The following is a 51,948-nucleotide window of genomic DNA, read 5'->3' as shown; positions in this document are numbered from 1 at the left end:
TGTTTGGAAACGTCGTATCTAGTTTTGAGAGAACATACTCTCTATATAATTGGTTCAGTGATGATGGCGAAGAGGTCACACCCGTTCCCATACCGAACACGGAAGTTAAGCTCTTCAGCGCCGATGGTAGTTGGGGGTCTCCCCCTGTTAGAGTAGGACGTCGCTGAGCCATACATATTCCACAGTAGCTCAGTGGTAGAGCTATCGGCTGTTAACCGATCGGTCGTAGGTTCGAGTCCTACCTGTGGAGCCATATTGGAGAGCTGTCCGAGAGGTCGAAGGAGCACGATTGGAAATCGTGTATACGGTCAACCCCGTATCAAGGGTTCGAATCCCTTGCTCTCCGCCAGATACATACTCTCTAACTTTATACACTGGCCCGTTGGTCAAGCGGTTAAGACACCGCCCTTTCACGGCGGTAACACGGGTTCGAATCCCGTACGGGTCACCATTTTATACATAACCAACTTTATATTATATGGAGGATTAGCTCAGCTGGGAGAGCACCTGCCTTACAAGCAGGGGGTCGGCGGTTCGAACCCGTCATCCTCCACCATTAATTTTTATTCTTTATATCATCGCGGGGTGGAGCATGGAGCGTAAGCTTCTGTGAAATCACGACGACATGTCTCGACGGATACACAACTAAGATAAACATGTAGAGAAAGAGACAGTCTATATCATATTCGGATACATCGTCCGATACTTTTATATCATCGCGGGGTGGAGCAGTCTGGTAGCTCGTCGGGCTCATAACCCGAAGGTCGCAGGTTCAAATCCTGTCCCCGCAACCAATTTTGGACTCGTGGTGTAGTGGTTAACATGCCTGCCTGTCACGCAGGAGATCGCCGGTTCGACCCCGGTCGGGTCCGCCATTTTTATTTTTTTTGGTGGCTATAAAATACCAAGAATTATCTTGGCTCGATAGCTCAGTCGGTAGAGCAGAGGACTGAAAATCCTCGTGTCGGCGGTTCGATTCCGTCTCGAGCCACCATTTTTTTTTGCCGGTTTAGCTCAATTGGTAGAGCAACTGACTTGTAATCAGTAGGTTGGGGGTTCAAGTCCTCTAGCCGGCACCAGTTTTTTCTTCCTTAATTGGAATAAAAAACGTATTGAAAATAGGTCGTAAATAACTTACAATAGAACCTGTCTTCAATTTGTGGAGGGGTAGCGAAGTGGCTAAACGCGGCGGACTGTAAATCCGCTCCCTCCGGGTTCGGCGGTTCGAATCCGTCCCCCTCCACCATTTTTATTCGTATATTCATCCTTACAGGGGCATAGTTTAACGGTAGAACGAAGGTCTCCAAAACCTTTGGTGTGGGTTCGATTCCTACTGCCCCTGCCATTTAACATTTAAATAATATTGTGGCGGTCGTGGCGAAGTGGTTAACGCATCGGATTGTGGTTCCGACATTCGGGGGTTCGATTCCCCTCGTCCGCCCCATTTATGTGTTGGGCTATAGCCAAGCGGTAAGGCAACGGACTTTGACTCCGTCATGCGTTGGTTCGAATCCAGCTAGCCCAGCCATTTTATATATAGATGAATAAATTATAGATGAATAAAATAATTTGCGGAAGTAGTTCAGTGGTAGAATACAACCTTGCCAAGGTTGGGGTCGCGGGTTCGAATCCCGTCTTCCGCTCCATTTGAATTTTATCTGGCGGCATAGCCAAGTGGTAAGGCACGGGTCTGCAAAACCCTTATCCCCCGGTTCGAATCCGGGTGCCGCCTCCATATAAGTTTTATAGTTCTACAATGCCGGTGTGGCGGAATTGGCAGACGCGCACGACTCAAAATCGTGTTCCTTCTGGAGTGTCGGTTCGACCCCGACCACCGGTACCAATACATACAAATGACAAAGTCAATGCTTAGTGCATTGGCTTTTTTTGTTGAATTGATAATAAAGGATAAAAATGAGGAGAACAATCATGTTCCTCCTTATTTTCTTTTTGGAAAGACATGTATGGAAACTAATACTCTAGATAACATGTTTTTGTATTGAATTGTTCATTTGAGATGTACATTTTCAACTCATGTTCATTCCAAATGAACATTCGGGGATTTAACCATGGTAATCCATTTTTTATCCATGGTAAACCGATATTATAGAAAGTTCCATAAATAAACCAGTCAATAATCAACTAAAAGAGCCCAGCACCCACACTCAGTTCAAAGAAAGACCACCAAATGATCGAAAGTAAAATCTGTATAAGAGAAGAAGATATACGGACCGCGCACCCTGTGCACCCTTTACTTTTATACGGAATAGTTTATGAGCATGACGAATAAATTAGATTTACATCATATGGCGGCATAGCCAAGTGGCAAGGCACGGGTCTGCAAAACCCCTATCCCCGGTTCGAATCCGGGTGCCGCCTCCAATTTTTCATTTAAAAGCTGGTGACGTATATTTGAGTTCCCCCTTAGCTCAAGAATTATCAGATGCCTTTTGAAATTATTTTCGTTACCTACCACGTCAATAAAATACATAAAAATGTAACTTCCCATTTTATTATGGGAAGTTTTTATTTACCTGATCAAAATCAGTAATAAGGACAAAAGTCACACACAATGATAAAATTTTACAATTTTATGATAAGTAAGAAGGATTTATTTCTACTTAATCCGAATAATTACTTCTAATGAAATGAATGAGAATTCACTCATTTTATTCATTAGGAATTCATTTTATATTATGGGGGTTAAGGGATGAGTGTCTTTCGCTTATTTATAGCTGAAATGGCAAAGTTAGCAACAAAGAAAGGGGTATTGATTTCTGTCATCGCCGCTCTGCTTGTACCTGTCGTGTATGGCGGAATTCTGCTGTCACCGACTTGGGGACCATATGACAATTTGTCTAACTTACCTGTTGCAGTTGTCAACATGGATAAGGGAGCATTGGCAGATGACGAGCCGATCAATGTAGGGGAGGATCTGGTTGCAGACTTAAAGAAAGGTAAGGATCTTGGCTGGGAATTTGTCAGTTCAACTGAAGCCAAAAAAGGGTTAGATAATCTAGATTATTATATGGTTATCGAAATCCCAGAAGATTTTTCAGAAAAAGTAACAACAGTACTTGAGGATCAGCCTCAAAAGCTGGAGTTGACTTACATTCAAAATGAAGGTTTGAATTTCATGGCTGCTCAAGTAACAAGAAGTGCAACTGAAAAAATCCGGGAAAAGCTCGGAGACAAAATAACTGAGAAATACGCTAAAAATATGTTTGCGAGTCTTGGAGAAGTTTCTGACGGATTTCAATCAGCCGCAGATGGCTCAAAACAGCTGAATGACGGAATGGTTGAACTTAATGATGGTACAAGCCAACTTTTGCAATCGCTTACAGAAAAATCGGGTGATATATCAAAGTTAGCAAATGGAGCAAACGAACTTGAAGCAGGTACTGGGCAAATGCTCAGTTCGTTAGCCGGAAAGCAAGGAGATATTAGCAAGCTTGCTAACGGATCTAAAGATTTGAGTGATGGGACAGCAGAGATGCTTCAATCTTTGCAAGCAAAATCTGGGGATATCTCAAGATTAGCGGAAGGAGCGAAGCAGCTAGAAAAGAGTATACCTGAATTGAAAGCTGGTACTACCGGTATTTTGAACGGTTTGAAAGGTGCCCAGGCAGCTATTAAGACTGAAATCGGTCCTGGAACACAAGCTATCTCCGCTGGGATTAAAACTGTTGCTGATGAGTCTAAACAACTAGGGGCAGTGTTGAACAGTTTGTCCAGTGATCTACAGAATTTTTTAGCAGCACACCCAGATTTGAAAAATGACCCAGCATTTATGAAAATTTTTATGACAGGACAAGGTTTGGCTTTGAAAGCTAATGATCCTGAAAAGGCGAAACAGCTAGAAGCACTTCAGCAAGGAGCTGGAAAGGTTGCTGGTGCATTTACCGAGAACGCAGTGCCTAATCCAAAGTCGTTGGCAGATGGCGTAAATCAGCTCGTTGTTGGCCAAACTGCCATTGACAATGGTGTAGCAGTGTTAGATCAAAGAGTTCCTTTACTACAGCAAGGTACAGCTTCTGTTGAAAACGGATGGGGTGCACTAACAGATGGAGTTACAAAACTTAATGCGGGGGCGAGCCAGATTTCTGCTGGCAACTCGACAGTGGAAAAGGGCTGGCGTGACCTGACAAGCGGTGCTTCCAGGATTCATTCAGGCATGAGTCAAGTTAGCGATGGAAATGCTTCTGTAGAAAAAGGCTGGGGAGACTTAACAGAAGGTGTTACAAAGCTTAATGACGGAGCAGGTAAACTGAAGGATGGAAGCGGAGAACTTTCTTCAGGTCTAAGGGAAGGAGCAGAAAAAACGAGCGGCATCAAAAATGCGACTGATGCAAATATCAGTATGTTCTCTTCTCCAGTTGAATTAAAGAGTGATACGGTAAACAAGTATCCTCTTTACCGGGATTCAACAGCGCCATTTGTAATATCACTTGCTTTATTTGTTGGAATCTTAATTATGTCCTTGTTTATTAACTTCAAGAAACCTGAAGAGGTTTCCGCATTATCATGGTTTGGTGCAAAGTTTATGAACCTGGGATCGCTTGCCCTCGTGCAAGCATTGCTGTTATCTATTGTAGTGCTTCTGTTTCTAGATATGAATGTGTACAATGGTGCCGGTTTCATATTGTTTGCTTTATTTGTAAGTTTGGTTTTCACGGCAATTGTATTGTTCTTTGCTTCATTCGGAAATGCAGGACGTTTTGTCGCTTTTGTGTTAGTGGTATTGCAACTTTCTACAACTGGAGCGAATTTGCCGATTGATATGCTTCCAGAGAATTTGCGTGCATTAAGTGAGTTCCTTCCTTTCACTTACTCTATTGCAGGCTTTAAAGCATTAACTTCATTAAATGATTCTGGTGCTGCTCTTTCAAATATGAGCATTTTGCTTATTTACTTCGCAGTCTTTGGAGTGCTGTCAGCTGCTGCATTTTTAATTAAGAGTGGCAAAAGTCAGTCGCAAAGGTTTGAAATAGCAGGATAATTGAATAGGTAAAGAAGGTTCTTGGCTTTTCGCCAGGAACTTTTTTTGAATCTTCTTCTTGTACCTTGAATAGTTAAGGGGTAGGGGGAGATGCTGATGAGCAGGAACCAGGTGTTGAGTATCTTCTGTATTGTTGTTATAACGGTTTGTATTACTTCAATCTTTTTTTTGATATTCGATATTGCCAGATATTTAAATATTATCGATATGATGATCACTAAAATATTTTATTCGATTCGAACCATTTTTCTTTTAATCATACTTCTCTTTTTCTGCCTGCTTATTTTATATAGAAAATAAATTAATTTTTTATGAACTTGTCATAAAACTAATACATGCTGCTTATATATAGAACAAGTTAGTTGTAGGTTTTAATGCAGGGCTTCGTTGACTCAATGAAGCCCTGCATTTTTTTTGATAGGAGGTTTTAAGGTGAAAGATAATTGCTATATTGAAACTTCCGCATGATATATTCACCAAATCACTCATAATATTCACCATATCCCTAGATATATTGACATAAAAGCTTGTTATATTGACGAAGCTACATAATTCGACACACTCAAGGCCACCTAATTTAAACACCTATTTAAATCACTTGAATTTCTGCCGTCCCGCCATTCACCTGTGTGAACATTTTAGCCATTGACTCCAACATATCACGAGCTTCACTTTCATCCATCGAAGGCTGTAAATAAACAATATGTAGAGCATTCGCCACACTTTCATCCACCATGGTCCGCTTAGAATCGACGATAGGGCTCCCAAACGCTCCAAGCGAGTCTGCAGACAGCAGCTTCCCTTCCATATTCATCTCACGGCCGTTCAGCCCTTCATATGTGTCTTCAGCCTCGCCGATCCTTACCTCCACATCACCTTGAAGTTTATCAAGGTTATAAAGTCCGATGGGAATTGCGAATCGAATAGAGAAGAAATTATTAACGTCTACACCTGAATTAATTGGAGGAAGTTCTTTGCCGCTCAACACACGGCGCAGCAGTGCTTCTGAAGCCGGGCGATAACGTGAAGGGTCAGTGCCAAGCTTTTTAAACACAGATCGGTATTCGGCTACACCCGGATAATCAGCAGCTGTTTTGTCTTCTAGTTTTAAGGATTCTAGAAATAGCTGGAATCTGCCTTTTATCATTTGCGGTGACTCGCTAATCGCGATATCATGGTATGTAATTGTGCCTATTTTAAACTGCGGGACAAGTTCCTTTATTTTTGGCGAAATTGTGATCATAAGAGAACCCCGTTTCTACTAAATATATACTTGTAGTTTACCATACGAAATGAAAATAAATGTGAAAGGAGGGATATGCATGACAGGTGCCCAGTTGAAAGAAGAGATTGTTGCATATAGTAAAGAAATCGGAATAGATAAAATTGGCTTCGCTGATGCTGATGTTTTTGCTGAGTTAAAAGAAAGGCTCCGGATTCAGCAAGATCTTCAATACCAATCAGGATTTGAAGAAAAGGACATTGACAAAAGAACAGAGCCAGACCGGCTTCTAAGTGGAGCTTCAAGCATCATTTCGATCGCTCTTGCATATCCCTCCAAAATGAAAAATGCTCCCAGAAGCATGAAAGGGGAGCGAAGAGGTATTTTTTGCAGAGCATCATGGGGTAAAGATTATCACCATATATTAAGAGAAAAGCTTGCATTGCTTGAGGCCTTTATTATAGAGAGAGTTCCAGATGCTAATATAAAATCTATGGTTGATACAGGAGAATTGTCAGACCGGGCTGTGGCCGAGAGAGCTGGTATAGGCTGGAGCGCCAAAAACTGTGCGATCATGTCACCTGAATTTGGCTCCTACATGTATCTTGGTGAAATGATTACGAATATCGCATTTCCTGCAGATACCCCGATGGAAGATCAATGCGGTTCATGCAATAAATGTGTTGAGGCATGTCCCACAGGTGCTCTTGTACAGGGAGGACAGCTGGATTCATCAAAATGTATTGCGTTTTTAACCCAGACAAAAGATTTCTTGCCAGATCAATACAGAGAAAAGCTAGGCAACCGTTTATATGGGTGTGATACGTGTCAGACAGTATGTCCCGAAAACAAAGGGAAAGATTTTCATCATCATGCAGAAATGGAGCCGGATCCTGAAATTGCAAAGCCTCTTTTACAGCCTTTATTGACGATGAGCAATAGAGATTTCAAAGAAAAATTCGGGCATGTATCCGGAAGCTGGAGAGGAAAGAAACCAATTCAGAGAAATGCGATTATAGCATTGGCCCATTTTAAAGAAGAAGCTGCACTACCTGATTTAATCTACTTATTAAAAAATGATCCAAGACCTGTTATTAGAGGGACTGCTGCTTGGGCAATTGGGAAAATAGGCGGAAATGAAGCAGAATTAGAACTTTCATCAGCAAAAGAGCGCGAAAAAGACGATTTAGTGGCGTTAGAGATAGATAAAGGACTTAAAATGCTTCGAAATCAAGAAATTTCGTAATCGCATAACTTTAAAGTGTCCGATATAGTAAGGTCAAGTAATGAAAAGAAGGGATAATTATGTGTCAGATTAAAACGTTACTCTATTATGAAGAAATGGAAAGCGTAATCGGACCGTTAACGATCATTGCAACGGAGAACGGAATCTGCCGTCTCGATTTTGGTTCAATGGAGGATAACCTTCCATCTTTACGTTCTTGGATGGCTAAGCATTATATTAAAGGAGAACTCATTCATTCTCCTGAATTATTAGCAGATGCTGTTCAGCAATTAAATGCTTATTTTGCAGGCAACCTGCACGAGTTTAACATCCGCTATGATTTGTTTGGTACGGCCTTTCAAAAGAAAGTTTGGAACCAGCTAACGAGTATTCCTTATGGACTAACGTGTTCATATAAGGAAGTAGCTCAGGGAATCGGTGCACCAAAAGCAGTTCGTGCTGTCGGCAGTGCAAATAACCAGAATCCTGTACCTGTTTTTATTCCGTGTCACCGCGTAATCGGAAGTAATGGTGCACTTGTAGGATATGGCGGAGGATTAGACAAAAAAGAAATATTATTATCGATCGAACAGAATAGCTGCAAGAAAACATCATAGAGCCCTTAATGGGTTCTTTTTTTTTATATACCTCTCATATGTTAAAAGAAGCAGGGAGGTATGTCTGATGTGGATGGAGACACTGAAACAATATATTCAAAACCAGTCCCAATGGATGATACATGCGGATGCAGATGGAAGGGGCTTCTTTTTAAAAAATGAACAAGAAAGCTTTATGCGAAAAAAACAAATGTATACCGATAGAAATGCATTTATCGTAAATAATCAAGCGAACGGAAGTGTATTGCGGACTACGGAAACTGAAGACAAAATTCATGTGGATTATCTTGTCCATTATAGTTTTCTAATCAAACATGGGTTTGATTTTTACGTCGAGGAAATGTCTCAAGAGAGGCGTGCTATTTTTTTTCAAGACGGCGAAATGAAAAGTGATGAGCCTGTTAATGCTGAAGGCAATTATAGGGAACTGCCGAAGATCGAACGTGAGAATGAATCGATTGCACCGACAAAAGGCGGGTATGACAGGCTGGCGGCCGTACGATATGCGGAACGCTGGTGGAACACGTATAATCCTGCTTATAAGTCTTTCGAGAATGACTGTACCAACTATATCTCCCAAAGCATTCATGCAGGAGGAATACCAATGACTCCGCAATCCATTAAGTCAAAAGGCTGGTGGATGAGGAACAACTCCTGGAGCTACAGCTGGTCGGTGGCCAATGCGCTACGGTGGTACTTAAGTGGTTCGAAATCAAGTCTGCAGGCTCAAGAGAAATCAGCTGCCCACCTTTTGCTGCCAGGTGATGTTATCTGCTATGATTTTGATGGTGACGGGCATTATCAGCATACGACGATTGTTGTAGCAAAAGATCCATCAGGAGAGCCTCTTGTAAATGCTCATACGACAAACAGCAGAATGCGTTATTGGGGCTATGAGGATTCAACAGCTTATACGAAGAGGATTCAGTACAAATTTTTTCATATTCTTTAAGTGAAAGCTCGCCATCTAGAGTGATATTCCAAAAAAAGTGCTATAATAAGTACTTGTTGGAATATTGTTTTTGAGGTGAGCTTTTTGACTATACATGTTGTTTTATTCGAACCATTGATTCCTGCGAACACAGGAAATATCGCACGTACATGCGCGGGTACAGGCACACATTTGCATCTTATTCACCCACTGGGATTTTCATTGGAAGATAAATATTTAAAGCGTGCAGGTCTCGACTATTGGGAGCACGTTAACATTCATCACCATGATTCATTGGATGCTTTTTATAGGGAATATCCGGATGGCGAATTTTATTATATAACGAAATTCGGAGAACAGACGTATTCTGACTTTGACTATTCGAATCCTAAGAAAGATGTCTTCTTTGTTTTTGGAAAAGAAACGAAGGGACTGCCACGGGAAGTCATTGATACAAATATGGATCGATGTCTGCGCATTCCGATGAACGATCACATTCGTTCGTTAAATTTATCAAACACAGCAGCGATTCTTATTTATGAGGCATTGCGCCAGCAAAGTTTTGGGGAGTTAAAATAGCTTCTTCTCTAAAAGATTGTTGGTTTTAAATCAATCTCTTCTATGGCAAGTTAATTGGAGTGCAAGGTGCGAGACTCCTGCAGGATCAGTGGGACAGGTGAGACTCCTAAGGACGCAAAGCGGAGAGGAGGCTCACCGCCCACCCCACGGAAAGCGAGCATCCTGGAGCGGAAATTTACCACTTTCAAGAGCCACAAAGTTTATAAAACAGAGGGAAATAAAAAAACGTCCTTATCAATGAGGGACGTTTTTGCTTCCATATGTATTATGGATTAGTTTTTTCCAGGACGATCGTTATAGCCTGCTGTAAAGATTGCAGTCAGGAAGGCGAGCATCACGAGTAGGATGAGGATAAAATCCATCTGAACTCCTCCTTTGAAAGTAGTCTTATTCTTTCCAATCTCTCTCCCCATTATAAATGAAAACGGTTTTCATGTGAATGTATTTCTGCGAAAGTTTACAAATTGAGGGGGATATGAGTAAGAGAATGAAGAAAAACGTTTATATGACAGGGTACCTCCCGTTATTCTCTATTATCTTATTTAGCTGCGGGTTCGCCATTTATCTTGAACGGCTTGTGATAAAAAAGCTTAAGTACTTTGGCGTTTACCATGGAATGCTTGAATTATTTGAGAGTCATGTCATCCATTTATCAGTTGGTTTTTGTTTGTTCTTATTGTTTTTTATGGTTTTTGCTGCTTTAAAACTTTTATCGGATGCATTGACTCATTTAAGTATGTTCTTTTTTTCTAAAGATACAGAAGGTGTTCTGCTGCAGCAGGGGAAAAGCGGCGGCTGGTTTTTCTTTGGCGGAGGAATGCTGGCGATCTTATTAAACCACTCCATAATTTTGATGTTTATCGTGTTCATTGCCGCATCTCTCGTTTATTTCTTTTATTTTCTTTTGAAGATCGGCTCCAGTTTATCAACGACAGGCATCATCGGCATGGTCTTTATGCATCTATTCTTCTGGACAGGCTTTGGTTTGCTTGTTGTATATACCGTCATACGTTTGTATAACGCATTTGTAGCTTCGATTACATAAATAGCAGTACTCTTAGAGGAGTGTTTGTCGAAAATCGTTTAAATTCCATTTTACCGTGAATAAAATTCGATTTACCGTGCAATTATTTTAACTTACCGTGAATAAAATTCGATTTACCGTGCAATTAGTCCGATTATTACATCATTCAAATAAAAATGACCCTGCCACAGCAGTTAGCGGCAGGGTTATTTTCATTTTTGATATGCTTTTATCATAATATCGCGCCATATCATGACTTCTGGCGAAGATCCTTCTATCGAGCGGAGACTTCCGGGTTTGTCACGGCCGACCCAGACGCCTGCTGTATACCGGTCAGTCAGCCCCACGAACCACAAATCTTTAACATCGTTTGTAGTTCCTGTTTTACCCGCTACGTACTGTGAACCGGGAAACCGTGCATCCCGTGCGGTACCAGAAATCGTCACCGCAGCAAGCATGTCCCTCATCACAGCATTCGTTTCCGGCTTCCAAACTTTAACCGGCTGCTCGTTCCACTTGTATAAAACATTTCCATCTTTATCTTTTACAGAGGTTATTATTCTAGGTTTCACGTAAAATCCGTTATTGGCGAATGCTGTATACGCGCTAGTAAGCTCGAGCGGTGAAAAGCCTTTTGAAAAACCACCAAGTGCTGAAGCAAGCTGATGATCCTTCTGTTCCACGGCTGAAAACTGAAACGGCTTCAGGTAAGAGAAAGCTCTTTCGACGCCTGTTTTCTTTACCGCCCGAACAGCGGCAGTATTGATGGAGCTAGCCATCGCTTTTTTTAATGTGACTGTACCGTATGTTGCTCCTCCATAGTTGCTGGGACAATAGTTTCCTTCACAAATTCGGGATGCAGATATCATCGAATTCGTTCCTAGACCAAATAAATCGATGTACGGGGCATATGCAAGAAGAGGTTTAATAGATGAACCTGGCTGTCTTCTCGCCTGATAAGCTCGGTTAAATTCTTCGATCCCTACATGTTTTCCGCCTATCATTGCTACAATCTTTTTCGAAACGTGGTCAACTACCACGGCTGATCCTTCAATATCCTGAGAGGAAAGTCTTTTTTGAACAGATTTCAATGCTTCTGCTTGCAACCTCGCATCCAATGAAGTTTCAATCACCGAACCGCTTTTTAACAACTCATCACGTTTTTCCTTTAAAAGATCTTCACTTAATCCTTTATTTTCTGGAGCAGATGCGATTAATTCCAGCAGTTCATCTTTTACATAGCCGACGATCTCTGGAAACGGAACATTACTCTTTGCCACGTGCAAGTTAATCGGTTGTTTAATAGCAGATTCAAACTTAGTCTGATCAATATAACCCTCCTCTTTCATCTTGAGCAGAATCCATTCCTGCCTTTTTTTTGCGTTCGAAAGATTTTTCAGAGGGTTATACAGGACAGGATTGTTTGGTATTGCAGCTAAGAGTGCAGTTTCACTTAAAGTAAGCTCCTTAGAGGGCTTACTAAAATAATAGCGGCTCGCTTTTTCAATGCCGTATATTCCATTTTGAAAATAGATAGCATTGATGTATAGCTCCAAAATTTGTTCTTTAGAAAGCTGCTGCTCAATTCGATAAGAAATCAACAGCTCCTTCAATTTCCGATCATACGTACGCTCATGATTCAGAAAAAGGTTCCGAGCCAGCTGCTGAGTAATCGTACTGCCGCCTTGCTCGATTCCGCCTTTTGAAGAGTTTGTAACAAATGCTCTTGCGATCGCTTTCCCGTCGATGCCATGATGCTCTAAGAAATTTTGATCCTCTGTCGCGATGAACGCCTGCTGGACGAGAATCGGGACATTCTCATATGAAAGATGAATACGGCTTTCATCGCCTTTAAACTCATAAAGAAGACCACCGTTTGCATCCAACAGGCGGCTGTTTTGTTCTAAAGAGATACTTTTTGCATTACCGAGTGCTGCTATTGCGGTTTGAAAAGGAATATAATTTTCGAACTCTTTTCGCAAACCGGTAAATGAGAGGAACACCATACTTAATAATATAAACACTGCTAAGATACCCAGCTTGGGATTCATGATTCTTACTCCGTTCAATACAAATGATAAACATATTTTACCATGAAACGGTTTAAACCAATTATCACTTTTTCAAATAAAAATCACTATTCAAACAGAATGATTACGGACATCCTCGCATAGAGTAGATTAACACTTGATGGAGCCAATACAATCAAGGAGGTACTCATGGATATTTTATCAAGAATCCAATTGCATCGAGAAGAAGAACAGCGTCTAGCCTGGGAAGGTACCTTCGCTGAATACCTTGAAATTTTACGTGATCGGCCATTTGTAGCCCAGTCAGCGCATTCAAGAGTATACAACATGATAAAAGATGCTGGAATTTCAGAAAAAAATGGTCAAAAGGTGTATCATTTTTTCAGCGATCAGATCTTCGGATTAGAAGAATCAATCGAAAGACTTGTGGAAGAGTATTTTCACCCTGCCGCTAAACGCCTTGATGTCCGTAAACGTATATTGCTGTTAATGGGTCCTGTATCGGGTGGTAAATCCACTCTTGTAACGATGTTAAAAAGAGGTTTGGAACAGTACACGAAAACACCAGAAGGCGCAGTTTATGCCATAAAGGGCTGTCCGATGCATGAAGATCCCCTACATTTAATTCCGCAGCATCTAAGAAAAGAGTTCTATGATGAGTATGGTATTCGTGTCGAAGGTAGCCTATCACCGTTAAATACAATGAGGCTTGAACACGAGTATGACAACAGAATAGAAGAAGTAATGGTCGAAAGAATCTTCTTCTCTGAAGACAAACGTACTGGTATCGGAACGTTCAGTCCATCTGATCCAAAATCACAGGATATTGCAGATTTAACGGGAAGTATAGACTTCTCAACGATCGCGGAATACGGATCAGAATCAGATCCTCGTGCATATCGTTTTGATGGAGAACTGAACAAAGCGAACAGAGGGATGATGGAGTTCCAGGAGATGCTGAAATGTGATGAAAAGTTCTTATGGCATCTGCTTTCACTTACACAAGAAGGCAATTTTAAAGCGGGCAGATTCGCTTTAATCTCCGCAGATGAATTAATCGTTGCACATACGAATGAATCCGAGTACCGTTCTTTCATTTCGAATAAAAAGAACGAAGCGCTGCATTCAAGAATTATCGTTATGGGCGTTCCATACAATCTGAAAGTTTCACAGGAAGAGAAGATCTATGCAAAAATGATAAGCGAGAGTGATATGTCTCACGTTCATATTGCACCTCATGCGCTGAGGGTAGCGGCTATCTTCTCGGTACTGACAAGATTGAAAGATTCAAAAAAACAAGGTATGGACCTTCTTAAAAAGATGAGACTGTATGACGGTGAGATTGTAGAAGGCTTCAATCATGTTGATCTCGAAGATCTGAAGAAAGAGTTCTCTGACGAAGGAATGTCAGGCATCGATCCGCGTTATGTAATTAACCGAATTTCATCTGCCATTATACGTAAAGAAACGCCTTCCATTAATGCTTTGGATGTATTACGGTCATTAAAAGATGGGCTCGATCACCATGCTTCCATCTCTAAGGAAGATAAAGAAAGGTTTATCAACTTTATCTCTGCTGCCCGTAAAGAGTACGATGACATTGCGAAAAAAGAAGTTCAAAAAGCATTCGTTTATTCGTATGAAGAATCAGCTAAAACACTTATGGATAACTACTTGGATAATGTAGAGGCATATTGCAATAAGAATAAACTTCGTGATCCGCTCACTGGAGAAGAGATGAGTCCAGATGAAAAGCTGATGAGGTCTATCGAAGAACAGATCGGGATCTCGGAAAATGCGAAGAAAGCATTTCGTGAAGAAATACTTATCCGTATCTCTGCGTATGCTAGAAAAGGAAAGAAGTTTGATTACAATTCACATGAGCGCCTAAGAGAAGCCATTCAAAAGAAACTATTTGCAGATCTAAAAGACGTTGTGAAGATTACAACTTCTTCAAAGACTCCTGATGAATCACAATTGAAAAAGATTAATGAAGTAATAGCTCGTCTTGTCGATGAGCATGGCTATAACACAACTAGTGCGAACGAACTATTGCGTTATGTTGGGAGCTTGCTAAATCGATAATATGCAGAACACACCCTAAGACACTGATAAGGTCTTTCAGGGTGTGTTTTTTTACACTAAAATAGGGAAAACTAAAGAAATTCTAATGTAATCTTTTATACATTCATTTTTAGTATAAAAATATTGACCTTGTAATTACTAACTTAAAAATGGTAAATTGATACTAATAAGCTAACTAAAGGAAGTGAGCTGTATGAGCTCGGCTCGAAAAGAAAGAAATGGACTGCTGGATTGGATTAAAGCCATTGGAATTGCACTTATTCTTGCTATTATCATAAAAAAGTTTTTGATTGAGCAGTATGTTGTTTACGGAGAATCGATGATGCCTACAATTCAAAACGGCAATCGCCTTATCGTAAATAAAATCGGCTATGAGATCGGAAGCCCTGAACGATTTGATCTTATCGTGTTTAAAGCTAATCCGAAAGAAGATTATATTAAACGGGTAATAGGATTGCCAGGGGATCATATCGCATACAAAGATGACAAACTTTATATTAACAATAAGCCAGTAGAGGAACCTTATCTAAAAGAATTTAAAAGATTTGCAGGTAATCGTACCCTGACCGGCAATTTTACATTAGAAGAAATCACAGGACATGATACAGTTCCAAAAGGAAAGATCTTTGTTCTCGGTGATAACAGGCTCCATAGCATAGACAGCCGCCATATTGGTTTTGTTGAGATGAAGGATATTGTGGGAGAAGCGAATATTCGTTATTGGCCAGTTGATGAAATGAGAGTTTTTAACGGTTTTAAAAAGGAATAAATGGGGAAAATTTCATTAAGAGGTGAATCCCTATGACAAAACCAAATAAAGAAGAACCTAAAAGAAAAAACAGTTCGATGGCATCAAATTTTGAAGAAATGAAAGAACACGGCAAAGTAATGGAACATGTATCATCGAATGATGAAGTACGTAAAAGCGGCAAAACACCTGATCCTAAACAGCATGAAAAAAAGGAATATAAGAAATAATGTGCAAGCTCTCTTTTCGATTTTGGAAAAGGGGGCTTTTTTGTCGCGAAAGTTTAGCAATTCTAGTGAGTACTTGCATAAGATAGAGTAACCAACCCTTTTTTCTAATAATAGTGATTAAAAGGAAACAAGATATGCCCCGGGTTGATCAAGAAAAGCAGCATTGACTCTTGCTGCTCTGGAGGGGAAAACGATGAGCGAACAGGATAAGAACAATTTTGTTGTGTCCCAGGAAAATTGGTCCCTCCACCGAAAAGGATATCAAGATCATCAAAGGCATATGGAAAAAGTGCAGGAAGCCATTAAAAACAACTTGCCGGATTTGATAAGCGAAGAAAATATCATTCTATCCAACGGGCGTGATGTGATCAAGATTCCAATCCGTTCAATGGATGAATACAAAATCCGATACAACTACGACAAAAACAAGCACGTAGGCCAAGGTGACGGAGATAGCCAGGTGGGGGACGTAGTAGCCAGAGATGGACGTGCCGGACAAAACGGCGCAGGAAAAGGAAAAGGTCCAGCCGGTGATAAGCCAGGAGTGGATTATGCAGAAGCAGAAGTTTCCATACTGGAACTTGAAGAAATGCTCTTTAAAGAGCTGGAACTGCCAAATCTTAAACAAAAAGAACAAGACCAGATTGTTTTAGAAAAGATTGAGTTTAATGATGTACGCAAAAAAGGCTTAATGGGTAATGTTGATAAAAAAAGAACGATACTGACCGCATTCAAAAGGAATGCATTAATCGGAAAACCGAGTGTAGCTCCAATCCATAATGATGATTTGCGTTTTAAAACTTGGAATGAAGTAATAAAACCAGAATCAAAAGCTGTTGTCTTAGCAATGATGGATACTTCAGGTTCTATGGGAATATGGGAGAAGTACATGGCCAGGAGTTTCTTTTTCTGGATGACGCGTTTTCTGCGGTCTAAATATGAAAAAGTAGAAATCGAATTTATTGCACACCACACAGAAGCCAAAGTAGTGACGGAAGAAGACTTTTTTAACAAAGGGGAGAGCGGAGGAACGATCTGTTCATCAGCTTACCGAAAAGCGCTGGAACTTATTGAGACAAAATATTCATCTAACCGCTTTAATATCTATCCGTTTCATTTTTCTGACGGTGACAATCTCACAAGCGATAACGCCAGATGTGTAAAGCTCGTGCAGCAGATTATGGAACACTCAAATATGTTTGGATATGGAGAAGTGAATGCTTATAATCGCCACTCTACTTTAATGAGTGTATATAAAAATATGGATAACCCTAAATTCAGCCATTATATTTTGAAAGAAAAAGCAGATGTTTACCATGCCATGAAGAGCTTCTTCAAAAAAAGTGAAATAACCACATAACTTAGCCACCCGCCATCCATGTATTGGATAGCGGGTTTTGTTGTTGAAACAAGCGTAATTACATATAACTAAGGATAAGATTTTTTGAACGATTTTTTGATTCCCTTCGTTGATAAGTTGATTGGAGCGGAAATCAACACTTTCTAAGGCGACAAAGTTTAATAATAAAGGGGTGTGAAGTTTGAAGAAATATAACAAATCAGCGGCATTCGTCATTTGCTTCTTACTGGTATGGATGCTTGTACCAGGAAAGACTGCACATGCCGACTGGTTTGATCCATTAAAAATCCACTTTTTAGATGTCGGACAAGCCGACTGTATTCTTGTAGAAGCACCGAACGGACAAACAATGCTGATCGACGGCGGTGATGAGCATGATGCGGAAGAAATTATCACTTACTTGAAACGAGAAGGCATTACCCATTTAGATATTGTAGTAGCCAGTCATCCTCATCATGATCACATTGGTTCATTAGATGATGTGATCCGTGCATTTCCAGTTAGTGTTCTGTACATGCCAAACCTGCCATATGATACTAAGTACTATCATGACCTTTTCCGTGTGCTCAATGAAAAGCAAATTCCAGTAGACCGGGCAAAAGCAGGCGTTTATTTTAAAATGGGATTTTCGGTAAAAGTTGAAATGCTTGCACCAAAAGGATCGTATTACAAACATATAAACGATTATTCAGCAGTTATAAAGATTCAGCACGGAAAAAAGAACTTTTTGCTGATGGCAGATGCGGGCGCAGAAGAAGAAAAAGAAATTATGAGCCGCGGGGGAGTAAAGGCGGATGTTATAAAAATCGGTCATCATGGTGCAAATACCGGATCATCAATGGAGTTTTTAAAGAAGGTAAAAGCTAAAACAGCTGTAATATCTGTAGGAAAGAACAACCCCTATCAGTTTCCATCCAAAGAAGTTTTATATAGGCTGAACAACAGAAAGATGACTGTCTACAGAACAGATCAGCTAGGGGCAATCATCGCAACAAGCAACGGAAAGAAAATCATGTTCAGAACTAATGCGCTGCACTAACTGTCAAAACAAAATCTGTTTTCTTGCGTCTTTATTAAAAGTTTAAGAAAATAAATAAAAACGCGGTTAGGATGATTAGTATTGATTAAAGCACTTGTATTTGATTTTGATGGTACGATTCTAGATACTGAAACTCAGCATTACAATGCTTTTCAAGAGATGTATAAAGAGCATGGAAGTGAGCTGCCTTTGGAAGTGTGGGGCGAATGTATAGGCACTCATTCTGGTTTTAACCCTTATGAATACTTAGAAAAGCAAATTAATAAAAAGCTAAATCATGATGAGTTAAGGACAAAGAAAACAGACCGTGCATTAGCCTTAATTAAAGAACAAAAACCCCTTCCAGGGATAGAGAATTACCTAAAAGCAGCTAAGGAGTTGGGTTTGAAGGTAGGACTTGCATCGAGTTCTTCTAGGAAATGGGTATTGGAGCACCTTGAAAGAATCGGTCTCAGCCATTATTTTGAAGTGATCAAAACAGCTGATGATGTAGAAAAGGTTAAACCAGATCCAAGTTTGTATATAAAAGCGGTTGAAGAACTAGGTGTTAAACCTGAAGAAGCAATTGCTTTTGAAGATTCAGTGAACGGTTCTGCAGCTGCTAAAAAAGCAGGTCTTTATTGTGTAGCTATACCAAACCCGGTAACAAAACATATGCAATTTGACGAAGTAGATCATCAAATGGAGTCGATAGCAGAACTTGAACTGGCTGCACTCATACAGCTTGCTGAACAACGAACGATATGATTAAAGTTCAGGGGATTAATCATATTACGATAAAAGTTTCAGAATTAGCGAGAGCTGTCCGTTTTTATCAAGAAATTTTAGGTGCTAAAATCGTTCATAAAGGGAATACAGATGTATACTTTGACATTGGAGGAGTCTGGATATGTTTATTGGAAATCAAAAAAGCAAAACCTAAACAAAAAGACCAAACCGGTGTGGATCACTTTGCTTTTTCGGTTTCTGAAAAAAACTTTCATAAGGCTGCTGTTTACCTCGAAGAAAAACAAGTTATGATCACGAGGGGACCTATTGAGAGGGGCGGAGGATGGACGATAAGTTTTCTTGATCCTGACGGCAATGAAATGGAATTATATACAGGTTCTCTTTATGAGCGTATGAAAAAATGGAAGTAAACTGAACGAGTAAGCAGGTTAGAGGAGTGGAATAGATGAGCGAGATCGATGTTTCAAAATTTGAGAAAAAGATAGAACTAAGAAATATACAATTTGAAGATATTGATGAAATTTTAAAATTGCAAAAGGTATGCTTTCCTGGAAACATGGAACCGTGGCAGCGCGATCAGCTGGAGAGCCATCTCCGGATATTCCCTGAGGGTCAATTTTGTGTAGCGTATGAAGGGAAAATCGTTGGAAGCTGTTCGAGTCTTATGGTGAACTTCGATGAATATGATGATAAGCATACATGGGATGAGATCACAGACAAAGGCTATATTACAAATCATGACCCTGAAGGCTTTAACTTGTATGGAATTGAAGTTATGGTTCATCCTGAATACCGCCGTATGAAAATAGGAGCAAGACTCTATGAAGCACGCAAAGAGCTGGCAGAACAAAAAAACCTGAAAAGTATCATCCTGGGCGGAAGGATTCCAAACTACCATAAGTATTCAAAAGAGATGACACCAAGAGAGTATGTTCGTGAAGTTATCCAGCATAATATTTATGACCCTGTTTTAACATTTCAGCTGATGAATGGTTTCACAATCATGCGATTAAACAAAAGCTATTTGCCGGATGACAAGCAGTCTAAAGCATATGCCACTTTAATGGAATGGAACAATGTCGACTACATTCCGAACAAAACGAAGAAATATTTTAAAACAAGTGAACCAGTAAGGATTACAACCATCCAGTACATGATGAAATCAATCGATTCCTTTGAAGATTTTGCGACTCAAGTGGAATATTATACGGATGTTGCTTCGGACCAAGGTTCAGATTTTGCTGTTTTCCCTGAATTGCTTACAACTCAGCTTTTATCTTTCTGTGAAGAAAAAAGTCCAAGCTTGGCGATTCGTAAACTAACAGAGTTCACGGAGCAGTATATCGAATTATTCACGAACCTTGCTGTTAGATACAATGTGAACATCATTGGGGGATCGCATTTTGTTGAAGAAGATGGCGATATTTACAATGTAGCGTATTTGTTCAGAAGAGATGGCACAATCGATAAGCAATATAAACTTCATATCACACCAAATGAACGAAAATGGTGGGGAATCTCTGCTGGGGATAAAGTACAAGTATTTGATACAGATTGCGGTAAAGTTGCTATTCTTATCTGTTATGATATCGAGTTTCCTGAACTATCCCGTATTGTTACGGATCAAGGTGCTAAAATTATCTTCACACCGTTCTGTACAGAAGACCGTCAAGGATATCTGCGTGTTCGTTATTGTTCTCAAGCTCGTGCCATTGAAAATGAGATCTATACGGCGATTGCTGGGACAGTTGGGAACCTGTCGCAAGTTGAAAACATGGATATTCAATATGCCCAGTCAGGTATCTTCACACCTTCGGATTTCTCTTTCCCAAGAGACGGTATTGTCGGAGAATGTCATCCGAATATCGAAACAGTAGTAGTAGGTGATGTCGATCTTGAAATTCTGAGAAGACAGCGGAAAACAGGCAGTGTTACGTTGCTTAGAGATAGACGTCTTGATTTATATAGTGTGATTCAAAAAGATAAAAGTAAATAAGCAAGGTTGTTTCTAAAAGATTGTTATTAATGGTAGTGGTTGATTTCCGCTCCAGGTACTCGCTTTCCGCGGGGCGGGCGGTGAGCCTCCCAGCGCTTTGCGCTTTTGGGAGTCTCACCTGTCCCACTAATCCCGCAGGACAAGGAAGGCTGCGGCAGCAATACATCGCACGAAGAAAATGTGATTTTCATTTTCGATGAGTCTAACACCTTGCTCTACAATCAACTTGTCGATGAAGAGAATAACAAAAGAGTTCAGATTAAACCATTTTAGAATAAAGTAAATGCGGCAAACTTTAAAAGCTTGCCGCATTTTTTCTATTTCTCGGGAAATATAACGAATCGTGTCGGAGTTAAGAGTAACTTTACGATTGGATTTTATTTTTTTTGATGAAAACGGTATAATAAAGGCCGTATTTAATAGATAGAGCAGGAAATAATCGATTAAAATCGAATCTAAAGAGAACAAATATTTAATCAGCTCAAAAGCAAAAGGAGGCAGTACAATGTCCTGGGAGAAAACATACGATAGATGGATACAGCACGAAGCACTTGAACAATCTTTAAAAACTGCATTAGAAGGAATTAAAGATAACAGGACTGCACTAGAAGACTGTTTCTATAAGAACTTAGAATTTGGTACAGGGGGCATGCGCGGAGAAATTGGTCCAGGTACTAACCGAATGAACACCTATACAGTTCGAAAAGCATCACTTGGGCTAGCGCATTTTATTATGGAACAAGGTGAAAAGGCACAAAAACGCGGAGTAGTGATCGCATATGATTCAAGACACCAATCCCCAGAATTTGCAATGGAAGCAGCAAAGACTTTAGCTTCGAATGGTGTACAGGCATATGTTTTTGAAAGTTTAAGACCTACACCTGAGCTTTCTTTTGCAGTTAGATACTTAAAAGCGTATAGCGGAATTGTAATTACTGCGAGTCATAATCCTCCAGAATATAACGGTTATAAAGTTTATGGACCAGATGGCGGACAGCTGCCGCCTAAAGAAGCGGATGAAGTAATTCTAAAGGTCAATGCAGTTGATGATGAATTATTAATAGAAGTAAAGACTGAAGAAGAATTAAAAAATGCAGGATTGATCGAAGTCATCGGTGAAGAGATTGATCAAGCTTATATGGAACAGCTGACTAAGATCAGCTTGAATCGTGAAGTTATTAAAGAAATGCATGATTTAAGCATTGTTTTTACTCCGCTGCATGGAACAGCGAATATTCAAGTAAGAGAAGGACTCAGGCAGCTGGGATTTACGAATGTTACTGTTGTCAAAGAGCAAGAGCAGCCTGATCCGAATTTTCCCACTGTAAAATCACCTAATCCTGAAGAACATGCTGCATTCGAATTGGCTATTCAGTATGGAAAAGAAAATGACGCCGAAATCCTTATGGCTACTGATCCAGATGCAGACAGAGTAGGGATTGCTGTGAAAAATAATGAAGGTGAATATGAGATCTTAACGGGTAACCAAACGGGAGCCCTCATGCTGGAATACATCCTTTCTCAGCGTGAAGAAAAAGGCACCCTATGTCCTAAAGGTATCGTATTTAAAACCATTGTAACCTCAGAATTGGGACGTGTAATTGCTGAATCTTATGGTTTAACTTGTGAAGATACACTTACAGGCTTCAAATTTATTGGTGAAAAAATTAAAGAATATGAAAAGAGCGGAAAACATTCTTTTATTTTCGGATACGAGGAAAGCTATGGTTCATTAATTGGCGACTTTGTGCGAGATAAAGATGCTGTACAAGCCTGTTTAATGGGTGCAGAAATGGCAGCATATTATAAAAAACAAGGCAAATCGCTTTATGAAGCGTTAACGGACGTTTATGAAAAGTACGGTTATTATAAAGAAGGGCTAGAATCTCTGACGTTAAAAGGCAAATCTGGCGCTGAGCAGATCGTAAATCTGCTTGCTGGATTCAGAGCTGATATGCCGGTTGAAATGAACGGTCAAAAGCTGGCTGTTTCGGAAGATTATCAAGCAAGTATACGATATACTTTAGATAGAGATACAAATGACGACATAATTCTTCCGAAATCAAATGTACTTAAATATAAATTATCTGACGAATCATGGTTCTGTGTAAGACCTTCAGGAACTGAGCCGAAAATTAAGTTTTATTTCGGAGTACAAGCTGAATCAAACGAAAAAGCCGACGAAGCATTAGCTTCATTAAAGCATGCAGTAATGGATTTGGTTCATGAAAGAATGCAAAAGGTGGCACAATAATAAAAATAAATGGCTGTAGGCGATACCTGCAGCCAATTTTATTATTTTTAATACAACGTTTGACATTAAAATAATAATATTGTAATATACCCCTATAGGTATTTTGTGAAGAGGAGGTGCTGATTTGGAATACACACAAGAAATGAAAAATCGTCTAAGAAGAATTGAGGGACAAATTCGTGGTGTTTTGCGTATGTTAGAAGAAGAGCAAGATTGTAAAGCCGTTATTACACAGCTTTCTGCTTCACGAACTGCTATTGATCGTACGATTGGATTAATTGTCGGCACGAACCTTGAACAATGCTTGCGTGATCAAATGGAAAATGGAAAAGAAATGAACTCCGATCTTGTAAAAGAAGCTGTGCAGCTTCTTGTGAAAAGCCGCTAATATTTCTCTGTCATAAGCATCGTCTGTTGACAGATTCTTTTTTATCATTTAATATACCCCTATGGGTATATAAAAGTGGAGGTGACAGTTCTGGATATTACAGAAAAAGCAATCAAAGTACATTCAAAAAAATCTGTTGTATTGTCATTAGGATCAAGGAAATTGAAGTCGCTATTGATCCAGTTATAGAACCTTTTATGAAAGATATCATTATAAATTTAAATGAAATAGTTTTTATGAAACAACTGAGTGTAAGGAGTAAAAGGGGAACATGCTAAATTTTTTTAGTTTTTAATATACCTATACGGGTATATGTATTGGAGTGGCGAAGTTAAATCAAGAAAATATGGAGGTTTTGAACAAATGAGTATTAAAGTAGATCAAGTTTTAGACTGTAAAGGGTTATCATGCCCAATGCCGATTGTCCGAACAAAAAAAGCAATGGACCAGATGGAAGCAGGACAGGTAATCGAAGTTCTAGCAACAGACAAAGGTTCTCTGGCAGATATGCAAGGATGGGCTAGAAATACAGGAAACCAATATCTAGGTACAAAAGAAGAGGGAGATGTTCTTAAGCACTACCTAAGAAAATCAAACCCTGGTGAAGTACAGGAAGCAGCTAAGTTTGAGCATACGATTCAAAACGATGAATTAGAAAAAGCTTTGACTGAGAACAAGGATGACATGATTCTGCTTGATGTGAGAGAACCAGCAGAATATGAGTTCAAACGTATACCTGGGGCAGTATCTATTCCTTTAGGAGAACTTGAAAGCAAATTAGACACAATTGATAAAAACAAAGAAATCCATGTGATTTGCCGTACTGGTTCAAGAAGTGATATGGCTGCACAAGTTTTATCTGAAAAAGGTTTTGAGCGTGTGAAAAATGTATTACCAGGAATGTCTGAATGGACTGGACCTATAGAGGAAAATTAAAAAATTTTAACTAAAATTATACCTGGGGAGGTATTTGATAAAATGGTTAAAGCATTGTCAGCTAAAGAAGTAGCAAAACGTGTTGTTGAAGGCAAAATGTTTATTCTTGATGTTCGTAATGAAAGTGATTTTGAAGACTGGAAAATCGAAGGTAAAGGTATTGAGTCCATCAACCGTCCTTATTTCGATCTAATTGATGGTGTTGAGGATGTATTGGAACACCTTCCAAAAGAAGATGTGTTAGTGGTTTGTGCAAAAGAAGGATCTTCAGTAATGGTAGCGGAGATGCTTGATGAAGCAGGAATTATAGATGTTTATTACCTTGAAGGCGGTATGAAAGCTTGGAGCGAGTACCTGTTGCCAGTTAAGATCGGCGATTTGAAGGATGGTGGCTCTATCTATCAGTTCAACCGTATCGGTAAAGGATGCCTTTCTTACCTTGTTGAATCAAACGGCGAAGCAGCAATCATCGATTCTGCTCGTACAGTTGAAGCTTATGAAGATTTTGCTAAAGAAAACAATCTGGAAATTAAGCACATGATTGATACTCATCTTCATGCTGACCACATTTCTGGCGGACGCCGTCTTGCGGAAAAAACGAACGCAACATACTGGCTGCCTCCGAAGGATGCTGAAGAAGTAACGTTCTCTTATGAAGCGTTAGAAGAAGGCAAAGACATTACGATCGGTAATACAAAGATTGAAATTCAGCCGCTTTATACACCAGGTCATACGATCGGAAGTACTTCAATGATCGTTGACGGACAATACTTGCTTTCTGGAGATATTCTGTTTGTTGATTCAATCGGACGTCCAGACCTTGCTGGTAAAGCTGAGGACTGGGTAAGCGATCTGCGTGACTCTTTATACAACAAATATAACAATCTTTCAAAAGATCTAGTTGTATTGCCAGCTCACTTTGGTAAAATCAGCGAACTTGATGAAAAAGGTGCTGTTCAAGCTCCTCTAGGCGAGCTGTTTGAAAAGAATGAAGGGTTAAACATTGAAAGTGATGATGAATTCCGTAGAGCTGTAACGGAAAACTTACCGCCGCAGCCAAATGCATATCAAGAAATCCGTCAGACAAACATGGGGAAGATCGATCCATCAACTGACGAACAACGCGAGATGGAAATTGGTCCAAACCGCTGTGCAATCACTGAGTAAATAAAACAAATATTAAACTGAAAACTACTAGGAGGTTCTTCAAATGAACGTAAAACAAACTTTAGATACAAAAGGGTTATCTTGCCCAATGCCAATCGTTAAAACAAAAAAAGCTATGGATGGTCTTGCTAGCGGAGACATCTTAGAAGTACTAGCAACTGATAAAGGTGCAGTAAACGACTTGTCAGCTTGGTCAAAATCATCTGGTCATGAATTATTAGACCACAAAGAAGAAGACGGCGTTTTCAAGTTCTGGATTCAAAAAGGTTAATTAATAAAACATGCGGGGGTATGTTTACATGCCTCCTTATGACTTGTATTTCTAGGGGTTAATTATGAGGAGGAGATTAAATAATGGAACAACAAACACAAGATAAATCAACTATGGTCGTATTCAGCGGTGACCTTGATAAAGCGATGGCAAGTTTTATTATCGCAACAGGTGCAGCTGCTATGGGGAAACAAGTAACGATGTTCTTTACTTTCTGGGGATTAAACATCTTAAGAAAAGAAGAGTACGTAAATGTGAAGAAAACTTTCATGGATAAAATGTTTGCAAAAATGATGCCAAGAGGACCAGAGAAGCTTGGTATTTCTAAAATGAACTATGGCGGTCTTGGCGGAAAGATGATGAAGTATACCATGAAAAAGAAAAACATCGTAACACTTAAAGAATTAATCGAAATGGCTCAAGATCTAGATGTTAAGATGGTTGCTTGTACAATGTCAATGGATGTAATGGGTATTACGAAAGATGAACTTATTGATGGTCTAGACTATGCAGGTGTAGCTTCATATCTTGCTGATGCAGATGAATCTAAGATCAACTTATTTATCTAATTAAAAACAGTCATGGGGAGGTGAAGTCATGGAAATAGGATTCATTATAACGATTTTTCTCATTGGCTTTATAGGTTCTTTTATATCCGGAATGGTAGGAATCGGCGGATCGATCATCAAGTATCCGATGCTTCTTTATATTCCAGCAATGCTAGGCTTCACAGCATACACAGCTCATGAGGTTTCAGGAATAAGTGCTGTTCAAGTATTCTTTGCTACGATAGGCGGAGTTTGGGCTTACCGTAAAGGCGGTTATTTGAATAAACCCCTCATCATTTATATGGGCGGTGCCATTCTGTTAGGAAGTTTTATCGGCGGATATGGATCACAGGGTATGTCAGAGGCTCAAATCAATATTGTATACGCCATATTGGCTACAATTGCAGCAGTTATGATGTTTATTCCTAAAAAGGGCATCGATGACATTCCGTTAGATCAAGTTAAGTTTAATAAATGGATTGCAGCGGTATTGGCATTTATCGTCGGTATAGCAGCAGGTATCGTCGGTGCAGCGGGAGCTTTTATCCTTGTTCCAATCATGCTGGTTGTCCTTAAGATACCAACACGAATGACGATCGCAACATCACTTGCCATTACCTTTATTTCTTCAATCGGTGCGACGATTGGTAAGATTACGACTGGGCAAGTATTGTTATGGCCAGCTGTAATCATGGTAGTAGCGAGTCTGATCGCATCTCCACTAGGAGCTCAGTTTGGTAAAAAAGTAAATACAAAAATCCTTCAATTCATTTTAGCAGCTCTTATTGTTGCAACATCGATTAAGATTTGGCTAGATATATTTTAGGGTAAATGTTTAGCAGCTTATTCATCAGGCAACACATACTATGATAGACACAAATAAAGGAGGATGCTTATGTTTCATTACACAGTCGAGACAACATTGACAATGGAAGAAGCGTCTCATAAATTAGAGGAACAATTAAAAGAAGAGAAGTTTGGTGTACTTTGGCAGTTTAACGTAAAAGAAAAGCTGCAGGAAAAAGGACTGGACTATAACGATGATTTTCTAATTTTAGAGGTGTGCAATCCTCATGAAGCAAAGGAAGTCCTGACACAGAATAAGATGATCGGATACTTCTTGCCTTGTAAGATGGTGTTGTATACGGATGAAGGCAAGACGAAAATCGGAATGCCGAAGCCGACTGAATTTGTAAAATTGCTCAACGACCAAGACTTAGAGCAAAAAGCAAAAGACATCGAAGATCGATTGATTGCATGTATGGATAGATCTGTTTAAAGCAAAGAGAGCCTGTCTTGGGCTCTTTTTTATGTGCTTTTATAAAATTGAATCGACCTGATAAGTGTCATGGTCATCGTTGCAAACCCTACAGATAGAATCGTAACGAGGGAATAAAATAACATTCCTTCTCCCATCACATATAACCCTGCTAATATAACAGCTGCATCGATCAAAAAGATGACCATGCCGACATTGATTGAAAGCCAGCGGGATACGAATAATGCCAATAGATCAGTTCCGCCTGTACTTGTTTCGTGCCTCAGCATCCAGCCGATTCCCGTTCCGATAAACAGACCGCCAATTACAGAGCTTTCAATGATTGAAACGGAGAACATACCTCTTAATGGGGTTAAAAGGTCAATTATTAAGGAAGACACTAAGAGACCGTGAATGCTGTTAATAAAATAGCGGCGTTCGAGCTTCCATGCTAAAAGGTAGATTGGGATGCTCAATAAGATTAAGGTTAACCCCACTTTATAGCCCCATACATATTTTACGAGAAGACTGATCCCGATCATCCCGCCATCTAGTAAATGAAAAGGGACAATAAATCCATTTATTCCAATACCGAGCAGCACGCTGCCCAAAAAGATTGCTACAGTACGTCTCATCATGGCAATCATCCCTGTCTAATGTGATTACTAGATAATATGCGGGATTGTCCATGAATAGTCATGATCATGAGCGATTACCATACAAAATCCCCCTGCTATTTCAACAGGGGGATGTACGTTTATTTCTTTGTGAATCCTAATTGAATCGTTTGAGGTTTTTGTGGTGGAGCACAGCAAAGCGACAGGTCTCGTGCATCTCCAGCAGATTCAAACTCAGAGTCCTCTTTTGTGTAGAAGATCTCCCATGCGTTGCCGTCCGGGTCATAGACCCATACCTTATCTTGTACGGCATAGCAGCATGTCGTGTCCATCTCATCGATTAATAACAGACCTGCACTGCGAAGACGTTCACCCATAGCGAGTACGTCTTCTGTGTTATTTACTTGAAAACCTAAGTGGTTCAGCACACCTTCTTTTTCGAAGGGACGCACATTCAGGGAAAAGTGAAGTCCAGGTTCATCAAGCTCAAATTTCGCGTAGTTTTCTTTTACTTTTGCTGGTTCTTGCCCGAAAAAGTTTTTATAAAACGCAAGTGATTTCTCTAAATTTGAACAGTTAACAGCAACATGCATACGCTGGATCATGATTTGCACTCTCCTTTTTTATGATAGAAGCAGCAGCCATAGATATAGACCGGTTAGAGTAATAAACAATGTTGGTACCGTTAGAAGGATACCAATTTTAAAGTAATAGCCCCACGTGATTTTTACACCCTTTTTAGATAAAACGTGCAGCCATAACAGGGTTGCTAATGACCCAATAGGGGTAATCTTTGGTCCAAGGTCTGAACCGATCACGTTTGCGTAAATCAATGCTTCGCGAATGACACCAGAAGTTTCTGTGTCTTGAATAGCTAAAGCATCAATCATTACTGTCGGCATGTTATTCATTACCGATGAAAGAACCGCTGCAATAAAGCCCATACCAATCGTAGCAGCAAATAATCCTTGGTCTGCAACAACTTGAATTACGTTTCCGAGCATATCAGTAAGCCCTGCATTACGAAGGCCGTAAACAACTACATACATACCGATTGAAAATACAACAACCGTCCATGGTGCGTCTTTAACGACTTTTTTCGTTTCGATAGCTGGACTTTTACGAGCAGCTATGATAAAGATTAGTGCTGCAGCTCCTGCGATAAATGATACAGGAACACCGATAAACTCACTTGTTAAATAACCTGCTAAAAGAACAGCAAGGATCAACCATGACAGTTTGAAAAGCTTCTGATCACGAATAGCTTCTTTTGGTTGTTTTAGTTGTGAAAGATCATAGTTATCAGGGATATCTTTACCGAAAAAGATAAGCAGAACAAGCATGCTCGCTATTAAAGAAAAGAAGTTCGGTATGATCATCCGGCTTGCATACTCAACGAATCCAATGTTGAAAAAATCAGCCGAAACAATGTTTACTAAGTTGGAAACGACAAGCGGCAAGGATGTCGTATCTGCAATAAATCCACTCGCCATAATAAAAGGAAGAACCATTGATTCTTTGAAATTAAGTGCCCTGACTTGGGCAAGTACGATAGGTGTCAGAATTAAGGCTGCACCATCGTTAGCGAAGAATGCAGAAACTGCGGCTCCTAGAAGGATGACATATGTAAACATCTTCTTGCCGTTGCCGCCAGCAAGTCTTGCCATATGAAGGGCAGACCATTCAAAAAAGCCGATTTCATCCAAAATGATCGATATGAGAATGATCGCAACAAAAGCTAATGTTGCGTTCCAAACGATTCCCGTAACGGTCCAGACGTCTGCAGGACTTACTACTTTTAAAAGTAGTGCAATGGCTGCACCAATCGTAGCAGACCATCCGATTGAAAGCCCTCTAGGCTGCCAGATAACAAAAATGATTGTAACTAAAAATACAGCGAAGGCCGTAATCGCCATGCTGTCCATATCAATTCCCCCAATTGCTCATGAATTTCTAAGTTAGCAGCAAACCTTACCGCCTGAAGCTTTAAGTTGTTCAATTTTCTCTGACATATCAGGTAAAGCATCTAAGTTTGCTTTTATAAATGGATAGATCTCACCGTCGATGGAGTAAAAGATCCATTGACTGTTTCGTCTTTCTTTCACTAGTTTAGCTTGCTTTAATTTTCTTAAATGCTGTGAAATACTAGGTTGTGTCATCTTCAATATTTCAACCAGCTCGCATACACATAATTCTTCGTGACGGAGTAAAGCTAAAATATTCAAACGAGTTTTGTCTGCCATTGCTTTATAGCATTCCGTTAATTGATCCAATTCCATATCAATCTCACCTCATTAGTATATAACCATATGTTTATATATAATGTCAAAGAATATATAAATAAATATTGATATAAGTATATACTTATATTATGATGGTCACGAAAGAAGTTCTTTAATCTTAGGAGGTTTTAAACATGGCCAAACCAATCATCTATTTCCTTTGCACAGGAAACTCTTGCCGTTCACAGATGGCTGAAGGATTCGGACACCACTATCTTAGTGATAAATATGACGTATATTCTGCTGGAATTGAAGCGCACGGTGTAAACCCGAATGCAGTTAAAGCGATGAAAGAAGTAGATATCGATATTACAAATCAGACTTCTGATGTAATTGATAAAGATATCTTAGAAAAAGCTGACTTAGTTGTAACGCTTTGTGGACATGCCAATGACGTATGTCCGGCAACACCGCCGCATAAAAAACGTGAACACTGGGGATTTGATGATCCTGCAGGTAAAGAGTGGAGCGAATTCCAGCGTGTTCGTGACGAGATCGCAGCACGAATCAAACGTTTTTCTGAAACAGGAGAATAATTGTAGCAGACGACCTCAGAAGCCAATGGTTTCTGAGCTTTTTTGTATGAATTTCCTCATTTAGTTCATGTTAGTAATGAGGTGAATGATTTGAAACGATTAACCATTCTGTTGGTTTGTATGTTGATTATTATTATGAATTATCCTGCTCATTCCGAAGCGGCGGAGGGGAAAGCTGCTTTTATTCGTAATGATGGACTCTGGCTGAAAGATGGAGATGTGGAAAGAAGGTTAGTTGAAGGCGCTAAGCTGTCTCATCCAAAATTCTCTAGTGATGCTATGTATATCAGTTACATGTCTGGTGAGGGTGAAACAAAAGAGTTATGGGTTTACAACCGGGTGACTCGGTTAAAACGAAAAGTATTTGCAGGTAATATTGAGATGCCAAGGTGGTCACCGGATGGTCAGCTGCTCGCTTGGAAAAGTGGCAGCGTTCTAAATGTAATAGATATTTCTAAGCCGGCGTCCTCTTTTCAAAATGTGATTCTTGGTGTTGGAAACTATAGCTGGACACCTGACAGTAAAAGTTTTGTTGTTTCATCTTCAGCCAATTTGCAGCCTGATGGATGGACTCCTGTTCAGATATTTACTGTCCCGGCAGATGCAGAAAGCGATTTGGAAAAAGTAAGGAAGATTACAACTTTGCCCGGAATGAGTGACGCCTTTTTTGCAATTGGTACAACAAAATTCAAATGGGGGATGAAGGGGAGCGTCTTTGCTTTTATTGCTTGCCCGACTGCATCAATGTCAGCTGACAGCAACACATTAATGATTGTTTCAAGAAACGGATCGAACACTAAAATGATCGCAAATATGTTAAGTATCCCGAATTGGTTTCACTGGTCTCCAAAAACTGAAAGATTGGCTTATATCAAAGGGATTGGGAGATTAGTCTCTGAAAATAAACGATTAACACTTTGGGACTCACGAAGCGGAAAAGAAGTGGATCTTAGTTTTAAAGGCTATGCCGATGGTGATTTTACATGGAGAAGTGACCGTGAAATTGTTGTAAGCAGGCAGATCGAATGGGGATGGGAAGTTCCTGAAGAAAGAAGATCAAAACCCTTCTTAGCATTAGTTGATACAACTACAAGAAGTGCTAAAAGATTAACTCAGCCCGTGAAGAAAGCTGCAGACGAATACCCCAAAACTTTACCTAATGGGGGGATTGTTTGGGTAAGATCAGTTGAAAGCTCCAATCAATCAAAAGTGATGAAAAAGGTCGATCCGGAATCTAAAGAAACCGTTTGGATTGATAAAATAGCAAAACCTGCCGAAGAATACTACGGATGGCCAAGCGTACTCGATGTTTATCAAGGACGGTAGCATAAGAAAGAAGCATTCTCTGTCCAGAGGTGCATCTTTTAGTATGTTGGGAAATAATAGTCGATGAAACTAGATTTATGAAAGGGAAAAAGTAAAAGGTGAAAAGGTCATAGCCCTTTTGGAGGATTTATATAACTCAGAAAGCCGAAACGACTAAGGGAAATAAATTGTTGGGGGACTGTCCCCCAACAATTTATTTTTTTATAAAGGATTCTCTCTGCTTAATAAGTAATCTTATTAAGCAGAGAGAAAGGGGATTAAAGTATGCAGTCTTTACGTCAAAATTCACACCAAGAAACTCAGCCATTATATAAGAATGTAAAAGTATTGAACTTGCTTGGAAGTAAGTTCATCTCATTTTTAGGAGATCAAGTTTATCTCCTCGCACTTCCGTTGATTGTACTTCAGCTTACTGGTTCGGCGGTCTCGATGGGAATAATAGCCGCGGTAGAAAGGATCCCGGTATTTTTTCAACCTATAGCCGGATGGATAGCAGATACATATAACTGGAAAAGAATCCTTTATTTCAGTGATCTATCCAGAGGATTTTTACTGCTTCTCCTTGCCGTGTTATATCAGACCAATACACTTGAATTTTGGCATATTGCTGCGGGTGCATTATTGATGGGTTGGCTGACGCAGTTACATAATTCTGCTGGATTTGCTTTTCTGCCTCAGCTTGTCCAAAAAGAAAGGCTTCATGAAGCGAACGCATGGGATGAAGGGTTATTTCAAACGGCAATTGTCATTGGTCCTGCTATCGGAGGACTGCTTGTGTCTATTACAGCACCAGGTGCAGGACTATTCTTAAACGCTATCTCTTTCTTTTTAACTTTTTATATGATTACTAAAATCCAAGCTGTACCGGATAACAAAGTTACCAGTTTTAACCGACAGACATTTTTTCAAATCTTTGCTTCTGAACTCAAAGAAGGATTTAAACATGTGTTTAATACAAAGCTCATTTGGTATACAAATTTGGCGCTCATGATATCGACTTTTGGAACAACGATGTTTTTAACCTTACTTATTTTTCATCTTAAAGAAGTTCTCTTTTTAAAGCCCACTGAAATTGGGGTCATACTCTCTTTAGGGGGGGTAATGGCGATTACAGGAGCTCTTGTAACAAACAGAATGAGCAGGATTTTCAGATTTCAGACGATCTTAATGATCGCTCATCTAACAGGAGGACTTTCCATCATTGGACTCGCTTTCTCTGAAACTTTTATTACAGTCGCGGTAACGAATGCAATTGGTGTATTAGCAGCATGTATGATAAACCCGTGTATTCGAACGATTCGTCAGACGCACACTCCTGATTATTTATTAGGCAGAGTGCAAGCAACAAGCCGGTGGATGACATGGCTATTACTGCCTGTCGCAGCAATGCTATCAGGTTATTTAGCGGCATCAACCAGTTCCGCGTTTATCATCACAATAGGTGGAATTGTAACAGCGAGTACGTTTCTGTTTTATTTATTGCCCGCAGTTCGAAAAGCATAATTTTAAAACACGTCCGATTTTCGCTCTTGTTTTCTCATGAATGTCCGTTTTCTTTCATACAGTTAAAAGTAAGGAAAAAGCAGGAGGGGGAAAACATGAACTGGGACTTGCAAAATAAAGAGCTTGAAAGAGCAATTGCTGAAATTACTGAGATTGCAGACCACTTTGGCCTCGATTTTTACCCTATGCGGTATGAGATATGTCCGGCAGATATTATTTATACGTTTGGTGCGTACGGAATGCCCACTCGTTTTTCACACTGGAGTTTCGGAAAACAGTTTCACAAAATGAAGCTTCAATACGATTTAGGATTGAGCAAAATCTATGAACTTGTTATCAATTCAGATCCATGCTATGCGTTTTTGCTTGATACAAATTCTTTGATACAAAATAAGCTTATCATTGCCCATGTTCTTGCTCACTGTGACTTCTTTAAAAACAATGTCCGCTTTTCAAACACAAGAAGAGACATGGTTGAGTGCATGACTGCTACTGCAGAACGAGTGGCTCAGTACGAACATCTTTATGGGAAAAAAGAAGTGGAAGAGTTTCTTGATGCCGTACTTGCTATTCAAGAACACATCGACCCTTCAATCGTTAGGAACAAACTAAACTATGTATTTGGTGAAGATGATGAAATAACACCTAAGAAAGAAACGCCTTATGATGATTTATGGAAAATCGATGATAAAAAAGGTCCTAAGCCTGCACTGAAAAAGAAAAAATCTTTTCCGCCTCAGCCAGAGAAAGATATTCTTCTGTTCATTGAGCAATACAGCCGTGAACTCGAAGAATGGCAGCGGGATATCTTATCAATGATGCGTGAAGAAATGCTTTATTTCTGGCCACAGCTCGAAACAAAAATCATGAACGAAGGCTGGGCTAGCTATTGGCACGCCAAAATTCTACAAGAAATGGACTTGACCTCTCATGAGACGATCGAGTTCGCTAAATTAAACGCGGGCGTTGTCCAACCATCAAAGACATCGATTAACCCATATTATCTTGGTTTGCAGATTTTCAAGGACATCGAGGAACGTTATAACAATCCTAATGAGGAATTGTTGCGACAAGGGGTGAAACCTGGCTCTGGACGCGAGAAGATGTTTGAAGTGCGTGAACTAGAGTCTGACATGTCCTTCATACGAAACTATCTAACTAAGGATTTGGCTCAGCGAGAAGACATGTACCTTTTCCAAAAACAAGGCAAAGAATACAAGATCGTCGACAAGCAGTGGGAAGAAGTTCGTGATCAGCTCGTAAGCATGAGGGTGAACGGAGGGTTTCCGTATATCACAGTCAACGACGCAGATTATATGAAGAATGGGGAGCTATATCTCAATCATAGCTACGAAGATATGGAGCTTGATGTGAAGTATCTAGAAAAAGTATTGCCGCACCTTCATCATCTGTGGGGACGTCCTGTTCATATGGAGACGAAGATCGAGCAGAAGCCTGTATTGTTCACGTTTGACGGAAAGACGGTGCATCGGAAGTATCTATAAATTTAAACAAGTGTTTAAAAATAAAGGTGAAAAAGCACGCTGCTAGCGTGCTTTTTTGTAGTCTTTCTTCATCAATTAACGATCCATATTTTTGGAATAAGGAAGGGGGGTGATGGTAATCTTGAAATTGTAAGTTATTCCATTAAAGTAGCAGTTTTATTGAAGAAGGAGTTCAATGAAACTAAGCAGTTTACCCACAATTTTGACCTTCAAGGAAAAACTGATCTATGTTAATTTGTCGAGGTTTCAGGATATTCACCGAACAATTGACCTCCCCCTTATATTGGGAATCCGACACGTTCCCTATTGTTTTGATGTTGTTTTTTCTTGATCTGATTTATTGAAAAAAATTATTGACACTGAAAATAAACCCGTGTTATTATTAAAATTTTGATAAAAAATACTTATATGGTATACTTTAGAAGGTTACCATATATGGAGGTGGATTATTTGTTCCAAATTGGCGATAACATTGTTTATCCAATGCAAGGAGTAGGTATAATTGAAGCCATAGAAGAAAAAGAATTCCCAGAGGGAAAACAACAGTATTATGTTATAAAAATGTCAATCAGTAATATGCAAGTTATGATTCCAACGTGTAAAATATTGAGTTCAAGTATACGACCAGTTACTGATCTACTTGCATTAAAACAAATTATTCACATTTTTCAGCATGGAGAATCAGATAGATTACTAACGTGGAAACAAAGGTATAAAGTAAACACGGACAAACTTAAAACGGGTGAAATACAGGAAGGTGCTGAAGTTGTACGTGATTTAATGCGTATGAAGAAAGATAAAGCACTTAACGGAAGCGAAAAAAAAATGTTGGATAATGCATATGAATTTTTGATTAGTGAACTGGAAGTAATTAAAGGAATCACTGAAAATCAAATAAAAAGTTTCTGTTAAGGTTAATTATAGATAATATATTGCATTCTAATAAATATCTGAATTTTTTCGGGAATATTATGATTAAAAGTAAATCATTTCAAAGACATTCAACTTCTTCAACTTACTTTTAGAACATTAACCTCTTTTGTTATTTCTACAATCTAATCCATTTTTATTATTTAGACTTCCTCTACAAACATTTGGAGTTTTATCAAAAAACTCGATATAATAATCACTTGATATTTGTAATACTGATTCACACTGGCACGGACAAGGAACCGTAAGGATGGAAGAGAGGTAGGGCTTTCATTGTTTTAGGTATATCTAAGTGATTATTTTTAGTAGAAAAAACAATCAATCTCATCTCTTTCCTTAAGAATTTCTTACATCCACAGTGTCTGTGAATAGTAATCGTTTATCTTCTTTTCAAAATAGAGATACTCCAGTTGGTAACATCTAAATATATGGTCAACGAAAAAAATGAAGGAATTTCTAGAACGATTGTTAAGATTGTTCTTCAACAATCGGGCGATTGTTGAGCAATCGTTATTATAAGAAGGCATGTCGAGAGAAGATGTTCGAAGTCCGTGAACTGGAATCCGACATGTCATTCATCCGAAACTATCTAACTAAGGATCTAGCTCAGCGGGAAGACATGTATCTTTTTCAAAAACAGGGGAAAGAATACAAGATTGTCGATAAGCAGTGGGAGGAAGTCCGTGATCAGCTTGTTAGTATGCGGGTAAACGAAGGGTTCCCGTATATCACAGTAAATGACGCAGATTATATGAAGAATGGGGAGCTATACCTCAATCATAGCTATGAGGATATGGAACTTGATGTGAAGTATCTGGAGAAAGTGCTGCCGCACGTTCATCAACTGTGGGGGCGTCCTGTTCATATGGAGACAAAGATCGAACAAAAGCCTGTTCTGTTCACGTTTGATGGGAAGACAGTGCATCGAAAATACCTTTAAACCTTGGAGTAAAAAAAGCACGCTGCTGGCGTGCTTTTTTTACTTATTGGTATAACAAGTTTGTATTAAATATAGCTGAGTTATAAATTTCTGATATCACATTGTTTTCATATTATTGTTCTTTTAATTATAACTTGTGTCATACATTTTCACATAAGGAGGAGTGTGTATGCCCAAAAAGGTTCTTCTTTTTACGGATTTAGGAATAGATGATGCTTTTGCTCTTATTTATGCCTTTTTTCGTAAAGACGTAAAATTATTGGGAATCGTTGCTGATTATGGAAATGTATCTAGAACAAATGCCATTAGGAATATTAATTATATAAAGTACATTATGGGACAAGAAAAAATTCCTGTATTTCTCGGTGCATCTGTTCCACTAACTGGCATTTCGGTTCAGTTTTTTCCTGAAGTACATGGAGAAGCAGGCTTAGGACCAATCATTCCCCCAGATATTCCTTATCCAGTTTACCCTATTAATGATATATATCAGATAATAGATACAAATATAGAGGACCTCACAATTATCAACCTTGGAAGATTATCTTCGTTAGCAACTACATTTATTCTTAATTTAGAAAAGATGAAAAAAGTAAAGGAGTATATTTGCATGGGAGGAGCGTTTTTCTATCCTGGAAATGTAACAGCGGTAGCAGAAGCCAATTTTTACTCTGACCCCTATGCAGCAAATCTAATCTTGCTCCATGCTAGAAATTTGACGATTATTCCATTAAACATTACACAAAACGCACTCGTTACTCCCGAAATGGTTCAAACGATTGATAGATTCCATCAGAATACTCAGGATCCCGCAGGACTCTTGATCAAACCAATGTTGGACTATTATTATAATTTTTACTCTAAATCAAACCCAGGTATTAAAGGTAGTCCCATGCATGATTTTATGACGATCTGGTTCATGTTGTATCCAGAATTTGTGAACGTTTCGAGAGTGCCAATAAAAGTTATACCCGACAGAGGGGAAGGCTTTGGTCAAAGCATTGCTGACTTTCGCTTTACAACAAACCCAGAGTATAGAACCCATAGTGTCGCTTTTTCTTTTAATTATGAAGCCTTTAAACAAAGCATTATGGATACTCTTTTATCAAGAAGATAGAGCGATTAGTTCACATTTGATGGAAAGACAGTACGTTGGAAGAATCTTTAAAAGTAAAAAAGTGTTTGAGCAAAAAAAGCACGCTGCTGGCGTGCTTTTTTGTTCTCTTCTTAGTGAAGGTATATCTGTTATTGAAATTAGATTAAATAACACAGGAGTCATGATTAATAAATCGAATAAAGGCATCTGCGGCAGGACTGGGGAAGGTCTCTTTATGCCGGACAATATGAAAGTTTCTATGAACCTTTAAGTCTGAACCTTCTAATACTTGAATCTCTCCAAACTTTGTTTCCATTTGAATGGTTCTTTTAGAAACAAAACTAATGTATTCTCCGGTTAAAACAGCTTGTTTAATCGCTTCTGTTGAGTCTAGTTCAATATATTTTTGAAGTTGAACCTTATTTTGTTTAAGATGTTTTTCAATAGTTTTACGTGTGTTTGAATCTTGTCCTCTCATAACAAACTTCTCATTCATGATGTCTTCAAGTTTTAAATTTTTCTTCTTCGTAAGGTGATGATTCTTCCTTGCGATGAGCACAATCTCATCCTGCAGCAGAATCTCGTTGATTACTGATGTAATTTCAGGTACTTCAGGAATTATAGCTATATCAAGTAAATTGTTTTTTACTTTCATTAGAATTTCATCCGTTGGCTGGATTTCTAATTTAATGCTTACACCAGGATATTTTTTCATAAAGTTGATGACAATCGGAGCCATCAAGTAGTTACCGATTGTAGTACTAGCTCCAACCACGATTGATCCGCTTTCTAGATTTTTCATCCCTTCCATAACAGACTCCGTTTTGCCTACTAAAGAGAGAATTTTTTCTGCCATTTCAAACAAAACCAAACCAGAATCGGTCAGTTTAATTTCCTTTCCTACGCGATGGAAAAGGGTTAAGCCAAACTTTTGTTCCATTGATTCTATTTGTCTTGAAACAGCTGGTTGACTAATAGAGAGTTCATTTGCAGCTCGAGTAAAACTTTTTTGTTTTGCAACATGATAGAACGTTTTTAGCTGATAAAAATCCATAAGCTTCTTCTCCTTTATCCATAACGAAACCGTATAGAAGGTATTACAAATATGCATTTTTATTATATGCCAATTAAGAATAGAATGAAAGAAAGGTAACTTATTCGGGAGAGGGTCTTATGTCTTGGTTTAAAAAAAGCCCATTATATTTAGTCCATTTAACGATAAGCCCTGGTGAATCATTTAAGGCACAACAATTATTAAGTACATGGGGCATTCCCTTTAAACTTGAAATGTCTTCATCTTGCATCCTGCTTAAAGTAAAAGAAGAGGATATAGAGCTTGCGAAGAACGTTGTTAAGTTTGCTTGTATTAAGACAGGGGATGTATAAGTATGCTGAATGACAAAATAGAAGCATTAAATCAGAGAAAAAGCATTTCATCTGAAAAACTAAAACAGATATATAAGAGAACATTGATTGTTGTAAGCATTTCACAGATCTTTGGCGGGGCAGGTCTCGCTGCTGGAATTACTGTTGGTGCACTTCTTGCACAGCAAATGATGGGGACAGATGCATTTTCTGGTTTGCCTGCTGCCCTTTTTACAATAGGCTCAGCAGCAGCTGCGTTTATAGTGGGACGTCTTTCACAACGGAATGGACGCCGAACAGGGTTAACGATTGGATTTTTGGCAGGGGGACTGGGAGCATTAGGTGTTGTTATAGCTGCTATAACAAACAGCATTTTGCTTTTATTTGTTTCTTTATTTATATACGGTGCGGGTACAGCTACAAATTTACAAGCTCGTTATGCAGGTACTGATTTGGCGCATGAAAACAAGCGTGCTACAGCGATTAGTATTATTTTAGTTTCTACAACAGTTGGTGCTTTTGCAGGTCCGAATCTAGTTGGTGTGATGGGGGATTTTGCTTTATCAATTGGTGTTCCAGCCCTTGCAGGACCTTTCATCTTATCGGGAACGGCATTTATTGTAGCGGGTCTTATTATTTTTCTTATGCTCCGTCCAGATCCTTTTTTAATCGTAAAAATGATGGAAGCTAGTATATGTAAGCAAGTCTTTGAAGGATCTTTAACTGAAAGCAATCAATCCAACGATAAAAGAGGCATTGCAATCGGTGCGGCTGTCATGATTCTTACACAGCTTGTGATGATTGCAATAATGACAATGACTCCAGTTCATATGAAACATCATGGACACGGACTTAGCGAAATAGGTCTAGTTATCGGTGTTCATATCGGCTCCATGTATCTTCCTTCACTCGTTACCGGTGTACTTGTTGATAAAATTGGCCGTACAGCGATGGTTATTGCTTCAGTAATCACATTGCTGCTTGCGGGTGCAATAGCCGCGATCTCACCGGGTGACTCTATGTTATTTCTGATTATTGCTCTTTCTTTACTAGGACTAGGCTGGAATTTCGGATTGATTAGCGGTACTACTATATTAGTGGATTCTACAGAGTCTTCAACCCGGGCTAAAACTCAAGGTACCATAGATGTATTGATAGCATTAGCGGGTGCCTCTGGAGGAGCAATGTCAGGAATGATTGTAGCTTACTCAAGTTATGGAGCATTATCATTTGCTGGAGGAATATTGTCCTTAATGCTGATTCCAGTTGTAATTACTTATCGGGGGACTCTAAAATACAAAATTAAACAAAGGTGAGTATAAAATTAAACAAGTGTTTAAATTTTGCTTAAGAAGCACGCTCCTGGCGTGCTTTTTGCTATGCTTAGATATAATACTGGTAAATAAACTTGGAGGAGACATTAAATGAAAACCATTTTAATTGTTGATGATGAACCAAAATTACTGGAAGTGGTCTCTTCTTATTTAAAGAAAGATGGATTTCTGACTCTGGAAGCGTCTAACGGAAAGGACGCTCTTCACTATATTTCTAATAACAATGTGGATCTTGTCGTACTTGATTTGATGCTGCCTGATATGAGTGGAGAAGAGATCTGCCAAACGATACGGAGACAATTTAGCGTTCCAATACTTATGCTGACAGCAAAAGTAAATGAAGAAGATCGAATCAAAGGATTATCAATTGGTGCTGATGATTATATGATAAAACCGTTTAGTCCCCGTGAACTTGTTTTGAGAGTGAAAACGATTTTAAGACGTTCAGGGGATGGAGAATTATTAGCTGAACAGATTACATATAACGATGGTGAACTAAAGATAGTGGCTGACAAACAAGAGGTTTTTGTAAAGGGACAGCTAGTAAACCTTACTCCAAATGAATACAAATTGCTGATTACTTTTGCAAGACATCCAAACCGTATTTTCTCTAGAGATGAATTAATCGAAAAAATTCTGGGCTTTGATTATAAAGGTGGTACACGAACAATCGATCAGCATGTGAAGAACCTGCGTCACAAGATTGAAAGCAACCCAAAGGCACCAAATTATATCGTTACCGTTTTTGCGATGGGGTATAAATTTACTGGAGGGAGATCTCATGTTTAGAGGGCTGCATGCAAGGTTAGCGATTAGTTTTGTGATTGCTGCTTCATCAATTCTTATCATTGCAAGTATCATTATCATGCTTGAGGTGCATTATCATTTGAGTATGTTTAAAGAGGATGTACCAGACTTTAATAGTATAAGTCCACTAACGCATCATTTTGAGAAGGCATTGTTAAGTTCTATACTTTGGACATCAATTGGAGCAGTCCTCTTAGTCACTATCATTAGTTATTTTGTTGCAAAAGGCTTATCTACGCCACTTATTCAAATGAGGAATGCAGCAGAGAAAATGGCTAAGGGAGACCTTGGAGTAAGAACCGAAACATTAGGAAACGATGAATTAAATGATCTTGGCGTCTCTCTTAATCAGTTAGCCTCCCAGCTTCAGCGACAAGAAACAGCACGAAAGAATATGACTTCAGATATTGCGCATGAATTACGAACACCATTAGCAACCATAAAAAGTCATCTAGAAGCATTCGAAGACGGTGTTTTCCAGCCAACACCGGAAAGATTGCACTCGCTTAAAGAAGAGATAGAACGGCTGATCCTTTTGGTACAGGATCTTGAACATCTCACTGCGATGGAATCTCCGCAATCTGTCCTTGAGCTTAAGCAGGAAGACTTAAATAATGTTATAAGCAGAAGCATCGATGCGGTATCGGCATCTTATGTACAAAAGGGTGTCAAACTTGAGAGTATTTCTGCCGTTCCCATCGAATTAAAGCTGGATTCAAAGCGTATGACTCAGGTATTTATCAATCTTTTAACCAATGCATTAACCTACACTCCTGCTGGCGGGTACGTAACGGTTACAGCTGCGGAGTTACCTGCACATGTTCATGTTAAGGTAAAGGATACAGGTAAAGGAATTCCGAAAGATGAAGTTGACCAAGTGTTTGAACGTTTTTATAGAAGTGAGAAGTCAAGAAATAGAGAATTTGGCGGAAGCGGAATTGGTTTGACCATTGTTAAAAGAATTATAGAAGCTCATGATGGCCAAATCTGGATTGAAAGTGAACTTGGTAAAGGTACTGAAGTACATATTCGTTTTTCTAAATAAAAAAGTCTCCAGTGTTGGAGACTTTTTTATCACTTATTATTCAGCGGATAATTCGCTTTCTGTTACCCATTTATGGTTTGTTACTTTTTCGCCGCCGGTTGTCGGTGTGTAATCAACCATATACACGATCGTTTGCTCTGCAGAATCTATAGTAGCCTTAGCACCTTTCATCCCTTTCATATGGTCGGCGTTAAGTGTAACTTCTGTACCTGCCTTTAACGGTTGATTCCCAGGATCCTTAAGCTCCTCATGAATAACCCATTTATGATCAGTTACTTTTTTGCCGCCCGTTGTTGGTGTGTATGAAACCGTATAAACAGTAGTTTCATAAGCTCCAACAATCGTTGCTTCAGCCCCATCCATACCTTTCATGTGATCGGCCTTAATGATAGCCTTGCTATCAACTGGAAAAGCAGGATCTTTAGCTTCTTTCAAACCTTTTGGCACTTCACCGGAACCTGAGTGGTTCATACCGCCATGGTCCATTTCTTCATTTGTTTCTTCTTTTTGATTGTCTTTTTCGTCGTTGCCACAAGCCGCAAGAGTAAGGGAGAATGCAAGCAGCAATGTTAAGAAAAGATTGTTCTTTAGCTTCATTTTATTATTCCTCCTTCTGTTAGTAGGTTGCCCATTAAAGTGTTAAAAACTACAATACTGTTTCATTATAAAAAGCAATTATGAAGAAGTTGTGAAGAGAAAAAATCAATTTTTTTTGATTTAATAGTTGCAAATTAGAAAATAAAGGATATAATAAAATTACATCAAATAAATTTGATGTTAGGAGTGATGATATTGAAAAAAGAAATACCTTTAGTAAACAACATGAATCCAGCAACAAATCTTGACTTTGAAAAGTACGAACAAAAATTTAAAGCATTAGCCGATCAGCAGAGGCTGCAAATCATTAATATTTTAGCGCTTAAAGAAAGTGTATGTGTTTGTGATCTGACACCGATGATTGATATGCCGCAATCGAAACTATCGTATCACTTAAAGATTTTATTAGAAGCTGACTTAATTCAAAAAGAAAAAAGAGGAACCTGGAACTATTATTCTCTGAACATTAAGGAACTTAGAGGTCTTTTATCAGATCAGTTGTGTTGTGTGTTCTTGCCATCTTGTTGTTAAATGAGTACTACAATTTGTAGTATTTCATTTTTAGACAAAACATCAAATTTTTTTGATGTATAAAACAAATTTCTTTGATATAAGAGGAGGATACTTTTATGAACCATTATTATCTTGAAAACATCATGCAAAATCAGCGGGAAGAATTAGAAAAAGTTAGCAGGGAGCATTGGAAACTCCAAACAGGAGAAAAGAAAAAGATAACATTCAGAAGTTTATTTACAAGAAAGGCTGTTATTCAAAATAAACAAGTGTGCTGCGCTTGATTGAAAAGGAGAAAAAATCATGTGGTTGGAAACCTTTAAAAGTTTTTTAAGCATTGCTTTAGAACTTACCGTATTATTCGTGGTTATCTCATTTGTTATCAACCTTCTTCAGTCTTATATTCCATACGAAAAAGTGGAGAAGTTTTTGAGTGGTAAAAACAAAGGATTAGCTGCCGTTTTCGCCCTGATCTTTGCTTTTATCACACCGTTTTGTTCATGCTCCACGATTCCTGTTGTCGTGAACATGCTAAAAAAGAAGATGCCTTTCTCGATTGTTATGGTTTTCTTGTTCTCCTCTCCTGTACTTGATCCAACCATCATTACGATAATGGGGGTTATTCTGGGCTGGAAAGTTACCATAATATACACCATTATTACCGCTGTTTTTTCTGTGATAATCGGTTTCGCATTAGAAGCTTTTGGGTTTGAAAAATCAGTGAAAAACGTTGTAATGACGGGTTATAAAGAAGAATCAAAAAAGTTTGATGTTAGAGCCGCACTGCATGAGACGTTTGAGTTGATGAAGAGTGTTTATCCTTATCTCATATTAGGTGCAGCGATAGGGGCAATCATTCATGGTCTAGTGCCAACGAACTGGATTGCCGGTACATTTGGAAGTAATAATTGGTGGGTCGTTCCAATCGCTGCAATCGTAGGAATTCCATTATACATCAGGCTTTCCAGCATGATTCCAATCTCGCAAGTACTGATTGCAAAAGGGATGGCATTGGGACCAGTAATGGCTTTAATGATCAGTTCTGCTGGTGCTAGTTTACCAGAGGTCGTTTTATTAAAATCTATTTTTAAAAAAGAACTCGTCATTACTTTTGTAGCCTCAGTTATCACCATGTCTACAGTCTCGGGTTTTATATTCTATCTTGTTTAAATTGCTTTATGAAAGGAGGTGAAGAGGATGAGCTTTATCAAAATACTTTTAGGCGATAAAAAGGAAAATGAATGCTGCAGCATTGAGATTAAAGAAGTTAAGAGCGGGGAAGAGTCTTGCTGTGAAAATGATAAGAAAGATAATAAGTGCTGTGTTTAAAAAGAGTGAAAGTTCACCTGAAACATTTTGAAACCCTCACTGATGTGTGAGGGTTTCATCAATTTAACATATAATTTCTTCTGAAATATTTTGCTTGGGCATTTTTGCTTTATTATAATGAGGTCATCAACAATCCGCCAATAGCACCTGTTACAACAATGACCCAGGGTGGAAGCTTCCAATAAACCAGCATGCTGAAAAGTACTGCTGCAAAAGCAAAATCAATTGGTTTTAAGATCGTACTCGTCCAAATTGGTTTATAGAAAGCTGAAATCAGGATCCCCACAACAGCCGCATTCACACCCATTAATGCGCCTTTAATTTTAGGGTTACGGCGAAGCATACTCCAAAAAGGAAGTGTTCCTAAAATCAAAAGAAACGCTGGCAGGAAAATGGCGAACGTTGCTAATAATCCTCCTTGCCATCCATTCATAACTGCACCGAGATATGCAGCAAAAGTAAATAGAGGTCCAGGTACAGCCTGGGCAGCACCGTATCCAGCTAAAAATGCTTCTTCACTGATCCAATCTGTTGGAACAAATTCACGCTCCAATAAAGGCAAGACAACATGTCCGCCGCCAAATACTAATGAACCAGAGCGGTAAAAGCTGTCAAAGATTGCAATCCAGCTGATGGATGTTGCTTCTCTTATTATTGGTAAAAGAATAAGCAAACCAAAGAACAGTATTAAACAAATCACTGCAAATGTACGCGAGACAGGGAATTTAAATTCTGTATCTTCACTATCTGCTTGCTGACGGTATAATAGGAAACCTATAATACCAGCAACAAGAATGACACCAACTTGTGAAAAAGCCGTTTGCCAAAGAAGTGTTACTACTAATGCTAACAAAGCGATGGTCTTTCGTTTTAAATCAGGAGTTAATTTTTCAGCCATGCCTAAAATGGCATGTGCAACAACAGCGACAGCAACAATTTTTAATCCATGTATCCAGCTGACGTCGTCTACATCAAGTCCTTCTAAAACGAGTGCGAATAGTATAAGTGCTATAACAGAAGGCAGTGTAAACCCGATAAAAGAAATAATTCCTCCTAAGACACCTCCTCGCATAACACCAATCCCTATACCTACCTGGCTGCTCGCTGGTCCCGGCAGGAACTGGCATAGTGCAACAAGATCCGCATAGCTTTTTTCATCCAGCCATTTTCTTTTTCTTACATATTCTTCGTGAAAGTACCCCAAGTGTGCAATGGGACCGCCAAACGAAGTTAAACCAAGCCTGGTTGAGATCAGGAGTATTTCTAATAATGTTTTGAAACGATTTTGTTCATGCTTCAATGCTCTTTCACCTCAGTTAATCTTTAATTTCTTTGAAAAGTTCGTAAGCTTTTTTTCTTGCTTCAACTAGCACTAGATTTCCTTTTTCAGTAGAAGTGTAGTACTTTCTGATTTTACCTTCTACATTTTTATCTTCTTTTTTTAAAAGGCCGTCTGATTCCATACTGTGAAGAATTGGATAGAGGGTTCCGGTACTTATTTTGTAGCCATGCTCTTTTAGCTCCTCTAACATCCATACTCCATAAATGGGATGTTCTTTTGCGTGGTGCAAGATGTGTATTTGTATAAATCCAAGGAAAAGTTTTCTTAATACCTTTTCTTCCACTGCGTCACCTTCCTTAATTACGAAACTCAATATCGGTTTTCGAAAACAAGATAACATGTCTTCATTTAAAGTTCAACTGAATACCTAAAAGATTTACATCATAGTAATAGTTCTTTTATAAAGAAAAAGAACTGGATTCCATAGAGCGTTAAAAAACCTTATATTTATTTTCACAGTTTAGGCAGTTTATGGTTTTTTAATGGTACAATAAAAAGAAACTGATATATTAAAACTAATATAGATGCGGAGAGTGAAAGCAGTGGAATCGACATTAACGGTTGCCAATTATCTAAAAGAAAACGCTGACCTTCTAGCTAATAAAATCGTTGATGATATTATTAAAAAGTTTGGTTTTCAAGTTCCTCCAAACGATATCTTACAAGCAAAAAAGGTGTATGCTGAATTCCTTGAATTCTTAAGTGAATCTATTGACTGTAAAGAAGGCTCTGTTCCAGATAAACTTGTTGAATGGAGCAGAGATAACGGTAAGAAGACCGCAGCTAAACATAATAGAATCTCTGATATCCTGATTCGTTACCCTGACACTCGGATGGTATTTGCAGATTTTATTATGAATATTAGTTTGGAACATGGATTGGGTACAAAAGACGTAGTGCTAATCCTTAAACGTGTTCACCACATGCTCGATGTCAGCTTAAATGAGACGGTTCTTGCATTTGAAAGACGTTCTGAGGAGCTTCTATTAAATGCAAAAAAAGAGCTGAGGGAATTGTCTACACCTATCGTACCTATTCAAGACGGACTTGCAGTTCTGCCATTAATCGGGTCGATTGATACTGAAAGAACAGAGCATCTAATGAATGGTGTACTGCCAAAAATTCCGGAAATGAATATTGAACGGCTTATCATAGATTTTTCAGGAATTGTTGCTATTGATACTGAGGTAGCAGCAAATATATTTAATGTGTACAGAGTACTTGGTTTATTAGGAATCGATGTATTTGTAACAGGTCTTCGTCCAGAACTGGCGATCAATGCTGTTTCAGAGGGGATTGACTTTACTTCTATAAAAACATTCGCTAGCGTGAAGCAGGCGATTGAGAGCATTAGATCGTATTCTTAATTAAATATTTGTTTAAAGGTGAAAACCAGCATACCATGGAATGCTGGTTTATTTTTTGTTTTTCTATATATTTTGCCGTTTTACTTTGCTTTATTTTTTATATAGTTGATAAATCCTTCCCGATGTCCTTCGCTTTCTATTATTTTGCGAACATAATAAGAATCTTTTAAAAGTCCGTTTTTTTTATCAAGTAAAACCCATTCTTTTAACTCGGGATCACTGATTAACTCTTGGTACCATTTTGCTTTTTCTAATTCTGCCCAAAGTTCTTGTATATCAGGGTCTTTTATTTTTAAAACTCGTTTTTGTATGACTTCTATTATGAGCCCGGCTGCGATCAAACAAAGTAATAAGAAAAGCATCATCTTTTTGCCTCCAATTCAAAAAAAATTTTAGAATATTTATTGAAAATAAAAGTATTAATACATAATTCTATTGTCATTCTTTGGAACTAAATGTAATATTTTCAGTAATAGGTCTAATGGATGGTGAATGAATTGGAGATTACCCAGCATTTATTGTTTAACTTGTCTCTATTACTCATTTTTATTTTCATATGTATTATCTGGTCTTTAAAAAGAAAAGATCCTGCTTTAATTTCTAAAAGAGCAGCGATTGTTTGCGGCATCGCGGCAATATGGGCATGTATAGCGCTTGCTTACGAACTGACAGACACAACTCGTTTTGATTTAAGAGAAGTACCTGTAATAATCGGCGGCCTATACATGGGGATAGGACCTATTCTTTCATTGGCAATTATCTTGTTAAGAGGGTTGCACGGTGTAGATACTGGATTCTTTTTAAATATTTTAATATATGGACCCCTCGCTATACTGTTGTGGGGTGTTTATCCATTGTTTTGGAAGAAGAGCCCAAAGCAGAGGATTATCATCTCGGTAAGTATAACCTTAATTACTAGTTTAGCAACTATCGCCACGATGGAAATCAGTAATATAGTCTTGAACCGGTTTGATGCTTACTTTGCTTTTCTCGTTATACCGCCGCTGGGAATGCTGATCACATCGTGCACAATTGAATTTGTCAGATCGAATCTTATGATGAGACAACAGCTATTTAAATCAGAAAAATTAGCAGCTGTCGAACAAATGGGAGCGGCGATTTCTCATGAGATCAGAAATCCTCTGACTGTTTCAAAAGGATTTGTTCAGCTTCTAGAAGAGGAAACTATTCATCCTGATAAACAGAAGGAATACTTAAATTTAATAAGAGAAGGTCTAGATTCTGCAGAACAAGTTATTCAAGACTATTTAACGTTCTCCAAACCTACCATTGAATCTATGGAAGAACTAAACGTCCAGCATGAGCTTAGCCAGATTATTTCAATATTAATTCCTACAGCAAATCAGCACTCTGTACTTGTTACAGCAGAATTTTCACCCTCCGCATATGTTTCAGGCGACAGGCAAAAATTCAGGCAATGCATGTTAAATGTAATAAAGAACGGGATAGAGTCTATGCCTCATGGAGGAAAACTTTTTATTGAAGTACATAAGGATAATAAATTAATTACGATAAAAATCAAAGACACGGGTATAGGCATGACGAAGGAACAAATTAATCGTTTAGGGGAGCCATATTACTCAACAAAAGGCGCCAAAGGTACTGGTCTTGGTATGATGGTGGCTTTCAGTGTGATAAGGGCTATGAACGGTACAGTTCAGATTTCTAGTGAACTAAAAAAAGGTACAACCTTTTCATTCCAATTCCCCGCACATATTCTAGATAAAAGATAAAAACAGCGCGCTTCTACAGGAGGTCACTGAAAAACCGGTTGAAATCAGCAAAAAAAAACAAGGACTTCGCATGGAATTCACTTGCGAAGCCCTTGTTTTTTATCCTTGCCTTTAACTTCATGATTCTTTTTAAATTGCCGCAAATATCGTGACGAAATCTTGCATTTCCATGCCAACCAACCCGAGGATGATGCCATATCATACCCGTTACAGAAAAAAGGTCAAATCAACTCATTAATGCGAGATAGTTTGATCCTTCTTTTGAATTTGTGATACAAACATGTAGTGATTGGAGCGGAAGGGTACTGACTCCAGCGGGACGAGTGGGACAGGTGAGACCCATAAAGGCGCGTTGCGGCATGGGGCTCACCGCCCGCCCCGCGGAAAGCATGGTACCCTGGAGCGGAGATCACCGCCTCAAACCTTCTATTGATATGGACTTTTTCAGTAGGTTCTGCAGCGTGCTGTTTTTTTTTACTATATATTCACCAAACATCGAACCATAATGGTCCTTTGTCTTCAGGATCGCCATTATAATTAACAAAGATTTCTTCACCAGCTTTAATTCTTTTGAGTGCAATGAAATCAACGGTTTCTTCTTTAAGATTATTTTCAAACATGGCATTGGGAGAATAAGAGTGGTTAAACAATGACCCATATCCGAGCGCGATCGCTACATGATCATAATTTTCTCCCCAGTTAAAGTAATAGTTACGCAATGCTGTTTTTTTAAGCTTTTTATATTGATCGCCGGGGCATACAATGACAGGTGCCTGATGAATCAATTCGCCTTTTTGAATAGTGCGTGAAGCAAAAATTCCTCTGCCGTAACGGGATTTTTTTATTTCAATCAATTTTTAGTCACCGCCATTCTTCTTCATTAAAAAAAATCATGTCATCATAAGGTATGAAGGATGGGGACTTAAAGAAAGTGCGTGTGCCTACTTATTAAAGATATAAACAAAAAAATAGTGCGCAGAGAAGCCGCACTATTTATTCGTATTATGTTTATTTACAATCTGCTTTAATTCCGTCCAATTCGTCAATCGAGGAAATTCCAGATGCTGATTATAGGATTGGTCCCTGACATACAGCTGTACAGATTCATTGGTAAGCGTCTCTAATACATTGGGTTTATCGTCAAAATAATAATCTAAATTCAGCTCTTTGATGGTATGTATCTTTTCTTCATCCTTCATACCACAAAAGAATCTGCCTTCTTGTACAGGAAATCCAGCTTTTTCTACCCAATTTCTTGTTTGTTCACAATGTTTAGCAGGTCTAGCTGTAATATAGTAAATTTCATGGCCCTGCTTATGAAGCTCTTGGAGCACTTCTACTGCATCAGGATATGCTGGACAATCACTGAAATAGATTTCTTCCATGGATTCGATCCATAATTGGTTGCCTTCCTGTTTTGAAAGCCCGAACGGCTCATGAATCTCTAACGTCTGGATCGTATGAAAAACATCAATGGGAAGATCTTGTTTCAGTTTTTTATTATAAATATGAAAAGCATGTTCTCGTAAGCTTATTAAAGTATCGTCAATATCAAAACCTAATCGCATGGGCAAAACCTCTTAATTGTATTTTGGATAACCGGTAAATTTAAAATCTGGACCGATTTGAGTAACGTGCAGATCAGTCAATTCAATGGCATCTACCATTTTATCAATTCCTGTGCCTCCAAAGAATGAAGGAGATCCCTTGCCGCCGATCAATTTCGGCGCCATATAAAAAATAGTTTTATCGACAAGCCTGTTCTCAAGAAAAGCTGCGTTTATCGTACCGCCACCTTCAATTAGAAGGGAAGAAACAAGGTTCTCTCCTAATATTTCTAGCACACGAACTGGATTTACTTGTGAGGTATTGGTCATGAATACTTTAGCTCCAAGTTCTTCAATTTGATCTTTCTTTTCTTTAACATGGTTTTCAGTAGTAAAAACCCACGTTTCAGCTTGATGATCGTTAAGTACTTTTGATTCTAAAGGGATCTTTAGTTTTGAATCCATGATCACACGTATTGGATTGCGGCCGTTTGGTATTCTTGTTGTCAGTTCGGGATCATCATGGATCACTGTATTCACTCCAACGAGAATGGCTTGATTTTCGTTTCGGAGCTTA

52 protein-coding genes, 16 tRNA genes, 1 rRNA gene and 1 pseudogene (1 of these 70 running past the window's edge) are annotated in these 51,948 nt (G+C 38.8%); 56 read left to right on the top strand and 14 right to left on the bottom strand.

The features are described 5' to 3' along the window. Positions 1-53: 53 nt before the first annotated feature. The 18 genes from rrf to UN64_RS13855 all read left to right on the top strand — a co-directional run bounded on the left by rrf (position 54) and on the right by UN64_RS13855 (position 4,999). A 5S ribosomal RNA gene (gene rrf / locus UN64_RS13940) occupies positions 54-169 on the top strand. A 9-nt stretch (positions 170-178) separates the two neighbouring features. Next, positions 179-253, top strand: a tRNA-Asn gene (locus tag UN64_RS13935). Positions 254-257: 4 nt separating this feature from the next. Further along, positions 258-349 (top strand) — tRNA-Ser (locus tag UN64_RS13930). 27 nt (positions 350-376) lie between these two features. Continuing rightward, positions 377-451: transfer RNA gene (locus tag UN64_RS13925), tRNA-Glu, on the top strand. 29 nt (positions 452-480) lie between these two features. Then, positions 481-556 (top strand) — tRNA-Val (locus tag UN64_RS13920). A gap of 161 nt (positions 557-717) precedes the next feature. After that, positions 718-794: transfer RNA gene (locus UN64_RS13915), tRNA-Met, on the top strand. Positions 795-799: 5 nt separating this feature from the next. Beyond that, positions 800-875: transfer RNA gene (locus tag UN64_RS13910), tRNA-Asp, on the top strand. A gap of 43 nt (positions 876-918) precedes the next feature. Then, positions 919-994 (top strand) — tRNA-Phe (locus UN64_RS13905). Positions 995-1,003: 9 nt separating this feature from the next. Then, positions 1,004-1,079, top strand: a tRNA-Thr gene (locus tag UN64_RS13900). An 82-nt stretch (positions 1,080-1,161) separates the two neighbouring features. Then, positions 1,162-1,246, top strand: a tRNA-Tyr gene (locus UN64_RS13895). 25 nt (positions 1,247-1,271) lie between these two features. Next, positions 1,272-1,345 (top strand) — tRNA-Trp (locus UN64_RS13890). A 23-nt stretch (positions 1,346-1,368) separates the two neighbouring features. After that, positions 1,369-1,444, top strand: a tRNA-His gene (locus UN64_RS13885). A 9-nt stretch (positions 1,445-1,453) separates the two neighbouring features. Further along, positions 1,454-1,528, top strand: a tRNA-Gln gene (locus UN64_RS13880). A gap of 43 nt (positions 1,529-1,571) precedes the next feature. Further along, positions 1,572-1,646: transfer RNA gene (locus UN64_RS13875), tRNA-Gly, on the top strand. Between the two features lie 14 nt (positions 1,647-1,660). Beyond that, positions 1,661-1,735 (top strand) — tRNA-Cys (locus tag UN64_RS13870). A 23-nt stretch (positions 1,736-1,758) separates the two neighbouring features. Further along, positions 1,759-1,843: transfer RNA gene (locus UN64_RS13865), tRNA-Leu, on the top strand. Positions 1,844-2,308: 465 nt separating this feature from the next. Further along, positions 2,309-2,382: transfer RNA gene (locus UN64_RS13860), tRNA-Cys, on the top strand. Positions 2,383-2,710: 328 nt separating this feature from the next. After that, on the top strand, positions 2,711-4,999 hold the full coding sequence (locus tag UN64_RS13855; protein WP_077363653.1) for a YhgE/Pip family protein: 2,289 nt from the start codon (positions 2,711-2,713) through the stop codon (positions 4,997-4,999). Between the two features lie 589 nt (positions 5,000-5,588). Here UN64_RS13855 and UN64_RS13850 read toward each other — a convergent pair. Continuing rightward, the gene (locus UN64_RS13850) at positions 5,589-6,242 is read right to left on the bottom strand and encodes a B3/B4 domain-containing protein (protein ID WP_077363651.1); all 654 of its coding nucleotides are present in this window, start codon (positions 6,240-6,242) and stop codon (positions 5,589-5,591) included. Between the two features lie 79 nt (positions 6,243-6,321). Here UN64_RS13850 and queG point away from each other — a divergent pair, with 79 nt between their 5' ends. From queG to UN64_RS13820, 5 genes are all read left to right on the top strand, one after another. Then, positions 6,322-7,467, top strand: a complete 1,146-nt coding sequence (gene queG, locus UN64_RS13845; RefSeq protein WP_077363649.1) for a tRNA epoxyqueuosine(34) reductase QueG — start codon at positions 6,322-6,324, stop codon at positions 7,465-7,467. Between the two features lie 59 nt (positions 7,468-7,526). Then, positions 7,527-8,063, top strand: a complete 537-nt coding sequence (locus tag UN64_RS13840; protein WP_077363647.1) for a methylated-DNA--[protein]-cysteine S-methyltransferase — start codon at positions 7,527-7,529, stop codon at positions 8,061-8,063. A 67-nt stretch (positions 8,064-8,130) separates the two neighbouring features. After that, positions 8,131-9,015, top strand: a complete 885-nt coding sequence (locus tag UN64_RS13835) for an amidase domain-containing protein (protein ID WP_139343105.1) — start codon at positions 8,131-8,133, stop codon at positions 9,013-9,015. Between the two features lie 84 nt (positions 9,016-9,099). Further along, complete coding sequence (gene trmL, locus UN64_RS13830) at positions 9,100-9,573, top strand: tRNA (uridine(34)/cytosine(34)/5-carboxymethylaminomethyluridine(34)-2'-O)-methyltransferase TrmL (RefSeq protein WP_077363645.1); 474 nt, start codon at positions 9,100-9,102, stop codon at positions 9,571-9,573. Between the two features lie 475 nt (positions 9,574-10,048). Continuing rightward, a complete protein-coding gene (locus UN64_RS13820; protein WP_139343103.1) occupies positions 10,049-10,618 on the top strand; it encodes a DUF5366 family protein in 570 nt (189 codons plus the stop codon). 191 nt (positions 10,619-10,809) lie between these two features. Here the strand turns inward: UN64_RS13820 and UN64_RS13815 are convergent, their stop codons facing one another. Then, entirely contained in the window at positions 10,810-12,648 is a 1,839-nt protein-coding gene (locus UN64_RS13815) for a transglycosylase domain-containing protein (protein WP_077363641.1), read from the bottom strand. A 168-nt stretch (positions 12,649-12,816) separates the two neighbouring features. Here UN64_RS13815 and UN64_RS13810 point away from each other — a divergent pair, with 168 nt between their 5' ends. The 16 genes from UN64_RS13810 (at position 12,817) to UN64_RS13740 (ending at position 27,657) form a co-directional block, all read left to right on the top strand. Next, positions 12,817-14,712, top strand: a complete 1,896-nt coding sequence (locus UN64_RS13810) for a PrkA family serine protein kinase (protein WP_077363639.1) — start codon at positions 12,817-12,819, stop codon at positions 14,710-14,712. Positions 14,713-14,905: 193 nt separating this feature from the next. Next, positions 14,906-15,481 carry a signal peptidase I gene (lepB, locus tag UN64_RS13805; protein ID WP_077363638.1) on the top strand — a complete coding sequence of 192 codons (576 nt, stop codon included), beginning with the start codon at positions 14,906-14,908 and terminating at the stop codon, positions 15,479-15,481. A 32-nt stretch (positions 15,482-15,513) separates the two neighbouring features. Next, positions 15,514-15,690, top strand: coding sequence for a hypothetical protein (locus UN64_RS20955; protein ID WP_171978909.1), 177 nt, complete (start codon positions 15,514-15,516; stop codon positions 15,688-15,690). Between the two features lie 193 nt (positions 15,691-15,883). Further along, on the top strand, positions 15,884-17,050 hold the full coding sequence (gene yhbH / locus UN64_RS13800) for a sporulation protein YhbH (protein ID WP_077363636.1): 1,167 nt from the start codon (positions 15,884-15,886) through the stop codon (positions 17,048-17,050). A 181-nt stretch (positions 17,051-17,231) separates the two neighbouring features. Next, positions 17,232-18,089, top strand: coding sequence for a ComEC/Rec2 family competence protein (locus UN64_RS13795; RefSeq protein WP_077363635.1), 858 nt, complete (start codon positions 17,232-17,234; stop codon positions 18,087-18,089). An 81-nt stretch (positions 18,090-18,170) separates the two neighbouring features. Next, positions 18,171-18,836 carry an HAD family hydrolase gene (locus UN64_RS13790; protein ID WP_077363633.1) on the top strand — a complete coding sequence of 222 codons (666 nt, stop codon included), beginning with the start codon at positions 18,171-18,173 and terminating at the stop codon, positions 18,834-18,836. Further along, entirely contained in the window at positions 18,836-19,228 is a 393-nt protein-coding gene (locus UN64_RS13785; protein WP_077363807.1) for a VOC family protein, read from the top strand. The genes UN64_RS13790 and UN64_RS13785 overlap by 1 nt, the downstream gene beginning before the upstream one ends. 35 nt (positions 19,229-19,263) lie before the next feature. Continuing rightward, on the top strand, positions 19,264-20,814 hold the full coding sequence (locus UN64_RS13780) for a bifunctional GNAT family N-acetyltransferase/carbon-nitrogen hydrolase family protein (protein WP_077363631.1): 1,551 nt from the start codon (positions 19,264-19,266) through the stop codon (positions 20,812-20,814). Positions 20,815-21,319: 505 nt separating this feature from the next. After that, positions 21,320-23,068, top strand: coding sequence for a phospho-sugar mutase (locus UN64_RS13775; protein ID WP_077363629.1), 1,749 nt, complete (start codon positions 21,320-21,322; stop codon positions 23,066-23,068). 124 nt (positions 23,069-23,192) lie between these two features. After that, on the top strand, positions 23,193-23,456 hold the full coding sequence (locus tag UN64_RS13770; protein ID WP_077363627.1) for a metal-sensitive transcriptional regulator: 264 nt from the start codon (positions 23,193-23,195) through the stop codon (positions 23,454-23,456). Positions 23,457-23,819: 363 nt separating this feature from the next. After that, the gene (locus tag UN64_RS13765; RefSeq protein ID WP_077363625.1) at positions 23,820-24,392 is read left to right on the top strand and encodes a sulfurtransferase TusA family protein; all 573 of its coding nucleotides are present in this window, start codon (positions 23,820-23,822) and stop codon (positions 24,390-24,392) included. Between the two features lie 42 nt (positions 24,393-24,434). Then, positions 24,435-25,559, top strand: coding sequence for an MBL fold metallo-hydrolase (locus UN64_RS13760; RefSeq protein WP_077363623.1), 1,125 nt, complete (start codon positions 24,435-24,437; stop codon positions 25,557-25,559). A 43-nt stretch (positions 25,560-25,602) separates the two neighbouring features. Then, positions 25,603-25,830, top strand: coding sequence for a sulfurtransferase TusA family protein (locus tag UN64_RS13755; RefSeq protein WP_077363621.1), 228 nt, complete (start codon positions 25,603-25,605; stop codon positions 25,828-25,830). An 83-nt stretch (positions 25,831-25,913) separates the two neighbouring features. After that, the gene (locus tag UN64_RS13750; protein ID WP_077363618.1) at positions 25,914-26,399 is read left to right on the top strand and encodes a DsrE/DsrF/DrsH-like family protein; all 486 of its coding nucleotides are present in this window, start codon (positions 25,914-25,916) and stop codon (positions 26,397-26,399) included. Between the two features lie 28 nt (positions 26,400-26,427). Next, complete coding sequence (locus UN64_RS13745; RefSeq protein WP_077363616.1) at positions 26,428-27,204, top strand: sulfite exporter TauE/SafE family protein; 777 nt, start codon at positions 26,428-26,430, stop codon at positions 27,202-27,204. A gap of 69 nt (positions 27,205-27,273) precedes the next feature. Next, a complete protein-coding gene (locus UN64_RS13740; RefSeq protein ID WP_077363614.1) occupies positions 27,274-27,657 on the top strand; it encodes a DUF302 domain-containing protein in 384 nt (127 codons plus the stop codon). 29 nt (positions 27,658-27,686) lie between these two features. Here the strand turns inward: UN64_RS13740 and UN64_RS13735 are convergent, their stop codons facing one another. From UN64_RS13735 to UN64_RS13720, 4 genes are all read right to left on the bottom strand, one after another. Further along, positions 27,687-28,274 (bottom strand): YitT family protein, encoded by a 588-nt coding sequence (locus UN64_RS13735; protein ID WP_077363612.1) that lies wholly within the window; start codon positions 28,272-28,274, stop codon positions 27,687-27,689. A gap of 119 nt (positions 28,275-28,393) precedes the next feature. Further along, positions 28,394-28,858 carry an ArsI/CadI family heavy metal resistance metalloenzyme gene (locus UN64_RS13730; RefSeq protein WP_077363610.1) on the bottom strand — a complete coding sequence of 155 codons (465 nt, stop codon included), beginning with the start codon at positions 28,856-28,858 and terminating at the stop codon, positions 28,394-28,396. An 18-nt stretch (positions 28,859-28,876) separates the two neighbouring features. Beyond that, positions 28,877-30,169: an arsenic transporter gene (locus UN64_RS13725; protein ID WP_245802043.1), complete on the bottom strand. Its 1,293-nt coding sequence runs from the start codon at positions 30,167-30,169 to the stop codon at positions 28,877-28,879. Positions 30,170-30,211: 42 nt separating this feature from the next. Beyond that, positions 30,212-30,532 (bottom strand): ArsR/SmtB family transcription factor, encoded by a 321-nt coding sequence (locus UN64_RS13720; RefSeq protein WP_077363606.1) that lies wholly within the window; start codon positions 30,530-30,532, stop codon positions 30,212-30,214. Positions 30,533-30,669: 137 nt separating this feature from the next. On the opposite strand from UN64_RS13720, the gene arsC reads away from it, so the two are divergent. The 7 genes and pseudogenes from arsC (at position 30,670) to UN64_RS13685 (ending at position 38,392) form a co-directional block, all read left to right on the top strand. Continuing rightward, a complete protein-coding gene (gene arsC, locus UN64_RS13715) occupies positions 30,670-31,071 on the top strand; it encodes an arsenate reductase (thioredoxin) (RefSeq protein WP_077363604.1) in 402 nt (133 codons plus the stop codon). A gap of 90 nt (positions 31,072-31,161) precedes the next feature. Then, positions 31,162-32,397, top strand: coding sequence for a TolB family protein (locus UN64_RS13710; RefSeq protein WP_077363602.1), 1,236 nt, complete (start codon positions 31,162-31,164; stop codon positions 32,395-32,397). A gap of 264 nt (positions 32,398-32,661) precedes the next feature. Continuing rightward, on the top strand, positions 32,662-33,900 hold the full coding sequence (locus UN64_RS13705; RefSeq protein WP_077363600.1) for an MFS transporter: 1,239 nt from the start codon (positions 32,662-32,664) through the stop codon (positions 33,898-33,900). 95 nt (positions 33,901-33,995) lie between these two features. Next, the gene (locus UN64_RS13700) at positions 33,996-35,405 is read left to right on the top strand and encodes a SpoVR family protein (protein WP_077363598.1); all 1,410 of its coding nucleotides are present in this window, start codon (positions 33,996-33,998) and stop codon (positions 35,403-35,405) included. Between the two features lie 450 nt (positions 35,406-35,855). Continuing rightward, positions 35,856-36,317 carry a CarD family transcriptional regulator gene (locus UN64_RS13695; protein WP_139343125.1) on the top strand — a complete coding sequence of 154 codons (462 nt, stop codon included), beginning with the start codon at positions 35,856-35,858 and terminating at the stop codon, positions 36,315-36,317. A 547-nt stretch (positions 36,318-36,864) separates the two neighbouring features. After that, positions 36,865-37,275 (top strand): annotated as a pseudogene (locus UN64_RS13690) (SpoVR family protein); the annotation flags it as partial. 169 nt (positions 37,276-37,444) lie between these two features. Then, complete coding sequence (locus UN64_RS13685; RefSeq protein WP_077363592.1) at positions 37,445-38,392, top strand: nucleoside hydrolase; 948 nt, start codon at positions 37,445-37,447, stop codon at positions 38,390-38,392. Positions 38,393-38,534: 142 nt separating this feature from the next. Here the strand turns inward: UN64_RS13685 and UN64_RS13680 are convergent, their stop codons facing one another. Continuing rightward, on the bottom strand, positions 38,535-39,425 hold the full coding sequence (locus tag UN64_RS13680) for a LysR family transcriptional regulator (protein WP_171978908.1): 891 nt from the start codon (positions 39,423-39,425) through the stop codon (positions 38,535-38,537). 119 nt (positions 39,426-39,544) lie between these two features. Between UN64_RS13680 and UN64_RS13675 the strand changes: the two genes are divergently transcribed. The 4 genes from UN64_RS13675 (at position 39,545) to UN64_RS13660 (ending at position 42,922) form a co-directional block, all read left to right on the top strand. Further along, positions 39,545-39,757, top strand: coding sequence for a hypothetical protein (locus tag UN64_RS13675; protein WP_077363588.1), 213 nt, complete (start codon positions 39,545-39,547; stop codon positions 39,755-39,757). Between the two features lie 2 nt (positions 39,758-39,759). After that, complete coding sequence (locus UN64_RS13670) at positions 39,760-41,052, top strand: MFS transporter (RefSeq protein ID WP_077363586.1); 1,293 nt, start codon at positions 39,760-39,762, stop codon at positions 41,050-41,052. 108 nt (positions 41,053-41,160) lie between these two features. Beyond that, positions 41,161-41,859 (top strand): response regulator transcription factor, encoded by a 699-nt coding sequence (locus tag UN64_RS13665; RefSeq protein WP_077363584.1) that lies wholly within the window; start codon positions 41,161-41,163, stop codon positions 41,857-41,859. Then, entirely contained in the window at positions 41,852-42,922 is a 1,071-nt protein-coding gene (locus tag UN64_RS13660) for a sensor histidine kinase (protein WP_077363582.1), read from the top strand. Before UN64_RS13665 ends, UN64_RS13660 begins: the two co-directional genes overlap by 8 nt. A gap of 36 nt (positions 42,923-42,958) precedes the next feature. Here the strand turns inward: UN64_RS13660 and UN64_RS13655 are convergent, their stop codons facing one another. After that, positions 42,959-43,519 (bottom strand): YdhK family protein, encoded by a 561-nt coding sequence (locus UN64_RS13655; RefSeq protein WP_077363580.1) that lies wholly within the window; start codon positions 43,517-43,519, stop codon positions 42,959-42,961. Positions 43,520-43,714: 195 nt separating this feature from the next. On the opposite strand from UN64_RS13655, the gene UN64_RS13650 reads away from it, so the two are divergent. The 4 genes from UN64_RS13650 (at position 43,715) to UN64_RS21410 (ending at position 45,361) form a co-directional block, all read left to right on the top strand. Then, positions 43,715-44,050, top strand: coding sequence for an ArsR/SmtB family transcription factor (locus UN64_RS13650; protein ID WP_425590110.1), 336 nt, complete (start codon positions 43,715-43,717; stop codon positions 44,048-44,050). Between the two features lie 98 nt (positions 44,051-44,148). After that, the gene (locus UN64_RS20950) at positions 44,149-44,316 is read left to right on the top strand and encodes a hypothetical protein (RefSeq protein ID WP_171978907.1); all 168 of its coding nucleotides are present in this window, start codon (positions 44,149-44,151) and stop codon (positions 44,314-44,316) included. Between the two features lie 19 nt (positions 44,317-44,335). After that, on the top strand, positions 44,336-45,202 hold the full coding sequence (locus UN64_RS13645; protein ID WP_077363578.1) for a permease: 867 nt from the start codon (positions 44,336-44,338) through the stop codon (positions 45,200-45,202). 27 nt (positions 45,203-45,229) lie between these two features. Further along, positions 45,230-45,361, top strand: coding sequence for a hypothetical protein (locus UN64_RS21410; RefSeq protein WP_281249438.1), 132 nt, complete (start codon positions 45,230-45,232; stop codon positions 45,359-45,361). Between the two features lie 112 nt (positions 45,362-45,473). On the opposite strand, the gene UN64_RS13640 is transcribed toward UN64_RS21410, so the two are convergent. Next, a complete protein-coding gene (locus tag UN64_RS13640; RefSeq protein ID WP_077363576.1) occupies positions 45,474-46,661 on the bottom strand; it encodes a chromate transporter in 1,188 nt (395 codons plus the stop codon). 16 nt (positions 46,662-46,677) lie between these two features. Next, the gene (locus UN64_RS13635) at positions 46,678-46,986 is read right to left on the bottom strand and encodes a PadR family transcriptional regulator (protein ID WP_077363574.1); all 309 of its coding nucleotides are present in this window, start codon (positions 46,984-46,986) and stop codon (positions 46,678-46,680) included. Between the two features lie 259 nt (positions 46,987-47,245). On the opposite strand from UN64_RS13635, the gene UN64_RS13630 reads away from it, so the two are divergent. Then, on the top strand, positions 47,246-48,070 hold the full coding sequence (locus UN64_RS13630) for an STAS domain-containing protein (protein WP_245802024.1): 825 nt from the start codon (positions 47,246-47,248) through the stop codon (positions 48,068-48,070). An 80-nt stretch (positions 48,071-48,150) separates the two neighbouring features. On the opposite strand, the gene UN64_RS13625 is transcribed toward UN64_RS13630, so the two are convergent. Beyond that, complete coding sequence (locus UN64_RS13625; protein WP_077363570.1) at positions 48,151-48,435, bottom strand: hypothetical protein; 285 nt, start codon at positions 48,433-48,435, stop codon at positions 48,151-48,153. A 120-nt stretch (positions 48,436-48,555) separates the two neighbouring features. Between UN64_RS13625 and UN64_RS13620 the strand changes: the two genes are divergently transcribed. Further along, complete coding sequence (locus UN64_RS13620; protein ID WP_245802023.1) at positions 48,556-49,824, top strand: sensor histidine kinase; 1,269 nt, start codon at positions 48,556-48,558, stop codon at positions 49,822-49,824. Positions 49,825-50,309: 485 nt separating this feature from the next. Here the strand turns inward: UN64_RS13620 and UN64_RS13615 are convergent, their stop codons facing one another. The 3 genes from UN64_RS13615 to ribD form a co-directional block, all read right to left on the bottom strand. Further along, positions 50,310-50,678 carry an SET domain-containing protein gene (locus tag UN64_RS13615; RefSeq protein WP_077363566.1) on the bottom strand — a complete coding sequence of 123 codons (369 nt, stop codon included), beginning with the start codon at positions 50,676-50,678 and terminating at the stop codon, positions 50,310-50,312. A 135-nt stretch (positions 50,679-50,813) separates the two neighbouring features. Continuing rightward, positions 50,814-51,392 carry a 5' nucleotidase, NT5C type gene (locus tag UN64_RS13610; RefSeq protein WP_077363564.1) on the bottom strand — a complete coding sequence of 193 codons (579 nt, stop codon included), beginning with the start codon at positions 51,390-51,392 and terminating at the stop codon, positions 50,814-50,816. A gap of 12 nt (positions 51,393-51,404) precedes the next feature. Continuing rightward, positions 51,405-51,948, bottom strand: partial view of a bifunctional diaminohydroxyphosphoribosylaminopyrimidine deaminase/5-amino-6-(5-phosphoribosylamino)uracil reductase RibD gene (ribD, locus tag UN64_RS13605; protein WP_077363562.1) — the 3' portion only. Its footprint extends 545 nt past the window's final position; the window shows 544 of its 1,089 coding nt (coding positions 546-1,089); the start codon falls outside the window, past its right edge; its stop codon occupies positions 51,405-51,407.

The organism is Fictibacillus arsenicus (genome assembly GCF_001999465.1).
In the GTDB taxonomy this organism is placed as follows: domain Bacteria; phylum Bacillota; class Bacilli; order Bacillales; family Fictibacillaceae; genus Fictibacillus; species Fictibacillus arsenicus.
Note: the sequence above shows the minus strand (reverse complement) of the source record. Positions and strands in the feature narration are given on the sequence as shown.

What these genes read in the sequence shown, in the direction of transcription:
- UN64_RS13855 (WP_077363653.1), top strand. Translation starts at nt 2,711, where the DNA reads ATGAGTGTCTTTCGCTTATTTATAGCTGAAATGGCAAAGTTAGCAACA.
- UN64_RS13850 (WP_077363651.1), bottom strand. Translation starts at nt 6,242, where the DNA reads ATGATCACAATTTCGCCAAAAATAAAGGAACTTGTCCCGCAGTTTAAA.
- queG (WP_077363649.1), top strand. Translation starts at nt 6,322, where the DNA reads ATGACAGGTGCCCAGTTGAAAGAAGAGATTGTTGCATATAGTAAAGAA.
- UN64_RS13840 (WP_077363647.1), top strand. Translation starts at nt 7,527, where the DNA reads ATGTGTCAGATTAAAACGTTACTCTATTATGAAGAAATGGAAAGCGTA.
- UN64_RS13835 (WP_139343105.1), top strand. Translation starts at nt 8,131, where the DNA reads ATGTGGATGGAGACACTGAAACAATATATTCAAAACCAGTCCCAATGG.
- UN64_RS13820 (WP_139343103.1), top strand. Translation starts at nt 10,049, where the DNA reads ATGAGTAAGAGAATGAAGAAAAACGTTTATATGACAGGGTACCTCCCG.
- UN64_RS13815 (WP_077363641.1), bottom strand. Translation starts at nt 12,648, where the DNA reads ATGAATCCCAAGCTGGGTATCTTAGCAGTGTTTATATTATTAAGTATG.
- UN64_RS13810 (WP_077363639.1), top strand. Translation starts at nt 12,817, where the DNA reads ATGGATATTTTATCAAGAATCCAATTGCATCGAGAAGAAGAACAGCGT.
- lepB (WP_077363638.1), top strand. Translation starts at nt 14,906, where the DNA reads ATGAGCTCGGCTCGAAAAGAAAGAAATGGACTGCTGGATTGGATTAAA.
- UN64_RS20955 (WP_171978909.1), top strand. Translation starts at nt 15,514, where the DNA reads ATGACAAAACCAAATAAAGAAGAACCTAAAAGAAAAAACAGTTCGATG.
- yhbH (WP_077363636.1), top strand. Translation starts at nt 15,884, where the DNA reads ATGAGCGAACAGGATAAGAACAATTTTGTTGTGTCCCAGGAAAATTGG.
- UN64_RS13780 (WP_077363631.1), top strand. Translation starts at nt 19,264, where the DNA reads ATGAGCGAGATCGATGTTTCAAAATTTGAGAAAAAGATAGAACTAAGA.
- UN64_RS13775 (WP_077363629.1), top strand. Translation starts at nt 21,320, where the DNA reads ATGTCCTGGGAGAAAACATACGATAGATGGATACAGCACGAAGCACTT.
- UN64_RS13765 (WP_077363625.1), top strand. Translation starts at nt 23,820, where the DNA reads ATGAGTATTAAAGTAGATCAAGTTTTAGACTGTAAAGGGTTATCATGC.
- UN64_RS13760 (WP_077363623.1), top strand. Translation starts at nt 24,435, where the DNA reads ATGGTTAAAGCATTGTCAGCTAAAGAAGTAGCAAAACGTGTTGTTGAA.
- UN64_RS13755 (WP_077363621.1), top strand. Translation starts at nt 25,603, where the DNA reads ATGAACGTAAAACAAACTTTAGATACAAAAGGGTTATCTTGCCCAATG.
- UN64_RS13750 (WP_077363618.1), top strand. Translation starts at nt 25,914, where the DNA reads ATGGAACAACAAACACAAGATAAATCAACTATGGTCGTATTCAGCGGT.
- UN64_RS13745 (WP_077363616.1), top strand. Translation starts at nt 26,428, where the DNA reads ATGGAAATAGGATTCATTATAACGATTTTTCTCATTGGCTTTATAGGT.
- UN64_RS13740 (WP_077363614.1), top strand. Translation starts at nt 27,274, where the DNA reads ATGTTTCATTACACAGTCGAGACAACATTGACAATGGAAGAAGCGTCT.
- UN64_RS13735 (WP_077363612.1), bottom strand. Translation starts at nt 28,274, where the DNA reads ATGATGAGACGTACTGTAGCAATCTTTTTGGGCAGCGTGCTGCTCGGT.
- UN64_RS13730 (WP_077363610.1), bottom strand. Translation starts at nt 28,858, where the DNA reads ATGATCCAGCGTATGCATGTTGCTGTTAACTGTTCAAATTTAGAGAAA.
- UN64_RS13725 (WP_245802043.1), bottom strand. Translation starts at nt 30,169, where the DNA reads ATGGCGATTACGGCCTTCGCTGTATTTTTAGTTACAATCATTTTTGTT.
- UN64_RS13720 (WP_077363606.1), bottom strand. Translation starts at nt 30,532, where the DNA reads ATGGAATTGGATCAATTAACGGAATGCTATAAAGCAATGGCAGACAAA.
- arsC (WP_077363604.1), top strand. Translation starts at nt 30,670, where the DNA reads ATGGCCAAACCAATCATCTATTTCCTTTGCACAGGAAACTCTTGCCGT.
- UN64_RS13705 (WP_077363600.1), top strand. Translation starts at nt 32,662, where the DNA reads ATGCAGTCTTTACGTCAAAATTCACACCAAGAAACTCAGCCATTATAT.
- UN64_RS13700 (WP_077363598.1), top strand. Translation starts at nt 33,996, where the DNA reads ATGAACTGGGACTTGCAAAATAAAGAGCTTGAAAGAGCAATTGCTGAA.
- UN64_RS13685 (WP_077363592.1), top strand. Translation starts at nt 37,445, where the DNA reads ATGCCCAAAAAGGTTCTTCTTTTTACGGATTTAGGAATAGATGATGCT.
- UN64_RS13680 (WP_171978908.1), bottom strand. Translation starts at nt 39,425, where the DNA reads ATGGATTTTTATCAGCTAAAAACGTTCTATCATGTTGCAAAACAAAAA.
- UN64_RS13675 (WP_077363588.1), top strand. Translation starts at nt 39,545, where the DNA reads ATGTCTTGGTTTAAAAAAAGCCCATTATATTTAGTCCATTTAACGATA.
- UN64_RS13670 (WP_077363586.1), top strand. Translation starts at nt 39,760, where the DNA reads ATGCTGAATGACAAAATAGAAGCATTAAATCAGAGAAAAAGCATTTCA.
- UN64_RS13665 (WP_077363584.1), top strand. Translation starts at nt 41,161, where the DNA reads ATGAAAACCATTTTAATTGTTGATGATGAACCAAAATTACTGGAAGTG.
- UN64_RS13660 (WP_077363582.1), top strand. Translation starts at nt 41,852, where the DNA reads ATGTTTAGAGGGCTGCATGCAAGGTTAGCGATTAGTTTTGTGATTGCT.
- UN64_RS13655 (WP_077363580.1), bottom strand. Translation starts at nt 43,519, where the DNA reads ATGAAGCTAAAGAACAATCTTTTCTTAACATTGCTGCTTGCATTCTCC.
- UN64_RS20950 (WP_171978907.1), top strand. Translation starts at nt 44,149, where the DNA reads ATGAACCATTATTATCTTGAAAACATCATGCAAAATCAGCGGGAAGAA.
- UN64_RS13645 (WP_077363578.1), top strand. Translation starts at nt 44,336, where the DNA reads ATGTGGTTGGAAACCTTTAAAAGTTTTTTAAGCATTGCTTTAGAACTT.
- UN64_RS21410 (WP_281249438.1), top strand. Translation starts at nt 45,230, where the DNA reads ATGAGCTTTATCAAAATACTTTTAGGCGATAAAAAGGAAAATGAATGC.
- UN64_RS13625 (WP_077363570.1), bottom strand. Translation starts at nt 48,435, where the DNA reads ATGATGCTTTTCTTATTACTTTGTTTGATCGCAGCCGGGCTCATAATA.
- UN64_RS13620 (WP_245802023.1), top strand. Translation starts at nt 48,556, where the DNA reads ATGGTGAATGAATTGGAGATTACCCAGCATTTATTGTTTAACTTGTCT.
- UN64_RS13610 (WP_077363564.1), bottom strand. Translation starts at nt 51,392, where the DNA reads ATGCGATTAGGTTTTGATATTGACGATACTTTAATAAGCTTACGAGAA.